The following is a 57,671-nucleotide window of genomic DNA, read 5'->3' on the forward strand; positions in this document are numbered from 1 at the left end:
GATTACAGAAAATTGTTTGTGGGGGCGTGAAGAAGTGATGGGCAATAAAATAGAACCCTCTACATTGTTATATGAGCCTTTGAAGGATGGAACGCTTGCCCTTCATACAGCGGAAGCTTTAATGCTTGTCCCAAACAATCGTTATCTCCAATTATTGCATATCGAAGAGCTGTACAATGCTATGCATACAGATTTAGATAAAAAGCACAATGGGTTAGAGCAAGAACGAAAAGCGCTCAAAAAGCACAATACACAGCTAATGGAGGAAACACAAAAATTAAAACAGCAAAACACTATCCTGCAGAAAAAAGTAACAGAATATAATTGCATGGTAGATGAGATGAAGGTGCTGCGTCAGCAAAATGCAGAGCTGCTTATTGAATTAAGCAAATATACAACTTTATCACAGGAAGCACTGACAGGTCCCTTAAAATCAATGATTCGTGATATGCGTGAGCAGGGTGTAGGCATTAAAGAAATTCATATTCGCATTAAGCGTCAAATCAATCCACATATTAGCTATAGTACAGTGCGCAAATATATTGCAGAGCTAGAATCTGAATAACGTAGGCAAGAACATTTACAGTTGCTACGCAAAGTCCTATAATGAGTCTATTCTTTAGCTAGTTTACTATTATACAAAGAGTAGGAGCGTTAATGGCAATGTCAAATGGGAAAAAGGGAGTTTTGGCAGCATTTTTAGCCTATATGATTTGGGGAGTTTTCCCGCTGTACTGGAAGCTATTAGAGCATGTGCCAAGCATGGAGATTTTATTATCTCGCGTGATTTGGTCCTTTGTTTTTACGGTGCTTGCGGTGAGCATATTTCGCATGCGTAAGGAGCTGCTGGCAGATTTAAAGTATTTATGGTCACATCAAAAGCATTTTTGGCAGCTTGCGGGTGCGTCCTTTGTTATTTCAATGAACTGGTATTTATATATTTGGGCTGTGACACATGATCATGTGATTGAAACAAGCTTAGGCTATTATATTAATCCACTGTTGTCTGTGATTTTTGGTGTTATTTTCTTTAAGGAATCGTTAAGCCATGTCCAATGGATTGCTACGGCAATAGCCTTTATTGGGGTGCTAATTTTAACGATCAATTACGGCTCTATGCCTTGGGTAGCACTATTAATTGCTGTATCGTTCGCTATTTATGGCGTGCTAAAAAAGAAAATTACGCTTGATGCGACAAGAGGCTTAGCCATTGAAACATTATTGATTTTGCCATTTGCCTTAGGTTATTATGCGTATTTATTTACAACACAGCAAGCTTCATTTTTACATATTGATGTTAAAACAGATATGTTGATGATTGTAAGTGGTATCGTTACAGCAGTTCCTTTAGTTTTATTTGCTAAAGGCGCACAAAATATTCCATTATATTTATTAGGCTTTATTCAATATATGACACCAACGATTGTATTAATTTTAGGCGTGATGCTGTACAAGGAGCCATTTAGTCAGGTAGAGCTTCTGGCTTTTAGCATTATTTGGGTAGCCTTACTACTATTCTCAGGCTCCAAAATTATAGAAACAAGAAAAGCCCATCATAAATCCGTTTCATAAAAGACTTGTAGATTTTTCTACAGGTCTTTTTTCTAAAATCTTAAAGCCCATATTGGAAGTTGAAGCAAGCTGACACCTTTACTTTCATGTCAGCATATAGTAAAATGTCAATAATTAGATAACAATGATAATTAATGAGAGGTGCTTTTTGTGAGTGCGGTAGGTTCTAACTAGGTAAAAATTGAATGAAATAGTGGCGATGACGACAGCAGGGGATATATGTTATGAACACCCCTTATTTTGTCATGGACCTATTTCAACAACCTATGTAGATACCTACAATACTTTATTAAGCGTGGCATACAGGATAGAAACTTTAATTAGCTGAAGTTTTATTTGTGATGTCAGGAAAACGCGCCTTTTAAAGATAGAGCTGTGGGGATTCCTCGCAGCTTTTTTATTTTGTTTAAACTATCATTGCTATCTATTATTGGGTAGGTATCTTCATGTATGATAAAACATTACAATGAGGAGCAAAAAGAAATGAATAATACTACACTTGAAAAATTACAATATCATGAATTAAAGGACATCGTTAAATCCTACTGTGTCAGCGGATTAGGAAAACAGCTTTTAGATAAATTAATGCCAAGCTCAAGCTTAGCAGTGGTAAAAAATCGGTTGAATGAAACAACAGAAGCTCGTGCCATATTGGATGCAGAGGGGCATGTTCCGTTTTTAGGGGTATCAAATATTGAGCATATTATGACGAAGCTTGAAAAGGGCATGATACTAGACCCAAGTGAGCTAGTTAGCATGTCAGACTTTTTACGAGGCTGCCGCAACATCAAAAAATTTATGCTGGATAAGGCATTTTTTGCGCCTGTTCTTTCCACTTACGCTCATTCTATGGCTGAATTGACAAGCGTGGAGGAGGAGATTAATTTTGCGATCAAAGCCAATCGTGTAGATTCGGCTGCTAGTCGTGAATTAAAACGTATTCGTCATCATATGGAAACGACAGAGGAAAAAATAAAAGAACGCTTAACGAAATTTTTAAATAACAGTGCCAATAAACCGTATATTCAGGAATTTTTTATTAGTCAAAAGGATGATCGCTATACGATTCCGATTAAGGCGACCTATAAAAATCATGTACAGGGAACGGTCGTTGAAATTTCCTCAAAAGGGGCAACCGTTTTTATGGAGCCAAGTGTTGTCGCTAAATTAAATGTAGAATTAGCTACCTTGAAGGCTGAGGAAGCGGTGGAGGAATATCAGATTTTAGCGACTTTATCAGGTCTTTTAATGGAGCATCTGAAAGCTATCCATATTAACATGGAGTTGATCAGTCAATACGATATGGTTTTTGCCAAAGCGAAGTTCAGTAGACAAATTGGTGGCATGGAGCCGCGTTTAAATGATTATGGCTATATCAACATAGTGAATGGCAAGCATCCATTATTACCGGGAAATGCTGTGCCCCTTCAGTTTACTATTGGTGAAAACTACCGTAGCTTAATTATTACAGGGCCGAATGCTGGTGGGAAAACGGTCGTATTAAAAACAATTGGCTTACTAGCATTAGCTACGATGTCAGGCTTTCATATCGCGGCGGATGAAGGAACGGAAATGGCTGTATTCGACCATATCTTTGTAGATATTGGCGACAATCAAAGTATAGAGAATGCACTTAGTACGTTTTCTTCTCATATGAAAAATCTTTCTGATATTATGAGAGCTGCTAATAATCATACACTCTTACTGTTTGATGAAATTGGCAGTGGAACAGAGCCGAATGAAGGGGCAGCACTGGCAATTGCGATACTAGAGGAATTTTATCAGATGGGCTGTATAACCGTTGCAACAACACATTATGGCGAAATTAAACGATTTTCAGAAATGCATCCTGATTTTATGAATGCGGCAATGCGCTTCCATGCTGAAACACTAGAGCCGTTGTATCAATTAATAATCGGCACGTCTGGAGAAAGCAATGCCCTATGGATTTCTAAAAAAATGAATGTCCGCGAAGCTGTTTTACAAAGAGCAAAGGATTATATCAATAATAAAGAATATCAGCTGACGCTCGTTCATGACAGTAAAATTCGTAAGCCTAAGGCAGAGAAACAAAGCGTGACGGTGACATATACATTTGCCAAAGGGGATCGTGTGAAATTATTGGACTATGATGATGTGGGATTGGTATATGAAGAAATGAATCCGTACAATAATGTCAGCGTATTCTATCAGGGGCAACTACTTGAGGTGAATGTGAAGCGGCTTGCCTTAGAATTACCTGCAACGGAGCTATACCCTGAAGGCTATGATCTAGAAACATTATTTATAGACTATCGAGAGCGTAAGCTTCAGCATGATATCGAACGAGGCTCGAAAAAGGCGTTACGCAAAATCCATCAACAAATAAAGAACGATCGTCAGCCGTAAAAACAAGGGATTGCACAGCCTCGTGCAATCCCTTTCCTCATTAAGTTATGGAATCAATTTGTGCCTTAATTGTTCGATAGACTTCCTCGATTTTTCGTTTATAGGGTAAATCCACTAAATCCAGTGAATCTGTATAAGCCATTTTTGCAATTTCATAGGCTGTTGTTAGCTCACCAAAATGTGCATAGCAAAGGGCTTTATAGGAAAAGCATTCATTTAAGCTTAAAATATCATAAGGATGGCTAATAAAGCTTGGTATTTTTGTATAATGTTCAAATGCGATCCTTGCTTCCTCATAACGACCGAGTAAGTATAAAGATTTTCCCTTTTCAAAATAAATATAGTTTGGATCAAGCTTGTTAAATTCCTCATGTTTGAGTTGATTAAAACGCTCTACTTCTAAAAGTGCCTGCTCATAATGATGAACATAATTATTGTAATAATGTGCGCGTATGACAAAGATTAACGCATCTACCTCATCCCGCCCAGCAAAAGCACGGTATTGATCAAGCTTCTTCAACATATACTCAGCTTGTTCAAAGTCATGGTCAATCATCGCACAATAGGCTCCAATTCGATACATATCATCGATTTGATAGAATAGCTGGTTTTTATGGGCATTGACAATTGTTTCGTTAATTAACTTTTTACCTGACTCATGCCTACCAATAGCAAGCTGTAGAGTGCTTGTATAATAGGTCATTAATAAGGCATCACGTGAATCAAGCTGATAGCCCTCCTGCTCAATGGTGTCCTTTGCCCGTAACATACAGGAAAAGGCTAATTCATATTGACGCTTTTTCGCTAAAATCGTTATCTCTAGGACAAATGTTTTGAACCAATGGCTGAGTAAATTAATTTCTTTAAAAATAGTGCGCGCCTGCAGAAGCGGGGCCTCCCACCCTGTTAATCCTGCTTCATATTGTGCCTCTGCGTATATATACAATAAGCGACCTGCCTCATAACTTAGTGGTAGCCCCTCCACAGATGGCTTAATCAAATCGACAATTTGCTGCTGATGATTGGCATCACCACGCTTTACTTCTGCAAATAAAATTTCGACCTGCTCTAAAAGCGGGCGAATAGAGGATGGGGTTACTTCCTCCAGCAATTCACTAGCTTTTACACCCAAACGTTCAGCAATATAGTCAAGGCTTTCCATGGAAGGCTTGGCCTTATCATTTTCTATTTGGCTTAGCATTCCTTTTGTTAGACGATCACCGGCAAGTGCCTCTAATGTTAATTTTTGTTCCTTCCTTAATTTGCGAATTCGTGTGCCTAAAGAGTCCACTGCCTCGCCTCCTTTTGTTTAATTATATTAAACTTTTGCTTGCGTGAAAAGGAGGAACTATGGTATATTTTGTTTAATATAATTAAACTTTTTAATTTAGTTAAAAAACGGAGGGGTTTAGATGAATGAAGCGGAAAAGTTAAAAAAGGCGACCTATCATTTATGGACGTTCACAGCGAGTAAAATGATTGCCATGTTGGGTGCAAATGTGATGGCATTCGGCTTTAGCCTATATATTTTAGCGATGACTGGGTCGGCGATGAGCTTTGCGACGAATATGATTTGTTCCGTATTACCACGCGCACTTGTGGCACCCTTAGCAGGCTATGTCGCAGATAATTTCTCAAAAAAACGCACGATATTAATAGCGCAGGCGGGCACCATTTTGACAGTAGGAGGATTATTGCTTTATACAGAAACAGTAGGAATGTCCGTTTATGCTATATACATAGCTACTGTTTTTAATACGATTTGTTCAGCCTTTTCTGGTGTCACATTTTCATCTGCTATTGCCACGCTTGTCAATCCAGAACGATTACAGCGGGCGATGTCATTTAACCAAATGTCAATGTCTGTAGCTGCAATTGGGGGACCAGTTATTGGTGGTATGATGTATGGATTTTTTAATATGGATGTATTTTTAATGGTGAATATGGTAGCCTATGCGATTGCGTTTTGTTTAGAGGCAACAATGGATTTTAACCTCTATAGTACAAGAGGGGAGGATACGAAAAAAGAGAAGATGTGGGAGGGGCTGAAAAGCGGTTTTCATTATATCAAGCAGCGTAACGTCATTAAAACCATTATGTGGGTAGCATTATGGATCAATTTATTCTTTTCTGCCATCGCTGTAGGAGGAACGTACATTATCATTGAATTGCTAAAAGTGAAATCCACACACTTTGGCTTTATTGAAGCGTCGGGTGCATTAGGTATGCTTGTGGCTTCTCTTTATTTCGCAACAAGACCCGAAGTCAAAGTACCATTACGTTTCTCCAAAATCAGCTTATTGTTATTGGCGGGAAGTGTTGGCTTAGCAGTTATTCCATTAGTCACTGATTTTTCCTATGTAGCTATTGTGATCTTTTATTTAATGATTTACTTTATTTTTGCGATTTTTGAAATGGGTATTAATATGCCAATCGGGGTGTATATGCAAAAAATCATTGTAGAAGAGTATCGTGGGCGAGTTTTTGGGCTAATGGAAACAATGGCAATGTCTATGATGCCAATTGGTATGGTTATTTATGGTATATTATATGATGCCATACCAGCGACAATTATTTTACCGATTACAAGCATAATTATCATTTCTATTTCACTTGTGATGCTACGACCAGCCATCTTAGAGGAAGCACATCCAGAATACTATGACAAAGAGGTCATAGCAGAAAGTATTCCTCATTCAACAACAGGCATGCATTGACCTTGCATGCCTGTTATCATTTATTGATCCTCAATGACAATATATGTTGCTTTGATAGGTCCATGGACGCCAACGATAAGAATCATTTCGATATCGGCTGAGTTACTAGGACCCGTAATAAAGTTAATGCATGAGGCAATTTTTTCACCCTTACGCACTTTTTCACTAATCCAGCGTGCAGCCTGTGTCATACGTGGCACAATAGTGCTTTTAGGAATTAAAATAATTGACTTTTCAGGTAAAAAGCTGACGCTTCTACCTCGCTCCTTGCTGCTAAAGAGCACTGCCGTTCCTGATTCTGCTAATGTTATTTCGCTAATGGTAATGCCGATATTGGCTTTTTCAGCTTGTCGAATATTTTCCTCAGGCTGCTGTGCATTCCATTCATAATGCTCAATATTGGCTTGTTGCCACTGTGTTGTCATTAATGCGGATAATCCATAGTCTTGGAATCGTTTATCTTGCCATGTAATAACGGATTGACCACCATAATTGTCGATAACCGCTTGTAAATCCTGTGGAAGCTTCGCTGTATTTGTTATCACAATATCTGTATGAATATTTTTACATTGTTGCACTAAAACCTCCACTAGCTCATCCTTTGTTGCATCTTTTAGCACACGATCTTGGGGCTGGTATTGCCATGTTGGGCGTGGAAGCTCTGCTTGTGGAGAGCGTCCAAGCTGCTTGGCAATATTGGCCAAAAAGGTTTCTCGATTTTGTATTGTGCCTGTCATTCTGACTTACCTCCTTTTGTACGCTGCTTTATCCAATCCCTAAAGCTATCTTTATTTGGTGCAGGGAAATCTCTAGCCTCCGTCCATGCCTTTAAAGGTCCTGGCCCCTTGGAAATCGTGTTATCTTTCGTAAAGGGGGACATAGCTGGAGAAGCCATTTTTGTTGCCATTTTATATAAAGAAGGGGAGGAAGCCCCTAAGCCAAATGCTTTCATTAATAGTTTTTCAGAAACAGGTGCTTTGCCTTCATTTTCTACAATGACTTGTCGATGTCGGTGAATAAGCTGGTGAAGCGGAATTTTCACAGGGCAAGCATCCGTACATGCACCACATAATGTAGAGGCGTATGGTAGCTCCTTAAAATCATCATAGCCGCCTAAAAGTGGGGAAAGTACAACACCTACAGGGCCAGAATAGATAGAGCCATACGTATGCCCACCAACATGACGATAGACAGGGCAAGCATTGACACAGGCAGCACAGCGAATACATTGTAAGATCGGCTGAAACTCCCCGCCTAAAATATTTGAACGCCCATTATCGACAATGACTAAATGGAATTCCTCTGGTCCGTCCGTATCTCCCTCGTCCTTTATCCCTGTTAGCGTTGTAATATAGCTCGTTAGCTTTTGCCCAACAGCACTTCTTGTTAGTAGGCTAACAAGCACCTCCATTTCTTCAAAGGTCGGGACAATTCTTTCCATCCCCATCACCGTAATTTGTGTTTTTGGCAGGGCTGTCACTAAATCGGCATTGCCTTCATTTGTCACAAGGGTAATCGAGCCGCTTTCGGCAATGGCAAAGTTACAGCCTGTAATACCAATATCTGCGGTTAAATATTCATTGCGTAATTTTTCACGTACATAAAGAGCAAGCTCCTCTGGCTTTTCACTTTGCTGATAGCCTTGCTTTTCTTTAAAAACATCCCGAATTTGCTCTTTATTTTTATGCAGGGCAGGTGCAACAATGTGTGATGGTGGCTCATGGTCTGCTACCTGCAAAATATATTCACCAAGGTCTGTTTCAATGACCTCACAGCCAAGCTCCTCCAATGCAGCATTTAAGCTAATTTCCTCTGTTACCATTGATTTTGATTTCACAATTTTAGCGGCTTCTTTCTTTTTCACAATGCCTTGAATATAGTCCGTTGCTTCCTGTGCTGTTTGTGCAAAAAATACATGTCCACCTCGCTTGGACACATTTTCACTTAATTGATATAAATAATAATCGAGATTTTCTAACACATGCTGGCGAATTTCCTCACCATGTGAGCGCCATTCCTCCCAATGTCCAAGCTCCTCTGCCTGTTGTAGGCGGCGTGTTTGAAAGCGTTCCTGAGCACTGGATACAGCACCGCGCATAAATTGATTATCTAGCTCCTTTGTTACACGCTGATTAAAGCGATCATCACTTGTTTTCATTGCCATTATCGATTTCCCCCTTTTATCGGCTATTTAAAACTTCCGCAATATGCATTACTTTAATCGGCTTTCCTTGACGTTGAATACGCCCACCAATATTTAATAAACAGCCCGCATCTGCGCCAATTAAAATATCAGCGCCCGTTTCTTCTACATTGCATACCTTTTCATCAACCATTTCTCCAGAAATATTCCCCATTTTGACCGAGAATGTACCACCAAATCCACAGCACCTCTCCTTGCCGGGCAGCTCCACATACTGTAAGCCTTTAACATGGCTTAATAGTTGAAATGGCGCTTCCTTTACACCAAGTAGGCGGGTCATATGGCAGGATGTATGATAGGTTGCTGTGCCCTCTAACTGTGCACCAACATCCGTTATCTTTAAAACATCCACAATAAACTCTGTCAATTCATAGGTTTTATCTGCTAATGCTTGTGCCTTTGACTGCCAAATAGGGTCATCCTTAAAAACCTCAGGGTACTCTTTAAACATATAGGCACAAGAGCCAGAAGGGGACACAACATACTCAGCATGCTCAAAGGCACTAATCATTTTTTTCATCGCATTTTTAGATTCCTTTACATAGCCGCTGTTATAGGCAGGCTGTCCACAGCAAATTTGATTTTCTGGAAAGTCAATCTCACAGCCAAGTCTTTCTAATACTTCAACAGTTGCTTTGCCTACCTCTCCTTGAAACATATCTACTAAACAGGTTGCAAACAGTGTTACTTTCATTTTTATCGCTCCTTTTACATAATCAACTGGTCATCTGATGACTCACGAAACAAATATATTGTTTTTATAATACTACAACTATTCAGAAGAATAAAAGAGATTCATAAAAATTTTTAAAAAGCTGCCCTGTTATCAAGGCAGCTTTGGTGATTGCATAGATTCTGTTGTTTTAAAATATTGCAGCAACACTTTCTCGACATTGCTTAAATGGGAGGTCATTGCATGCTTGGCTAGCTCCTCATTTTGCTGTTTAATGGCAAGGAAAATTTGCATATGCTCATCATACAATTTTTCACTTGTCGTTTTTTTGGAATAGAGCCAAATACGGCGCGTTTCCTTCATTGTTTCCAGCATCAGCCCTGACACTTGATCGAGAATCATTGTCAGCAGAGGGTTTTGAGAGGCAGCAGAAATCGCAGCATGAAATTGAAAGTCAACCTTTTCACCTAATTCACCATCACCTTGCACACGTTGCATTTCTTCAAGTATTTGCGCCATCTTTTGAATATCCGCGTCCGTGCGATGTATGGCTGCGCTTGCGGCTGCACCAACCTCAATAATTTTACGAACCTCCAATAGATGAGAAACATCCTGCTTATTCGTTAAAATAGCCGTAGAAAGGGGGAAATCAAGCTGGCTGGATGTGACGCTTTTAACAAATGTCCCTGAGCCTTGTTTGATTTCAATAAGTCCCATTGCTTTTAAGGCGGAGAGCGCTTCACGTACTGCGGACCTGCTCACTTGTAATTGTTCGGCTAGCTGTTCCACGGAGTCAAGTCGATCCCCAGGCTGTAATAGCCCAGCTCTAATTTTCTCGTGGAGGATTTCGGACACTTCTTCATATATTTTCTTTGGCTTTATTTTTCGTAATTCCATGGAACAACACCCCTTAGCTCTCTATGTTTACATAATGATTATATGTATTATACATGAAGAAAGGCGTATTAGGGTGCTATTGGGGATTTTGAACGTTTTATCCGTCAAATTATAGGTTCAATCCATCTATTTCAGGAGTTTATCCGTCACACTTGCCACGCTATCCGTCAAGTCAAGTATCCTATCCACCACATAGTTGTCGAATTTTGATGTTTCGAAAAATATATTGAATTTTAAGAATATAGTTAATATAATCATAGCATACGGTCATCTGATGACCTAATATCCTGCTGATTAATCGAGGGCAGGCAATATGAAAGGTTTATTGCAATAGCATTTGAACGGTGGCGCATTTCTAATAAAAGGGCGATGCTTCTACAAAATAAGGATGAAATCGACATTGCAAGAAATGTGACGAATCGCAAAGGGGTGGGCAATACTTAAATGCATTTTTGTAGGGAAGATTTTAGGAGAAATAAAATATGGGGGGATATCATGTGATTTTTACACAAGATTTTACAGCTGTTGGAGGAAGCTTGGCTTGGTCAGCAGTGGTGGCTATTGTGCCGATTCTTTATTTCTTTTGGGCGTTAGCCATTAAAAAGATGAAGGGTTACATGGCGGGGCTAACAACGCTTCTTGTATCATTAGTATTGGCGATTTTTGCCTTTAAAGTGCCTGCTGCAACAGCCGTTATGTCTGCTACACAGGGCGCAGTTTATGGACTGATTCCAATTGGATGGATTATTATCACATCTGTTTTTTTATATAATCTTACGGTAAAAACAGGGAAATTTAATATTATTCGGCACTCCGTATTATCCATTACAGAGGATCGACGTATTCAAGCATTGCTTGTGGCATTTTCATTCGGTGCATTTTTAGAGGGAGCGGCGGGCTTTGGTGCACCTGTTGCTATCTCAGCCGCGCTATTAGTGGGATTAGGCTTTAATCCACTGTATGCTGCTGGGCTTTGCCTGATTGCGAATACAGCTCCTGTGGCATTTGGAGCAATTGGTGTACCGATCACTGCGATGGAGGGGCCAACAGGTATATCTGCATTGGAAATTTCAAAAATGGTTGGACGTCAATTACCATTTTTAGCGGTGTTTATTCCATTCTTTTTAGTTTTTATTATGGTAGGGTTTAAAAAGGCCTGGGAGGTTATGCCCGCTATTTTAGTGTCAGGGATTTCCTTTGCGGTGACACAATATTTAAGCTCCAACTTCCTTGGACCTGAATTACCAGATGTATTATCGGCTTTAGTATCTTTATTTGCATTAGCAATTTTTATGAAGTTTTGGCAACCAAAAACGATTTACCGCTTTGCATCAGAGCGCGAGGCAGCGACTACAGCATTCAAAACCGAATCGTATAGCGGGGCAGCGATTGTAAAGGCTTGGTCACCATTTATTATTTTAACGCTCTTTATTTCCTTCTGGGGAATTCCAGCAATCAAAAGCGCCTTAATAGGTCATTATGAAGGTGCTAATAGTTTATTGAAAGGTGTCAATACGTTAGGACAAGCACTAACATTTATGCCAGAAGTACCTTTTTTACATAATCAAGTATTAAATGGTACAACAGGTGAGCCAATTGCAGCAGTATATAAGCTCGAATTACTAGGGGCAGCGGGTACAGCTATTTTATTAGCAGCGATCGTGACAAAATTTATGTTACAAATTTCGTGGCGCGACTGGAGCAAAACATTTGTGGAAACCGTGAATGAAATTAAATTCCCGCTGCTTACCATTTGCTGTGTTGTTGGCTATGCTTATGTGACAAATACAGCAGGTATGATGACAACACTTGCCTTAGTGCTAGCAAAAACAGGCGCACTGTTCCCATTTTTCTCGCCTGTGCTTGGATGGCTTGGGGTATTTATTACAGGCTCGGATACATCCTCCAATGTATTATTTGCCAAGCTGCAGCAGGTAACAGCAGAATCCATTGGTATGGACCCTGTGCTGGCGCTTGCCGCAAACTCATCGGGTGGGGTGACAGGGAAAATGATTTCACCACAATCGATTGCAGTAGCTGCGGCAGCCGTTGGACTTGTAGGCAGAGAATCAGAATTGCTGCGCTTTGCCGTGAAATATAGTATTTTGCTACTGCTATTTATTTGTATTTTGACATACCTACAAAGCAATGTTTTAGCTTGGATGATTCCATAAAAAGTAAGGTGAAAGGATGGAAACGGTTAACGTTCGCCATCCTTTTTATTGATGGAGTATTGACAGAAAATCTGAAGGAGCGCATAATGCAGAAAGAAAACTTGTTTGGCAGGGATTTCTTATAAATCTCATGATTTTGCCATGAAACGTTCACAGGCAGGAAGGGCGCATTTTATAGTGTTTTTTGGTACGATGGATGCAGTAACTGTAAGGAGCGATTTCAACATATGGGGTCTGATATTAATGTATTTTTAGCTTTTGGTGCAGGCTTTTTAAGCTTTATTTCACCTTGTACGCTTCCCTTGTATCCAGTATTTTTATCGTACATAACGGGAATGACATTAGATGAGCTAAAATCGGAAAAGGGTATGTTACAAAAACGTGCTATTTTCCACACACTATTCTTTTTACTAGGATTTTCAATTATTTTTATTGTAATTGGGGTGGGCGCATCTTTATTCGCCAACTTTTTCCATAATTATCAAACATTATTACGCCAGGTTGGCGCTATTTTAATTGTTGTATTTGGGTTAATGATTGTGGGACTATTACAAATTGACTTTTTAATGAAGGATCATAAAATCCAATTTAAAAATAGACCATCTGGCTATTTCGGGTCGGTATTAATTGGTATTGCTTTTGCAGCAGGGTGGACACCGTGTACAGGTCCAATTTTAATGTCGATTACAATGCTAGCTGGCACAAACCCAGGTGCAGGCTTTAGCTATATGCTTGCCTATTATTTAGGCTTTGCGATACCGTTCTTCGTGCTATCCTTCTTTATTGCACGTCTAACATGGATTCGCACACATAGCCAAAAAATTGTGAAAATCGGCGGTTATATTATGATTGCTGTAGGGATTTTATTGTTCTTTGATGGATTAACGTATATTACACGTATATTAGAGCCTATTTTCGGTGGATTTACAGGCTTTTAATTTGTTAAACTAAAGAAGGCTATACCATAATAACGTGGAGGGAGATGAACAGATGCCTACAGTTTTAGTAGTGGACGATACGTTATTTATGCGTGTTGCCATCAGTAATATGTTTACAGAATGGGGTTATGAGGTCGTTGGAAAGGCAGTGAATGGTAAAGAAGCTGTGGTAATGTATCGAGCGTTACAGCCAGATTTAGTAACGATGGATGTAACGATGCCCGTTATGAATGGTATTGCAGCAGTAAAAAAAATTATCCCTGAATTTCCAGATGCAAAAATTATTATGATTACAGCGCTTGGTCAGCAAAAGCTTATTGTAGAAGCGATTGAAAGCGGGGCAAAGGATTTTATTACAAAGCCCTTTGAGCCAGAAAGATTAAAGGCTGTGGCCGATCAATTATTGGGACAAAATTGCTAATTAGACATTAGAGGAGGACTTTTTATGTTAAGCAGCATCCCTTCTCACTATTATGTTATCGGGTCAACCATCATGGCCATTGTAATGGGAAGCTTTGTGATGGTTATACGAATGCGAGCTTCCAAAATGCCAACAAATGAGAAGAAAATTATAATTCCACCGATTGCTATGTCTTCAGGTGCGCTGATGTTTTTATTTGAGCAATTTCGAGTGCCGCCTATGCAAATTTTAGAGGCAGCCGCTGTAGGAATGGTGTTCTCGATAATTTTAATTGCGACTTCGAAATTTGAAGTAAAGGGTCGAGATATTTATTTAAAACGTTCAAAGGCATTTGCTTTTATATTAATTGGTTTGTTAATATTCCGCGTGGTGGCGAAAATAATTTTAAGTAGCTCCATCGATGTTGGGGAATTAGCAGGTATGTTCTGGATTTTAGCCTTTGCCATGTTACTACCTTGGCGAATAGCCATGCTAATCCAGTTTAAAAAAATAAAAAAAACAATCCCACAACTACACTAGTATGCATGCTAGTGTAGTTTTTTGTTGGATAGAGCGGCAAAAGTGACGATTAGAACCTGCAAATAAACGGATAGCACATGTGCTAAAGGCAAGAAAAATGCTGCACGAAATTTCGTGCAGCGATGTGATTATTCGAATAAATGCTCGTATGGAGCGATATCAATTTGCATTTCCTCTAATTTTTTGCGTAAAAATTTATGGTCACGCTTTGGGGTTGCTTGTATATAGCCTCGAATAATAAGGTCGTGATTAATAGCCTTTGCTTTTTCTTCTAAAGCAAGCTCGCCAATTTTCCCAGCGATTTTTTCCTTTGCGACCTGTCTAAAAAGCTCAGGTACAGGGCTTACAAGCTCATATAGCAGCTCCTTTTCAGCTTGTCCCCATAAGTGAATCGTTTTATCTAAATAATATTCTTGCCAATCTAAATCAGATTTGCCATCCTGCTTTGGCAATGCCTTTAAAAACTTGCGGAACATGAAAAATCCGCCAATCGCCATCAATGAAATAAGAACGACAACCCAAAATAAAATAAACCATAAAAACCAACCTTGTAACAAATCGTTCACCTCTTTGCCTTCTCTCATTCTATTATAAGAGCTTACGATAAAAAATTCATCTTTAATTGTCCCTTTTTTAGCAAGAAGTCTGTATATAGTGTGTAAGAAAGGGGGGATGTTCCATGGCAAACATTACCTTTGTTAATGCCACATTGCGCCTGAAGTATCAGATTGGCTATGATGAAAAAAACGAACCGCAATTCGCCACAAAATCGTATCGCAATCTGAACAGCACACATAGCACAGATGATTTAGTGGCAGTTGGCAATGCTATTGCTAGCTTATCAACACTGCCACTTGCCAGCATTGAAAAGCAAGAAACAACACATTTATCTTAGAGGGAGGTTATCCGATGACACAAGTATTAGAGCTACAATTTGCCGCAGCGGATGGCAAAGCGACAACATTGACGATTGATGCACCAAGACCAGCGCTTACAGCCACTGACATTCAGCAAGTGATGGCAATCATTATTGAGAAAAATGTTTTTACAGGGCAATCAGGCGCATTAACAACTATTAAAGGAGCCCGTATTGTTGATCGTCAAGTGACAGAATTTGATGTAGCAACAGCATAATGGAGCAATGGAGTCATCTGAAAAGTCATTTTAAGATGGCTCCTTTTTTACCGTCTAGGAAAGGAGGAAGCCTCATGGAACAGTGGTTCAACATGTTATCCGATATCGGTTTTCCGATTTTAGTGTCATTTTATTTATTGCACCGCGTCGAAGTAAAGCTGGATGCGATTCATGCTGCACTCGTTTCTTTAAAATAACATGAAATGAATTTCACAAAGATGTACGAAAGCTGTCACCTTGAAGTTCTTGTCAATGTTGACAACCTACGATAGGATGAGAATAGTGTAGGTTAGGGAGAGTGTTGAGATGAAGCGTAAATTAATAGGGCTAGTCCTGCTGTTAGCCTGTACCGCTATACTAGGTGCATGTGGGAACGCAAAATTTAAGGCAGATTATAGCCTGGAAATACCTGATTTTGAGCATATCAATCAGCGTGGGGAAACGGTATCTTTAGAAAGTTTAAAAGGAAAGCCGTGGATTGGGATGTATATTTTCACAAACTGTACATCTATTTGCCCGCCAATGTCATTGAATATGGCACAAGTTCAAGAAAAGCTCCAGAAAAAAGGTGTGGAGGATTATAATATTGTAGCCTTTTCAGTTGATCCAGACGTTGATAAGCCAGAGGTGTTAGCTGATTATATTGGTAAATTCAATGTACCAGATGACTCAAAATGGAACCTTCTTACAGGGTATTCACAAAAATATATCGAACAATTTGCTGTGAAAAATACAAAGATTTTAGTAAAAGACGACCCTAACAGTGATCAAGTTATCCATGGTAATCAATTTTTCTTAGTTGATAAAGATGGGCTTTTAGTAAAAATGTACAATGGCTATGCGGAAAATATTGAAGATGTGCCTATTGATACAATTGCCTCTGATATTGAAACATATATTGATGAAAACCTATAATAAATAGCAAAAGCATGTTTTGAACAACTACAGCAAAACATGCTTTTATTGATAAGATGAAGGAAGTGGTGACAATGACTTTAGCACAAACTTATCTACAGGTTATCCAAAAAAGATTTCATATAATTAAAGAGCAAGGTGATCAAACATTAGCCCAGCTAGAAGACGAACAGTTACATTGGGCATATAATGAAGAATCCAATAGTATTGCTGTTATTGTGAAGCATATGAGTGGTAATATGATTTCACGCTGGACGGATTTTTTAACGTCAGATGGAGAGAAGCCTTCGAGAAATCGAGATGATGAGTTTATTGATAGCCTCCATACAAAAGAGGCTATTATCGCAGCTTGGGAACAGGGCTGGCAAGTATTTTTAACGGCTTTATCAAATTTAACAGTAGCTGATTTAGATGGATATATTACCATTAGAGGTGAGCAACTAGCGATTATTGATGCGATTGAAAGACAAATGGCTCATTATGCACAGCATGTTGGTCAAATCATTTATATTGCAAAGCAAGTAAAGGGTGCTGAGTGGCAAACATTAAGCATACCAAAGGGGCAATCTCAAATATTTACAGAAGCAATGCGCACAAAATATCAATCGTAAACTATAAAGGTCGTAGCTGATGAGATTTAGGTCGCTACGATTTTTTCATTGTTTGTAAAATCCAGAATAATAGGAAAATGTTAAAGCTGTTTGAAATGATAAATTTTGTCCGATAAAAGGTTTGAGAAATATAGAAAAGGAGAACAGATCATCAGAGAAGTATTTTTCACATCAAGAAATAAAAGGAGAGAATTGTATGAAACAATTCATGGGAAGCTTTAAGGGCAAGCTTTATATGTTATTCGCTCTTATTCTATTAGTTCCAGTGTTATCTGTTGGGAGTCTATCTTATTTTTCAGCCAAAGATGCCATTGAAGAGGAAATTTTATATAGTGCAAATGAAAGTGTGGCAATTTTAAATAAGCTAATCGATCAAACAATTAGTGAAAAAGTACATGATATTGATATTTTTAGTAATGATCTTCATATTCTTGAGCAATCGCAGGAGGAAGTACGTGAAGGCTTACAACAATATGCAAAGCTTCATCCTGATATTTTAAGTATTTATGTAGGTGCCCATGATGGAACCTTTACACAGGAGCCACGAATAAATGATGCAGACTACAATCCTTTGGAAAGAGATTGGTTTAAAGAGGCAGCCGCTTTAAAGGGTGAAACATTAATTACAAGCCCTTATAAAGATGCAGGTACAGAAGATATGGTTGTAACAATAGCAAAGCAGCTAGCCGATCAATCAGGTGTTGTAGCTGTTGATATTAAATTAGCAGGCTTACAAGAAGTTGCAGACTCCATTCGAATTGGTCGAAATGGCTATCCATCTATTTTCGGTGAGGATAATATGGTGATTGCACATCCTACATTACCATCAGGTGAGGCTGTCAATGAAAGCTTCCTTCAGAAAATGTACGATAGTGCATCAGGTATATATGACTATACATATAATGGTGATAGCCGTATTATGTCCTTTAATACAAATGAATTAACAGGCTGGAAAATTTCAGGAACAATTTTTGCGAGTGAAATTGATGAGGCGGCTTCAACAATTTTATTCCATACAATGCTTGTGCTTGTAGCAGCCATTATTTTAAGTACCATTGTGTTTTATTTTGTGATGAGGGCTATTATTAGACCAATTAAAGCGCTAAAAGATAGCGCAATTACGATTAGCCAAGGCGACCTAACAGCAAGCGTTACCGTGACATCCACAGATGAAATTGGACAATTGGGGCAAGCCTTTAACGATATGCAGCAAAGTTTACGTACACTTATTCAAAAAATTGAGCAAAATGCAGAAGAGGTAGCATCCTCTGCTGAACAGCTTACAGCCAATGCCAATCAAACAAGCACTGCAACGGAAAAAGTAGCGATTGCCATTCAGGATGTTGCAACAAGTGCTGATTCGCAAACTGTCAATGCTAATAAAAGCGCAGAGTCGCTGCATGAGCTATCAACAGCTATTCTGCATATGGCAGAAATCTCCTCCGCTGTTACAGACCTGACACAGGATGCAACATTACAAGCAGATGAGGGCGGACAAGCCGTTCAAAATACAAAAAATCAAATGCAATCTATTCATGCATCTGTAGCCGATTCGAATGCTAAAATTCAGACATTACACGAACGTTCACAGCAAATTACAGCGATTTTAGATGTTATTACAGGCATTGCTGACCAAACAAACTTACTGGCACTAAATGCAGCAATTGAAGCGGCAAGAGCAGGCGAGCATGGTAAAGGCTTTGCTGTAGTGGCAGATGAGGTGCGTAAGCTGGCTGAGCAGTCACAGGATTCAGCAAAGCAAATTTTTGAATTGATTCAAGGGATTCAACAGGAAACAGAGCAGTCAGTGAATATTATGGCGAAGGTAACAGAGGATGTGCAGGCAGGCTTGCATATTTCGGATGAGGCGATTGCCAAATTCCAAGTGATACTGACAAGCATGAATGAAATTATGCCTCAAATGGAGGAGGCATCCTCTGCCTCTGAGCAAATGTCTGCAAGTGTACAAGAGGTAGCGGCTGTTACAGAAAATTTAGCCTTAAGTGCGAAAGGCAATGCAGCCGCTTCAGAGGATGTAGCAGCCTCAACCGAGGAGCAATTAGCATCCATGGAAGAAATTAATGCCTCTGCGCAAGCACTAGCATCTATGGCAGATGAACTAAAGCAGCTTATTAGTCAGTTTAAATATTAATAGGAGGGGCGTCTGAAAAGTCGTTTTGAAACGCCCCCTTTGCGACGAGGATAGTGACAATGGATTGTGATTACCACAGGAGCAAGCATTGTTCGCGAATATTTAATATAGAAGCTGGGGCTGTCTGAAAAGATATATACTTTTCGGACAGCCCCTTGCGTGTTTGGTGGTGGGTAGTGCGCCAAAAACTGTATTTTCATATTAGCTGTAATATTTCATAGTCAAAAGCTATCTATGGGAACAGGTGATGTATTTTAACGTATAATAGATGATAGCATCATATTAGTGGGAGGCAGCATATGCGAGGTAAAGCAAGAGAACTAGGGATAACAATTGGTACATTACCAACAGGATCAAAAAATTGTATAACAGATGTTGCAGGTGTCCAAGTAGGTCATGTGACATTAGATCAGCCATTAGCTGCTCAAGGTGCATATGCATGTACAGGTGTGACAGCGATTTTGCCACATGATGGCAATTTATTTCAGCAGAAAGTGACAGCAGCAAGCTACGTGCTCAATGGCTTTGGCAAAACAACAGGGCTTGTGCAGGTGAATGAGCTTGGAGTGCTGGAATCGCCCATCATGCTAACAAATACATTGAGTGTGCCTGCTGTTACGCAGGGCACATTGCAATATATGCTTGAAGCAAATGAGGATATCGGTCTGATAACAGGAACCATTAATATTGTTGTAGGTGAATGCAATGATAGCTATTTAAATTCAATTCGCGCATGTGCCATTACACCTGAGCATGCAATAGAAGCCATTCGTACAGCTACCGATTCTACAGCGCAAGAAGGGGCAGTTGGGGCAGGGAAAGGGATGATGTGCTTTGGCTATAAAGGAGGAATTGGTGCATCTTCACGTCTTGTGAAGGTGGAGCAAACGGATATTTGCTATACAGTAGGCTGTATGGTGCTTAGCAATTTTGGGCAAAGTGCCGATTTTTTAGCCCATCATTATCGTGCTTCTACTTCTCAACAGTCATCAACATTAGCGCCAACAGATGGCTCCATTATGATTGTGCTTGCCACAGATGCACCACTGAGTAGTCGTCAATTAACGCGTGTTATTAAGCGTTGTGGAATAGGACTAGGCAGAACAGGCAGCCATTTTTCTCATGGTAGTGGTGATATTGTTATCGGCTTTACAACAGCACATCATATTCCACACACAACAGATCAGCTTATAGTAACACGTACACAACTACGTGAGGATCATCCAGTGATGAATCAACTATTTGCAGCAGCCGCTGAGGCTACAGAGGAGGCTATTATAAATTCACTATTTCAAGCACAAACAACAGTAGGACGGGATGGACATAAGGTGGAGGCTTATATGTATGAATCATGTGAAAAGTGACAAATAAAGGAGGGGAAGGATTGCTTCGTCCAAAACCATTAAAAAAAGGGGATACAGTGGGGCTAATCAGTGTGTCAAGTGCTGTTCCACCCGAAAATGTAAAGCCTGCTATTGCCAGTGTTGAAAGGCTAGGATTCAAGGTTATTGCTGGGGAAACATGCTATGCGCAGCATGGCTATGTAGCAGGCACGGATCAGCTACGGGCAGCGGATGTACATCGTATGTTTCAAGACCCTACAATTGACGGGATTTTTTGTATACGTGGAGGCTATGGCGCGACAAAAATTTTAGCACAGCTCGATTTTGAAATGATCAAGGCGCATCCTAAAGTATTTGCGGGCTATAGTGATGTAACAGCTTTACATATTGCCTTTAATCAGCTTTGTGGCTTTATTACGTATCATACACCAATGCCATCCACGGAGTTTATCAAGCAGGAAATGGATGTGTATACATGGCAATCATTTAAGCAGCAAACGATGGCAGTGGAACATATAAATGTGGAGAATCCAGCAGCACAGCCAATGACTACGCTTGTAGGGGGCAGTGCAGCAGGTTTGCTTACAGGGGGCAATCTAACATTAGTAACCGCATCACTTGGCACACCCTATGAAATTGATACAAAGGGAAAAATTTTATTTTTAGAGGATATTGATGAGAGCCCCCAGCGCATTGATCGAATGCTTACCCAGTTAAAGCTGGCAGGAAAGCTTGATGAGGCAGCAGGAATTTTATTAGGTGCTTGGACAAATTGTGGCACACAGTCTTCGTTACAAACTATTTTCCAGGAAATATTAGTGCCGTTAAGCAAGCCTATTATTGCCAATATTGCCTGTGGGCATTGCCTACCAACGATGTCATTGCCCTTAGGCGGCATGGTTGTGATGGATGCCGATCAGCCGCAAATTCAACTAAAAAAATGAACTATTACGAAATGTACTAGTTTGAAGTTTCAAGAATCCCCTTTATATCAAGGGTTCAGAGCATGTGGGGCTAGTTGTTAGCCCCAAAATTTGCCCCACTTACTTGTAAACTTTGACTAAACAGTGCTACAGACTGTTCTTCTAAATCCTTTAACACATGACCGTATACTTTATAGATCATATCAACAGTGTTTCCTAAACGTTGAGCAATTTCTTTTACATTCTGCCCTCCGTTTAGTAAAATTGTTGCATGAGTATGTCTTAAACCATGGATAGTAAAGTTTTCCAGCTTTTTTGCTTTTTTTATTTTATTAAAATGATAAAGTACATTACTATTAGAAATTTCTTGTCCAGTGTGTTCATTGAGAAATACATATGTTGTGTTGTTGATTTTATGACCAAATTTGAATAATAATTGTCTACACCATTTTTTATAATCTTTTAGTTGATTAATAACATATTCATCAATTAAAATTGTTCTACAACTATTTTTAGTTTTAGGTGAACGAGGACCATTTTCATCTCGAGTTTGTTCAATTGTGATGGTTTTTTTTACAAAGTCAATATTTCTCCATGTTAACCCAAGTGCCTCACCTCTACGAATCCCTGTATAAGAAATTAGTAACAAATAGTTGTATATGGTTTTATTTCCATATACTTCAATATCCTTTAGAAAAGAAACTAGTTGAGTTGGTGTTAAATAATTTTCAACTAATTCTTCTGTATCATCTGAAATTGAGATTTTTGTGAATCTATTTCGCGGTAGTATTTCTTCATCAACAGCACTATTGATGGCTATTTTAAAGATATTATGCCAAATTTGTATCGTATTCGGCTTATATTTGCCGTATGCAGGTTTTAAAAGTTTTCTTTGATAAGTAGCTCGATCTAACTTTTGAAGCTTGTAATGACCTAGTGAGGGCTTTAAATGTAATCGAATAATATACTCTCTTTGGATACGTGTTGTTTTTTTCCACTTATGATTATTGGCTTCGTACCATATGTCTAACCATTGACCGACAGTTAGTTTGTCATTTTCTACATATTTTGTTTCACCACGTAGTGTTGCAGCCTTTACTTCTAACAGGGCTTTCAATGCTGCCTTTTCTGTTTTAAAGCTACTTTTTTTCTTTTCTTTTCTAATTCCAGCTGAGTTATAAAACTTGTGACGATACATCCATAATTTTTCGCCGTTTTTATTAAAATAGTAGTATATTTCAGGTTCTTTTTTTGATTTATATAACTTCATTCAATTTCAGTCCTTTCCAGCTTGGCAGCGCGTTAGTCTGAAAATAATAAATGAAGTAGTAATGTAGAATCTTATTCGATACTACATAAATTATTATAATGGGTGTTATTACAACTTTGCAAATTGAGGTTTTTGGATTTGTTTAATGCAATTAGAAACAGGTGCTTATAAAAGCACCTGTCAGACTGTAGACAAAAGCCCATCGAGAAGTTCACTCTCGATGGCTTTTGTCATTTTTCTTCCTATTTTATCTTTAATATTTGGTAATATACTACCAAATTCAAGATACTCTTCGAGTATAGTTGCTCTCTTAAGCTACTTGCCACGTCCAAGTAGCCAGTTTCTTCAAATTCATGGCAGCAAAAGTAAGCATCGCCTGCATGGACAATTTTTTAGACCTCTTAAGGTTGTCCATCGCATACCATGCTTTTCCTTTGCATCCGCAAAGACACGCTCAATCGTTTCTTTGCGCTTTGCATAAATTTGTTTGATGTCATAGGAATGGCGTAAATGTTCAGCTTCCTCCACATATGACTCCCAGATATGGCGTTGAATGAGTTTTTGATGATGCTTACTTTCTGTACATTGGGAAAGGTTTGGACACTTCGCACAAATCAAAGGATTCGATTTATATTGCCGATATCCTCCTTTCGTCGTTGTTGCATACTTCAATATCTGCCCTTGTGGGCAAAGATAACAATTATAATGCTCGTCATATATATACTCATGCTTTCGGAAGAATCCATCTTTCGTTTTAGGTCGTGTATACGGAAGAACAGGCAACATTTGATTCTCTAATAAAAAGTTCGTAATCGCTGGTGTTTTATAGGCTGCATCTGCCGCAACAGCGATTGGTTTTTGAACGTTTTGAATGACTCTTTCAACAAGTGGCTGCAATACATGGCTATCGTGCACATTTCCCGGAGTCACAATGGCACCTAAGACAAAGCCCTTTTCATCTGTCGCTGCATGAAAGGAATACGCAAACTGCTTCGTACGTTCATCCTTCACGTAATAGCCACTCTCAGGATCTGTCGTGCTTTCCTTTATTTCTTTCCATTCTTCTTTTTCAAATTTCTCCGGGGGAAAGGGCTTTTTTCCGTGTTCCTCACGATCCATATTTAACTCTAATTGAAGCTTCTCTTCATAAGCCCGTGTTTTCCGTTCTGGTCCGCCTCAATTCGATTAGAGACCACTACTTCTCCCTGAGTTGTAATAAACCCGTTAACAATAACTGTGCTCATTGCAAACTCCCTCCCTATCACAAACCTATTACCATCGCTACTTCGCTATATTCTTCAATTTGGTGAAATACGTTTGCGAGTGGGAATTAATTCCTGTAATTAACGGAACTTTCAGGAAAAATAAAGTTTGATTTTAGTAGAGATATAGAAAGTGAAAACAGTAGTATGATAGATATAGATTGTAGAAGTAAGTATGTTATATTCATAATAAATAATTTATGCAACTATAGGATTATTTTCATAAATATGTTACATTTATCGTGAATAACTTTCATTAAAATCAAAGGAGGTTTTTAACCAATGTTCTGCTCTAAATGTGGAAGTGAGTTATCTCAAGAAACTTTGTTTTGCAGTAAATGTGGAGACAATATAAATGCAGGTAAAAATACTGAAAAGGTGAGTATTTTAACAGGAGAGATTGATAGAAAAGTAAAGATAAGTGCATTTTACGCAATCTCAATTCTTATTATGGGTGGCGCTTTAATTCCGATTCTTATGTCTATTTTTTATATTCCTAAACTACATACTTCAAATGAAATTACTATGACGCTTTTGCCGGCCGTACTTTATCTATTGGGTTATGGTGTCGCCGTTTTATTATTTTCACATTTTTTTTCAACTACGATTATCTCAAAAGTTCTAGTAAAGATTGTATTCATAGTTTATCTGCTAGAGTTCGTCTTGTTTGCATTTAATATTCCATTTCTACTGTTTGCTCTAGTTTCTATTGATTTCAACATGATAAGCGACATATGGCCAGGGCAAGTTGGTGTAGGAAATTACGTTATTACAGATGGAGAGAAAAGAAAAATGGTTCTTTCTATGATAGCTATTATTGGATTAATAATGGCTAGCTATGCATTAATAAATGCCTTGTTGTTAAAAAGATGGTTCAAAAAAGAACAAGGCGTTACTCTTAAAGAAGGGCTCAGGGACTTGTTTAAGCCAAAATTTGATATAGGCAAAGTTCTTTTTCTCTTAAAACACATTAAATAGACACCGATGAAAAACAATAGCTTAAGCAATGAGGTGAAACATTCAATATGAAAATAAGAAACGTCATAATGCCTGTTGCATTTTTGTGTACGATTATCTCAGGATGTAGTCACGAACCAGAAGAAGAACCTATAAGTGAACCTATAAGTGAAGTGGAACGAGAAATTTATACACAAGAATCAGTAGACTCTATGTTTAGCGAAGATAATTTAGAAGCAGCAAGAGAACAACTAGAAGAACAAGGTGGTTCAGATTATGTAGTACCACATCAGTACACTGCAATAGGAGAAAATCAATCAGACATAAAAGAGCTTGAAGAATCGAATATTTTAGACGGAAAAGACTCTAGCTTTGAAAAGTATGACAATTTAGGCAACATACGCCTGGATACATTAGAGATAGATTCTACTTTCGAAGAGCAAGATGAGTACACAAAAATACTGCTTACAGATCTAGGAATGGGAGACAGCTATTATGCAGAGCACTATCCTTTGTTATGGACAGCTGGCACTCACGCAGGAACACCTATCGAAGAGCATGATGATGGCTCTGCATCTTTTTATTTAGAAAAGTATAGCGTACTTGTAGAATGCTACTTTAAAGGTATTGATTCTGAAGTGAAAGAAAAAATTATTAGGAATATACAACACGCACACAACAATGATATACCTATAATTGTTTATGGAAAATATGAGCAATATCTGGATGAAGAGGGTTTTCCCAGCTACCGTCTTGTCGCTCATCAAATAGGATTTAAAGAGATTGTAAATTAATAACAAACCGCAAGCAGTGGAGGCTATCAGGCTTCTACTGCTTTTTATTTTTGACTTTTTATGTATATATAAAATTTCTTCAGATTGTAAAAATCGCTATGGAGATTGAAAAATTATAAAAATTTTCTGGGAGTACCGTAAGCCCGAAATATAAAAAATAGCGCACCTTTACGGTACGCACGACGAATGGCCAACTATCCTAGATTTTTTTCGGATAGTTGGCTATTTTGCACATGTGGCTTGAATATTATCTGACCAAGGCATGTAATTATGTAAAATTTCAGGTTGTTGATGGAACGGTAAATTTGGTAACTCCGTCATCAGCTTCACCAGGTACTGATAAAAATCAATCCCGTTTGCTTTGGCCGTTTCAGCCAAACTTAAACAGATGGCATTCGCATTGGCACCTGCTTCGCTCACAGAGAAAAGCCAGTTTTTTCGGCCAATCACATTTGGGCGAATCGCATTTTCAGCGGGATTATTGTCAATTGCGATGTGGCCGTTTTCAAGAAAGACTTTTAACTCATCCGCTCGGCTCAATGTATATTCCGCTGCTTTCGCAATCGCGTTTTTACCAAAGAAAGGAGAACGGTCTATCCAATCGAAAAATTCAGCTATGATAGGCTTTGCTTCTTGTTGACGAACTCGTACACGTTCTTCCGGTGAAAGGTGTTTAATTTTACGTTCGATGTAAAATAAACGATCGCAATATTCAACGCCTATTCGTCCGTTTTTACTATCAGCTTTCAGCCAATAACGTCGTACGTGCGCCCAACAGTTCGCGAACTGAACATTAGGCAATTGACCATAAGCCGAATAGCCGTCACAAATCACAGTCCCATTGAATCCCGCAAGTAAATTTTCTAATATAGCTCGCCCTCGTGAGAGTGCGCTCTTAAATAAAACGATAATAGGACCTTCACTTTGTACACTACGACATACCCAATTATAGGCGTTCGATTGAGCCGGTTTTCCATCCGAACGTTTAAGTATCTGTGCATATGTTTCATCCACATGCAGCACAGATTTCGCCGTCAATAGTTGCTTCATCAAATCATAAAGCGGCTGAAGCCAATCTTCTGATACACGTATTACCCAATTGGATAAATTCTTATCGTTGGTATGTAGGCCATGTCTCTCCCATTCATTTACCTGACGGTAAAGTGGCAAGTACTGGATAAACTTATCGTAGATAAGCTTTGCTAAAACAGTGGGTCCAGCAATGCTTCTTTGGATAACACCTTGTGGTGCTTTACCACGTTTGATTTGTGCTTTTTGTAGGGCATCTTTTTTACACGCTTTGCACTCATAAGTATGTTCGAAATGTTGTACACGCTTCATCGTCGCTGGAATAAATTTAGCTTCTTCACGTACCATCGTTGAACTGAATTCTACCATTTCACCAAGACAACAATCACAAGCTAAGTTAGCTGGATGATGATGAATTTCTTCAACTTCAATATCCTCACGAAATGAATCATTTCGTTTTTTATTTGTCTTTTTACGAGTAACAGTATAACTAACCGTTTCCGTGCTTTTTTCTTCTGTCTGCTCAGGTTCGCTAAAAGACGGATCGTCTTCAAATAAAGAGCCTTGTCCATCGGGCGCTTGATACTTAGATTTCTCTGATTTAGAGCCATATAAAGCTTTTGTTAATTGGCGAACCTGTTCAGTTAATGCTTCAATTTGTTTGTTTAAACTTTTATTTTGTTCTTTCGTGTAGGATAGTTGTTCTTCCAATAATTGAATTACTTTTTCATTTGAAGCGTTTCCCAAATCATTCACCACGTTTCGTTCAGTATAAGTTGTGGATGATTATACCATTTTTTATACTGCGATTAAAAGATACCTTTTACAGATTTTGCAATTGCCTTTGGCTGTTGTAGGGATAATCCTTCTAATAACCAGCGAAGTTCTTGTTGCGAAAGGTTACGCACTTCATTTTCATCTTTTGGCCATTGTAATTTTCCATTATCTAATCGTTTATAAAGCATAGCGAAGCCATCTCCATCGAAATACAAACATTTATAACGGTCCTTGCTCCATCCAGAAAACAGAAAGATAGAATCACTATACGGATCCAATTCGAAAGAATCTTGAATGAGCGTTGCGAGACCGTCAATGCCTTTACGCATATCAGTCTTACCGCATATTATGTAGATGTTTTGCACGCTCGTAAAATCCTGTTTCATCAACCATTCAGCTCCTTCATAATGGTTTGGATAATGCGCTCATCTACGCCATTAAAGAGGGAAATTTCAGCCGTAGCGGTTTTAATTACACAACTTGGCTCAGTAGTGTATTGGCTAGAATGGAACGAAGAAGTTTCAACTGGAAGAGGGTCGAGTTTGACGGGAACAATGGTTAATTTGTCCGTTGGCATAGGAATGGCACCTCCTTTGAATGATACGTTTATCGTACCGGAGGTGCCAGGTCATTTATATGCGTTATTTGATTACGGGCTTACGTAGAGTATCTAAAAGAAAGGATTGAACTGATGTGAAAAAATTTAATATACTTTGTAGCATTGACGGATGGGTAACCACTAGCAATATGAATAAGATTCAAAGTATTTCTGAGCCTTTAATAATACTTAGAAATTCAGAAACCTATTTTACAGAAGAACTTCCTTGTCAACTAGATACATTTTGTGTGTCTGTAAAAGCTTCTAATTTAGATAAGGCAGAAAAAATGGTATGGGAAAAACTCATGCTTCTAAATGATGAACTCGCTAAAAATTTCCGCAAATATGGAGTATTGAAATTTAGCAGCTATGAAACTGAAGGCGGTATTCTTGATATTGCAAAAGGAACTATTGATATTGAAAAGCTATCTCTACCAGCTGTTATTGAAAAATCGAAATTGTTGCAATTCGGAGAAATGAAAAAATATAGATTAGGCTATGATTATCTTTTTTTACCAAACAATTCATTTCAGTATAAGAGTGATTTAATTGGTGGATTGGGTCTTAATATTATGTTCAAAATTTATTTTGATGGAGAAGAAATTCTTTTTGAAAATGATGAATTGACTGACCAGGAATTTATTTTTGGTTTCAATCAAGAAAATTTAATATCAAAAGAAATAAAACAAGCTTGTTATTTATCTGAACTTCTTATTTGTTCTTATGATCAGAAAGGGGGCTTGACGATTGAACCAAATTTATATTTAATAAATCTGATTAGAATACTAAACAAGGATAGGCGATTTAGTATGGTATGGGAAATTGACTCATATACAAAAGATATTGATAAAAGTATTTTAGAACCTGAATTCATTACTGAAAAGGAATTTAATGATATACTCAATAACAATAAATTATTATTCGATAATATAGATAATAAAGTAGCACAGAGTACATCTTATTTCATAGAAGAGGTTAATGTTATATAAAGTATTTTGCAATTAACACCGTAGTTCACATATGCAATATATATGGACTTTTATAGTGAAAAGATTCGCCAAAGCTAAAGCTGGCGAATCCTTTTTATTTTATGAAATGTCTAACTATTAATGTACATTCAAAGACTTCGCGCATTGTTGTACTAAGTTCCCGTATAGTTTAAGTAGATGTAAAGCTTGTTCTATATCAGTTATGTTATGCCTCCTTTTTAATTGAGTTAATACTCATGATTAATGCTGCAGGTAATTTTAAGTTAGCTTTTCAAAATTTTTTAAAACTCAATCGCTGGTACTAAGTTTGTTAATACCATCTGTTTAGTTTTAATTCTATAACTTACACGCTGCCAAGCAATTTTTAGCCCCAATTTAGCCCCAACTATGAACATTATCCTGCATTATTTTGCAATTATACACCGTAGTTCAAATATGCAATATATCATATGGAATGTTGATACTATGGGATTTCAGTGCTATCTGCTGTTGTACTTTACATAACGTTCATAGTACGAAATGTAATAGTTCAGAAGACCTTAATAATGATAAATATTTAGCTGCTGTCCTGCCTCTAAACGATCTGAACGTAGCTGATTCCATTGTTTAATTGATGTGACTTTAACATTATGAACTTCTGCAATCTGCATTAAGGAGTCACCATCAGCGACCGTAATCGTTTTCTTATCTTTAACAGGGCTATCATATTGCTGGAGGTCGTATTTGGCAATAAGGGCATTTAATTTTTCGTTGTATGATGAATCAGTGGCATAGGAGCCTGTTAGAAATTTTGTTGCCTCTGTGTAGGATGTTGTATTGCTTTTAAAGACGCCAGCATAAAAATTTTCATTCCAAGAAACCCCATTTCGCATTAGCTTTACATAATCTTGCATGGATGCCTCATAGGAAGGGTATTTCCGAAATTCAGCCATCACAGTTGAGAGCTTGCCTGAACCATCATCTTCAACGGTTTCAAGTGTGACAGAGTTGTTTTGATAGTTGCCTTTCATACCAAAAAGATTATAGTTAGGAGCGGAGCCAAGCCCACTTTGACCATGCTGACTTTCCAAAATAGCTTGGGCTATCATCACGGACGCATATAAATCATTTTTAGCACCAAGGTCCCGTGCAGTTTCAGCAATTGTGCCAATAAACTCTTCCACACTTGGACGATCATCAATCACAACAGGCTCTTCGATTTCAGGCTGATTGAATAGCTGTGTGACCATAAAAAATGAAAGACAGATCACAACAACTGTAACGATAAATCCTTTAACAAATTTAACTACATATTTCATAGCACTGCTTGATGTTGAGCGTGACAACATCTCCCTCCCTTCTATTAAAAATTTAGCTATCTCTCATTATTGCAGAGAGTGAAAGAGAAATAAAGTGAAACTACCAATCGGGTTTTTACAGGCTGTTAATACGGGATAAAGGGATGTACGATAGAATTACTCTCATTATTAATAAAACGCTATAACGATGGATTGGTTCCTTTGCTAGTGACAGAGCAGGTGTGCATATTTTGTATTGACGTGTTTCCAAATAGTTGATAGAATTTCGTATGTAAAACTTTCATAACAGAGGTTCATAGCTTATACCCTCTATAAAAAACTATGCATAGGATCATTTTTCCTCTTACATATGATATAGAAAATAGCTGAGCCTCTTTTAAAAGTTTTGTTGTACACAACTTTGAAGGAGGCTTTTTTTGATGTCTAGTCGTACAGAACAAGAAGGTTTAGGAGATTTAACATTGTTAGGCAATCAGCAGGTGAAATATCCAATGCAATATGCGCCAGAAGTGTTGGAGGCTGTGGATAGCTTACATACAGAGCGTGATTATTTTGTGAAATTTAATTGCCCAGAATTTACAAGCTTATGCCCAATTACACAGCAGCCTGATTTTGCGACAATGTATATTTCCTATATTCCAGATAAAAAATTGGTGGAAAGCAAGTCGTTGAAGCTGTACTTATTTAGCTTCCGCAATCATGGCGATTTTCATGAGGATTGTGTGAATATTATTATGAACGATTTAATTCAGCTATTAGACCCTCGCTATATCGAGGTGTGGGGCAAATTTACGCCGCGTGGAGGCATTTCAATTGACCCGTGGTGCAACTATGGTCGTCCTGGGACAAAATATGAAAAAATTGCGGACCATCGCTTAATAAATCACGATTTATATCCAGAGAAAATTGATAATCGTTAAGATAAAGAGGTTTTTAGCAACCCTCTGAAAAAAACTAAGAAAAGAGGCTTTATGATGAAAAAGGAAAAAGCCATCGTTGTATTTAGCGGCGGGCAGGATAGCACAACTTGTTTATTTTGGGCATTGCAGCAATTTGGTGAAGTGGAGGCGGTGACATTTGATTACGGACAAAAGCATCGTTTAGAAATTGACTGTGCCAAAAACATCGCACAACAGCTTGGTGTTAAGCACCATATTTTAGATATGTCATTATTAAATCAGCTTGCGGCTAGCGCATTAACACGTGAGGATATTAACATTGAGGAAGGACAAGATGGTGAGCTGCCATCAACCTTTGTACCGGGGCGCAATTTGCTATTTTTATCCTTCGCAGGTGTACTGGCAAGCCAAGTTGGAGCAAAGCATCTTGTGACGGGTGTTTGTGAAACCGATTTTAGCGGCTATCCTGATTGCCGAGATCAGTTTGTAAAAGCATTCAATGTAACGCTTAATTTAGCGATGGATGAGCCATTTGTTTTACATACGCCATTAATGTGGCTTGACAAAGCACAGGCGTGGGCATTAGCGGATGAGCTTGATGCATTCGACTTTGTGCGAGAGCAAACACTCACTTGCTATAACGGTGTTGTGGCAGATGGCTGTGGAGAATGTCCGGCATGTAAGCTGCGGCAAAACGGGCTACAAAGCTATTTAGCGACGAAAGCGGGGCAAGAAGCATGAGAATTTTTTGTTATTTAGCTTCGATTGTGATTGCTAATGTTGTGACAGCGCGTTTTGCACCGTTGGAAATGGGCATGTTTATCGTGCCGATAGGGACATTTTTTGTTGGAGCAACATTTATATTCCGTGACCTTGTACAAAATAAATATGGACGTAAAAAAACATATTTCTTTATTTTCATTGCATTATTTTTATCCGCTGCTGTATCGTTTTCCTTAGGTGATACATTGATGATTGTGGCAGCATCAGCGCTGTCGTTTATTATTTCTGAAACAGCAGATACTGAAATTTATACACGCTTGAAGCTTCCAATGGCTTGGCGTGTGCTTTACAGCGGTACTGTAGGAGGGCTGCTTGATTCAACGGTTTTCGTTATTGTTGGGCTAAGCCCACTTGGTGCGGGCTTTCTTCCGTGGGCAGCCGTACCTGCAGCAATTGTTGGACAAATCATCGTCAAAACAGCGCTGCAACTAGTTGGTGTATGGGTCATTGTCCAAGGACAGGCATTGCGTGAGAAACGACTGGCTTAAAAAGAGGATGTGTTCAGAGAGAAATTCTGACACATCCTTTTTCCTATTTAGTAAGAGCCAAGTCGGGCACAAGCATGGGTCCATAAAAAATGGTATTATGTACCTTTAAAGTGATCAACTATTGAAAGGAAGTTTGCATTGAATACAATTTTTAGCGTCACACAAAAACAATTATATGATTTTTTATTAAATGTAGCGCCTGTACGACCTGTTTTTATATGGGGAGCACCGGGTATTGGAAAATCAGCAATCGTTGAAAATTTTGCAAGTGAATTAGGCTTGCCATGTGTTTCTTTATTGGGCAGTCAGCTAGCGCCTGAGGATATTATTGGGGTTCCGCAAATTAAGGATGGCCATAGTGTTTTCTGTCCACCGAAAATGATTGCTCGAAATGAGCCTTATTGTCTTTTTTTAGATGAATTAAATGCTTGCTCACAGGAGGTACAAAAGGCATTTTATAGCTTGATTCATGAGCAAAGGATCGGTGAGTTTATTTTACCAGAGGGAACGATTGTCATTGGAGCGGGCAATCGAGCACAGGATAGTGCCATAGTCAAGCCAATGTCCTCTGCATTAATCAATCGCATGGTGCATGTGCAGCTAAGAGCCTCTCATCGAGATTGGCTAGAATGGGCTTATGCACATGAAATTCATCCATATGTGATTGAATATATTCAAATGCGTCCAGATCATTTATGGAGTGAGCCGCCAAAAACCGAGGAGCCCTTCTCCACACCACGCTCGTGGCATATGCTAAGCGATTGCCTCTATGCCTATGGGAAGAGCTTAGGAGAAACAGATATTGATATTTTAGCAAGTAGCTGTTTATCGCCACATACGGCAAGTCAGTTTAAAGCCTTTATCAAACAAATACAAAGCAAATATGATTTAGCAAAAATTATTAATGGTGAACTACGTTGGCCAGATCAGCCTGATGAAAGAGATTTATTGTATTTTATGGCACAATCCTTGCGTGCCCAGCTTATCAAGGAGCTGCCAAATGAACATACAACATTAAAGGCGAATCAACGACAGCTTGCCTTTCGTGCCAAGGATTTAATCAAGGACCTATCAGCCATTAGCTTAGAAATTGCACAAATGGTTGTAGCAGAGCAGAAGGGTGAGGCACTGCCTGCATGGTTTATGCTAGAGGTGATTAGAGATTTACCACGTTTGGTCGCTAAAAAGGATGGGTAATAGATGGCGAAAAAAAGGAAAGCTGCACAGCAGGAACATAAAAATAGTAAAAATATTGCGCTTGGACATGCCATTGTAGCTGAGCATCCACTATTTGCGGCGCTTTGTCATGCCGTTTATTTGCAATATGAAAGTATGCCGCAAAAAGATTGGGCTTACGTGACAAGCACAGGCATGATTAGTGTCAATCAGGATCAAAAAGGACAGCCAAATGAATGGGCCTATGTGATTGCCCATTGCTTATTGCATCTTGGCTTATCCCATCATCAGCCGAAAGAACAGCCTGAATTATGGAATATTGCCTGTGATTGCTATATTACAAAATTTTTAGCAGAGCTAAAATTTGGGCAAGCACCGAAGGAGATGAATGAGCCGCTTTTTGAATCCTTTAGCTCTGAGGAGAAATTATATGAAAAATTGCTGCGCGAAGGTGTACCAGAGCATTTAAAGGGCTATAGTACAATGCCAGGGCAAACAGATTTTATCACTACAGCACGAGGCAATGATTATTTTTACAGTGGTTATCGTAGTAATTATCCGATCCTATTTGCTGAGGGCTTATCAAAGGCTGTACAAAGCGCGATTCGTGTAGCAGGAGGTGTAGATAGCACACTAGCAGGCTCAATGATTATTACGCAGGCAGAGCGTGCAAGGGCTTGGTTTATGAGCTCCTATCCATTGTTTGGCGCACTAGCCGCAGATTTTACGATTATTGAAGACCCACTTATTTGTACACGAATGGATATTTCGGTTGCAGCGATTGCAGTTGATACAAAGGAAATTTACATTAATGCTTCTGTACCGATGACGGATGAGGAAATGAGGTTTCTGATCGCCCATGAATTGCTGCATGCTGGGCTTAGTCATACTACACGCAGACAAGGGCGTGATGCATATTTATGGAATGTTGCCTGTGATTATGTCATTAATGGCTGGCTTATGGATATGAAAATTGGGGAGATGCCAGCAATTGGGGGACTCTATGACCCTGCGTTAAAGGGCTTATCAGCGGAATCCATTTATGATCGAATTGTCACTGATATAAGAATGTATCGTAAGCTGCGAACGTTTCGAGGGCAGGGTACTGTGGATATAATGGAAACAAAGCCACCTGATTTCTGGGAAGGGCAAAGAGGAATGGATTTGGATGCATTTTATAGACGAGCGCTAAGTCAAGGGCTGAGCTATCATATGGCACAGGATAGGGGCTATTTGCCACAGGGGCTTGTGGAGGAAATTCGCAGTCTTGCACAGCCACCAATTGCATGGGATGTGGAATTAGCGCGCTGGTTTGATCGTATGTTTCAGCCGATTGACAAGGTGAGAACATATGCACGACCAAGCAGAAGACAAGCATCAACGCCTGATATTGCACGCCCAAGATGGATATATCAAAGCGGCGAGGCAGATGGACGTACATTTGCGGTCATTATTGATACATCAGGCTCAATGGATCGTTTACTGTTAGGCAAGGCACTTGGTACGATTGCCAGCTATAGTATAGCAAGAGATGTACCCCTTGTACGTGTTATTTTTTGTGATGCTGTTGCCTATGATGCGGGCTATATAGCGCCTGAGGAATTGCTGACAAAGGTCAAGGTAAGGGGAAGGGGCGGCACGGTATTACAGCCTGGTATCCAGCTAATTGAAGCGGCACAGGATTTCCCAAAGGACGGTCCTATTCTTATTATTACAGATGGGCAATGTGATCGCCTGACCATTAAACGGGCACATGCCTTTGTGCTACCACAAGGAGCTAAACTACCATTTGTACCAAAGGGCGAGGTCTTTAGAATGAAATAATGGCAGCGCATAGTGAGGAAGGAGCGCATCAATGATTAAATTTGACAATGTTTCTAAAAGCTATAGTCGTGATCATACGGCTGTTAAAGCATTGAATGTAGAAATTAACAAGGGCGAATTTTTTGTGATTATCGGTCCAAGCGGCTGTGGTAAAACGACTTTATTAAAGATGATTAACCGATTAATCCCTGTCACAGAGGGAACAATTTGGCTTCAGCAGCAAAAAATTAGCGATTACAATATTCATGAATTGCGCTGGCGCATTGGCTATGTTTTACAGCAAATCGCTCTTTTTCCGCATATGACGATTGCAGAAAATATTGCCATTGTGCCTGAATTAAAAAAATGGTCGAAGGCGACAATTGACAAACGGGTGGATGAATTACTCGCAATGGTTGGGCTAGAGCCAGCTAGCTACCGCCAGCGCAAGCCAAAGGAGCTTTCTGGCGGTGAGCAGCAACGGGTTGGGGTTGTTCGTGCTTTAGCGGCTGACCCTGATATTATTTTAATGGATGAGCCCTTTAGTGCATTGGACCCGATTAGCCGTACAAAGCTACAGGATGATTTGCTGGAAATGCAGCGTACCATTCAAAAAACAATTGTCTTTGTGTCCCATGATATGCAGGAGGCACTTAAATTAGGGGATCGGCTTTGTTTGATGAAGGATGGCGAAATTGTGCAAATTGGCACACCTCACGAGATTATCCAAAATCCTGCCAATGACTTTGTGCGGCAATTTATAGGAATTAAAGACGATATGGCTAATATCTTTGATATCCAAGCAGTGATGCAGCCAATCGTTAGCTCACAGCCATTAAATGCTATGGTTTTGGCGGATGCTTCATTGGCAACCATTCTTGAACAGCTTGCACAGCATGATGAGTTAGCTGTGGAAAAGGATGGGGAACGTATTGGACGTATTACACGAGCATCTATGCTGCAATATTTAGCTAAGGATTATGGAGAAAGAGGTGCTGCTGATGACTAATTTACTAGAAGTGTTTGATGAACGTAAAGGTCAGCTAATGGCAGCATTGCTTGAGCATATAGAAATTTCCTTTATCGCGCTATTTTTTGCAGTGCTAATTGCCATTCCTCTAGGCATTTATTTAACCAATAAAAGGAAGATTGCTGAAAGTATTATTGGTATTAGTGCCGTCTTGCAAACAATTCCTTCGCTTGCCTTACTTGGTCTATTGATTCCGTTATTTGGCATTGGGAAGGTGCCTGCGATTATTGCGTTAGTTGCCTATGCGCTATTGCCTATTTTACGGAATACCTATACAGGTATTCAGGAGGTAGATCCATCGTTGAAGGAAGCGGCATTGGCAATGGGGATGAATATGCCCAAGCGTTTAGTAAAGGTTGAATTGCCGCTTGCGATGCCTGTTATTATGGCAGGTATTCGAACAGCGATGGTATTAATTGTAGGGACAGCTACGTTAGCCGCATTAATTGGTGCTGGTGGCTTAGGAGATATTATTTTGCTTGGCATTGATCGCAATAATACAGCGCTTATTTTATTAGGCGCTATACCAGCAGCCATTTTAGCACTTATTTTTGATGTATTGCTAAAAAAATTAGAGGCATTATCATTTAAACAAACAGTGACCACATTAAGTCTTATTAGTGTCGTCGCTCTTGCGATGATGTTTTTCCCGCTTCTGCAAGGAAAAAATGATGAACAACAGCTTGTGATTGCGGGCAAGCTTGGCGCTGAGCCTGAAATTTTGATTAATATGTATCAATTATTGATTGAGCAAGACACAGACTTAGAGGTGCAATTAAAGCCAGGGCTTGGGAAAACATCATTTGTTTTTAATGCCTTAAAATCAGGAAGCATTGATCTTTATCCTGAGTTTACAGGAACAGCCATTGCAGAGTTTTTAAAGGAAGAAGCGGTAAATAATCAGCAAGAAGATGTTTATGAGCAGGCAAAGGAAGGAATGCTTGCGCAATTTGATATGGTGCTGCTAAGTCCCATGCGTTATAACAACACATATGCACTTGCTGTATCAAAGGAAATAGCGGAAGCTCATCAGCTCCAAACAATTTCAGATTTAAAGCCGCTCGCGCAGACGATTCGAGCAGGCTTTACACTAGAATTTAATGATCGTAAGGATGGCTATGTCGGTATGCAAAAACGCTATAATATGACGCTTGCCAATGTGACAACAATGGAGCCAAAGCTACGCTATCAAGCCATTGCAGCAGGGACTATTGATGTACTGGATGCTTATTCAACAGATAGTGAAATTCGCGAATATGGTTTACAGGTATTAGAGGACGATCAAGCATTGTTCCCGCCTTACCAGGGAGCGCCATTAATTAGAAAAGAAACATTGGCGAAATATCCTGAGATTGAAGCAGCGTTAAACAAGCTTGCCAATCAAATTACTGACGATGAAATGCGTGAAATGAACTATCAGGTGAACGTAGAAGGAAAGTCTGCAGCAGATGTAGCGAAAGCCTACTTACAAGAGAATGGATTGCTTCAATAACAGCAAATAAGATAAAAAAACGAACTATGGCGAAACATGAAAGGTGAAGTTTCGCAAAATAGTTCGTTTTTTTATTTATATCAGTAAATATTTAATGTTTATCATTAATTAATTATTGACAAGGATAAATCAAGCTGTATAATAAAAACAGGAAAAGGGATGCTGATTATGGAGCAAACAGTTTAAAGTAAGGAATTTCGATTATTGGCAAATTGCCTACAGGGTGATTGTGTTAAGCTTGAGTCACTATTTGTAAAGACGGATATTATTAAGGGCATTAGCTATCATTTTACAGGTATTAATTGGACACTATTATTATGTAGTTTGGTCATTTGGACAATTGCGCGTATTTTCCGATATGGTGCATTTTTACAGGATGAATATGATGCAACAGCTTAGGAAGTGAGAATATGGCTATAATTATTCGCTTGGATCGCATGCTAGCAGATCGAAAAATGCAGCTAAGTGAGCTAGCAGAGAAGGTTGATGTGTCAATCGTCAATCTCTCTAATTTAAAAACGGGCAAGGTAAGAGCGGTGCGTTTTTCTACATTGAATGCAATCTGTAAGGCGTTAGACTGTCAGCCGGGCGATATTTTAGAGTATGTAGAAGAAGATTAAAGACTGCCTCCTAGTCAAAGCAGCAAGAAGGAAGGACTTTTCAAAATGACAGCTTTTAGTTTTTTATTGATTGCCATTATAGCAGAGGTGTTTGCAAGCTCTATGCTCAAGCGGACGGAGGGCTTCACACGCGTTTGGCCATCCATTGGCGTTGTAGCTGGCTATGGAACGGCTTTTTATAGCCTATCGTTAGCATTAAAAACCGTTCCCCTCGGCACTGCCTATGCGATATGGGCAGGCTTAGGCACAGCATTAACAGCCGTTGTTGGTGCCGTGATTTATAAGGAATTTTTTAATCGGAAAAAGGTTATCGGTATTTTCTGCATTATTTTAGGTGTGGTGATGCTCAATCTTGCAGGGGGTCATTCGTAATATGAAGGGCTATTTATTGTTAACATTATCCATTATGAGCGAGGTCTTCGCGACAACAATGCTGAAGCTTTCGGATGGCTTTACAGTGCCTGCCCCTTCAGTAGCGGTGGCAATTGGCTATGGGATTTCATTTTATAGTTTATCGCTATGCTTGAAAACCTTGCCATTAAGCTTAGCCTATGCTATTTGGTCAGGCGTGGGCACGGCGCTTACGGTTATTGTTGGTATGGTTATTTGGCACGATATTTTTAACCTTTACTCTGCGCTTGGGATCACGCTCATTATTGGCGGCGTTATTTTATTAAATCAAGGGGATAGAAACAGTAAAGTGACGGATAGATTACAAGAATAGACGGATAGAATCACAAAAGCCTCTCGCCTTATTTGGTGGAGGCTTTTTATGATTCAAGTCGCCATATTTTTTCTTGCTACATATGATAACGAGAGGGCTATTTCTATGGAGGCATTAAGGAAGGGGGCTTGAAGGTTGAAGCGGCAACATTTTTTATGTGAAGCATTACATGATTTGCAAACATTGCAGGAGATGATGAAGAGCTTTCATTCGAAACATTTTGGTCAGCTACTTGTAAACATTGTAGGGAGCGATACGATTCCATTTTTTTTAATTACGCATAGTGGCGCACATTTACGGTTAATGGATACAGCGAAGCAGTTTGAAACGGAGTTTTTTCGTATTGAGGCGGTTGATCGGGAGCGCTGTCGTGGCATCGTATCGCTCCTAAGGGCTTTTGATTATGAGGGGAAAGATACCAATCATATTGGAGATGTGATTAGGCTAGAAAAAACGACTACGGAGAAAGCTATTGAGCTAAGTGGTATTTCTGCAATTCAGCTTCTAAAGCCAGATATGTTAAAAGGGAAATTTATTATTGAGCCTAAATGGTAGTGTGAGATGACAATGAAAGGAAGTTTAGTAATGACGATTATTGGTATGCTACATCACCGACTTGACCCAACAACGGTTCTTAAGTCTTATGCCTATGCAGCGGTTGCGAAGGCGGAGGGGGCGCAGTTTTTTTACTTTACGCCTAAAAGTGTGGATTTTGCCAAACGCTCCATTCAGGCAAAGGTTTATGAAAATGGACAATGGCAGGAAAAAACAATGCCCTTTCCAGATGTAATTTATAATGCGGGCAGTCCTGAAAAATTATCGGTATCGCAAGCGATTATTGATCGTTTAAAAGAGGAGATTCCTTTTACAACACATTCGATAGGGAATAAATGGAATGTAATGAAGCGCTTAAAGGAAGCACAGGAGTTTGAGCAATATTTAATTCCATCTGAAATCGTGAAAAATGTAGAATTATTCCATAAGTTTATTCAGTACTATAAAAAAGTTGTGTTTAAGCCGATTGATGGACGAAAGGGGAAGGGCATTTATTTTATTACAAAGGTTGGCAAAATACATTATGAGGTAAGGAAGGATCAGACAACTAACTACTATTCACAGCAGCAGCTAGATGCACTGCTAAATGAGCAGCTTGCCACAGGAACATTTATTATGCAGCCTTATATTCAATCGGTTACAAAGTCAGGGCAAGTGTATGATTTCCGTTTGCACGTCCAAAAAAATGGAGAAGGGAAATGGGTCATAACAACTGTCTATCCACGTATTGCTCCAGCAGGCTCGATTATACCGAATATTAACAATGGTGGCTATACGAATTATTTAGACCCTTTTTTAGAGCAGGAATTTCAGGAGGAGGCTTACAATATTCGCCGCATGCTAGAGCATTTCTCCCTGGCACTAGCCCATCATCTTGATGAAATTCAAATGGTGAAATTTGGCGAGGTCATTGATGAAATTGGAATTGATGTTGGCTTAGATCAGCACCAAAAAATTTGGATGTATGAGGTCAATTGGCGTCCGGGCTGTCCTCCTGCCTTTTACTTAGAATTAGATGTGGTGATCAACTCCATTCGCTATGCTATGTATCTTGCCAATCATCAAAAGCAATTAAAGCAAGAGATCGTCCAACAAAAAAGTAAGCATCTTGCAACGAAAAAAAGCTTGCCAATTATTGCGATTACAGGCAGTGCTGGTAAAACAACGACAAAGGCATTTGTTGGCTCAATTTTATCGAAAAAGTGGAATATTTTTGAATCGAAGGATTATTGGAATACAACAGAGCATACGAAAAAGCATGCAGAGGAAATTAACGATACACATCAGGCTGTTGTATTAGAGTATGGTATGGCTTATCCGGGCATTATTACAAATCATTGTAGCATTATCCAGCCGAATATTAGTATTGTTACCAATATTGGCTTAGCGCATGTTGGGAACTTTGATGGTGATGTAAAAGGCGTAGCCAAAGCAAAATCGGAGTTAATTCACGGCATGGATCAGCAAGGCGTATTAATTATTAATAAGGATGACGATAATTCTAAGTTTTTGGAAATCGAGCAGTTTCAGGGGAAAATCCTAACGGTAGGGCTTCAACATGATGCGGATTACCGTGCATATGATTTGCGCTATAAGGAAATGGGCATGTCCTTTAAAATGCAGCTACAGGGGCAGGAAATTGAGCTATATATCCCGATTTTAGGGCAGCATCATGTTTATAATGCATTAAATGCAGTGGCAGTAGCAGATTACTTAGGATTTAGTCCATTGGATATTCAGGCAGGGCTGAACTTTAAAAAGCCGCCACGACGTTTAACGCTTTATCATTGTCGTGATGGGATTACATTAATTGATGATACAGTGCATTCTCATCCACAGGGCGTACGTGCTGCCATTGATGTGCTAACAAATATTGCAAAGCAGCGCAAAGTCGCCATTATTGGGCAAATGCGTGAGCTTGGTATTTTAAGAGAGGAGGAGTATCGCAAGGTTGGGGAGTATGCTTATGAGGCTGGTATTGACGAATTAATTACCTATGGATTCCGCACAGATGAAATTAGTAATGCCGCGATTGCGAAAGGGATGGACCCATCGAAGGTACATCATTTTATCAATAAAGATCAATTACATGCACTGCTAGAGCAGCTTGTACAGCCTAATGATACGATTCTTGTAAAAGGCGCTAGTAAAACAAATATGTTTGAAACCGTGAAGTTTTTAGATCAAACATTTAAAGAATAATTAAAAAAGCCCGAGTAACTGTCCACTGGCAAGCGGCAATTATTCGGGAAATTTTTTTCATACGCGTAAAATAAATTTAATTTCCTTGGCAGCATTGATTGCATTACTGCGAGCCTCGCTTAAGGTTGCTCCTTCTGCAATGACATAGGCATAGCGATGACCCATTGATAAAGGGGGGGTGAGCATTGTGCCTTTTTTCGGCTTCACATAAACCTCCACCACACCCGTTGCTCTTGTCGCTCGTGCTTTGCCAATCACCTTTTCTAAAATGCCCTTATTTTCCACAATCATATATTTGGTGTAGACAAATTTTTGATGTCTTGGCTGAATATTAGGCTGTTCACCAAGCAATAGCTTGAGTGTTTCCTCCACTAAACTAAATCCGAGTGCCGCATGTAACATATTATTCATCGCACCACCAGAAATACGTGGATTAATCTCGATGAGCTTCCAGCCATGTGCTGTAAAGCGCAGCTCTAAATGGAGCGCACCGTTTTCAATATTAAACGCTTTAACAATGGAGTGCAGCACTTCCTCAATGCCTGCTTGAATAGCTGGCGGTGCTTTAACCAGCACGCCATAGCCTGTAATAATAAAGCGTTTACCCTGTGTAATTTCCTGCTCAATAATGCCGATAATATGTGCCTGTCGCTGAAAGACAAGAGCCTCTACTAAATATTGTGGACCGTCTAAATATTCCTCCATCATAATGTTTTCCTTAGGGTTTTTGGCGCGCAATGTTTGGAGGTGCTGCTGAAGCTGCTCAAGATTATGTGCGAGTAAGACATCTTTTGAGCCTGTTGATTTTGGTGATTTCACGATTAATGGGAATGTTAAGTTTGCTGCAAGGGGATCATTCGGCTTGAGCAATGAGAACTTCGGTGAATATGGCTGATCCTTTAATAAATTTCTTGTTTGTTCCTTATCCTCCATTATTTCAATGGCAGAGGAGGATATATAGTTATGACAAAACTCATCACAGAGCATTGCAGCAATATGCACAAATGGATCAACAAAGCTCACAATATTTTTAATCTGCAATCCGCTTTTCCCTAGTCTATCAATTTCCTCTTTCATTTTTTCGATATTGAAAGTATCAATGAGTATCATTTTATGAATATCAGGATAGGCTCGGCGCTGCTGGAGCTGCTTTTCGTTGTTGGTAAACAGTACGGTGAAGTAGCCTAGCTTTTCGGCTGCTTTTGTTGCTTCGCGACTTGACCCAGATTTGTTTGTACCGATAAAGATAATGGCTTTCAGGTATATCACTCCTTCTATTGGTACTTAGATACTTAATCACCTTTATATATATGCAACCATCTAGATTTCTTCTAGTTATGTATCTTGTCTTCATCCAAGCAACTTTCAAAAGGTTACATATACTAGAAGAGAAAGGAGGGAGAAAAGATATGAAGCCTCTTTCGGTGAAAAAATTAGCAATGATTACGACAGGCAATCTTGTGCAAGGGGCGGAGGAAGTTCTAATTCAGCATGGTGCTTATCGGCTAAAGCAAGTGAAAAAGCCTAATACAGCCCTCTTTACAAGTAAACGTATTGTTAACTGGAAAAGTCTTGAGCCACTTTCTCCTCTAATACTAGTGACCGATAGAGCTTATCGCCCACAGGAAATGCCTAAGCATGTGATTTTTATACAGGTAACAGATGCAGAAGCAGCGTATTGGCAGTTTGTGCATTTTTATCGCAATCAGTTTCATATTCCCGTTGTTGCGATTACAGGTACATCAGGTAAAACAACAACAAAAGAGATGATTAAACATATTCTTGCTGCTGATCGACAAGTAACAGCAACAACATTAAGCAGTAATTCTAGAACGGCATCGTTACAATATTTACTTGGGATTGATGATGATACGGAAGCGGCTGTTTTTGAAACGGCTGTTGGTTCACCAGGGGATGTGACAAATGCGGGAAAGTATTTTAAGCCAACAATTGGTATTATTACAAATATTGGCGCACATCATTTAAACTATTGTAAAACGCTGGAGGGCTATATTCAGGCGAAGGCAGAAATGCTTGATATTATTCATCCAACAGGCACGTTAATTATCAATGCAGAAGACTTGAATACGAAGAAAATTGAGTTGGCTAAATTTCGAGGGCGTGTGCTAAAGGTAGGAAAGCATGAGTCCTGTGATTTTCGAGCAAGTCATATTCATTACGATCAAAAGGGCATGAAATTTATATTGCAGCATGGCAAAAATAGCTATGACGTTGTTGTGCCGGGATTTGGTGAGCATCAAGTATACAATGCCCTTGCAGCAATTGCGGCAGTGTATGAAATGGGTGTATCCATTCCGATGGCAGCTAAGCAGCTTCAATCATTTCGTCAATTGAAAAAACAGCTACAGCTTTTTGAGGGCATTCATCATTCCATGCTATTGGATGATACATGGAGCATTACAACAACGTCCTTAGAGGCAGCCTTACATGTATTAAATGCACTAGGGAATGGCAAGAAAAAGATAGCAATTATTGGAACGATTACCGATTTAGGCTCGTGGGGCTATATTATTCACGAACAAGCGGGGGAATGTATTCAACGCATTGGCGTGGATGTGCTGATTACCATTGGGGAGCACGCCAGAATTATGGCTGACCATGCCGTAAAATTAGGGTTTAATGCACCTGTCTATACATTTAAAAATAGCACATTGGTCTACCCATTATTACAGAAAATTGTAGATGCCAATACGATTATTTTAGTAAAGGGTGATATGTATAGTCAGCAGGTTTCTAAATTAGCAACTGAGCTTAGATTAAAACCTACACCGCCTGTAGAATAGCGGTCTTAATTGATAAAGAGAGGAGGCGTCGTACACTTGCAATCCATTAGTGTGCAAAAGCTGAAGAACATACTACAGGGAAAGCTTATCCATGGCTCAGAGCAATGGTCTGTACAACACGCTATCTACTATAATCGTCATGAATTAACACAAAGTCATACGCTGATGTTTGTTAGTCGCAACGATCATATCAACTGGCAAGAAGTCGATCGCAAAGGTCCATCCCTCATCATATCCGATAAACCGTCCACGGATTTAAAAAATGCACTAGCCAATACAACAGTCTTACAGGTCAAAAGTGTGGCACAGGCGTATTGGACATTTATCGAATATTATCGAGGTCTTTTCCAAATTCCTGTTGCCGCATTAACAGGAACCTGTGGTAAAACAACGACAAAGGAGATGCTGAAGCATATTGTTAGCAAGCATTGGCATGTGCAAGCATCCGTTAGCAGTAAAAATGAGCCAAGGCAATCATTACCTTACTTAACAGGCATTGAGCAGCAAACACAAGCAGCTATCTTTGAGCTGGGGCTAGGCAATACAGGCAATATTAAGCATCAATGTATGATCTATCAGCCAACGATTGGCATTATTACAAATATCGGCGTGCATCATTTAGATGGCTGTTTAAATCTTGAAGGCTATATTAAGGCAAAGGCAGAAATTGTAGAAGGCATTCAAGAGGGTGGGACATTAATTATTAATGCAGATGATGCCAATATTAAAAAAATTTCGCTGCAAAAATTTAAGGGCAAGATTATTCGCTTTGGCTTACAGGACACAGCAGATTACAAAGCTTCCAATATACAATTTGCCAATACGGGCATGAAGTTTGTCTTAGAGGTAGCTGCAACAAAATACAATGTATTTGTGCCTGGCTATGGCGAGCATCAAGTTTATAATGCTTTAGCCGCAATTGCTGCTTGTCATGAGATGGGGCTGACAATTCGTCAGGCAATTGCAGGGCTACGGTCATTTAAACCAATGGCAAGGCATTTAGAGCTCACATCAGGGATTGGTAATAGTACAATTGTTGATGATACATGGACAAATAACCCAACATCCGTAGAAGCAGCCTTAAAGGTATTAGATACAATCGGAAAAGATAAAAAAGTTATTTTAATTTTAGGTGATATTAAGCGTTTAGGGCATTTTGAAGAGCATTATCATCGTGAAATTGGCTCCATGGTTGCTGAGCGCAAGGTTGATACATTAATTACCATTGGCAAAAGGGCACAGGCGATTGCCGACCAAGCACAAAAGGATGGCACAAGCGCAGAAGTCTATACATTCCATGAAGTAGCAGGTGTATTAGAGCTATTGCAGCCAAAGCTTGATGCCAATACAATTGTGTTAATTAAAGGGCCCATGTCAAGCAGGTCTATGATTGAATTTGCCCATCAGCTTAAAAATTTACCTTAATGAAAAAGAAGCATTCCTCCATATTGGGGAAAGCTTCTTTTTACATTATTTGATAACACGTCGAGCCGTTACATAGTTTTTTTGCGCCCAAGTGGAAGTAAGATTTTGCTTTACAATATTATTTGTGGTCATACTAATATATTGGTTATTGCCAAGATAGATACCTGTTTGTGTGATGTTTTGTCTGCCATTATCCGTAGAGAAGAACAGCAAATCGCCCTTTTGCAGCTGTGACTTTTGTACATGTGTACCTGCTAAAGCCTGTTTGCTTGCTAATTTTTCCTTTAGATTAATGCCGTGTTTTTGAAAGACATAATACGTAAAGCCTGCACTTGTAAAGGTTAATGTTTGCTCATTATACGTATAACCAAATTTTGCTTTATTCGTTAAATTTGTAGCTGTTGCAATAATTTGATTGGCTGAGGGGCTTATGCTCACAGTAGGTGCTGAGCCGCCTTCAGAGAAAACCCGCTTAGCCGTGATATAGTGCTCCGTATAATAATCAACAAGCAATACTCTTGTCATAACACCATCTGAGTTAGGGATGATAACACGGTGATCACCCGCATAAATCCCTACAAGAGTAGGTGTTTTCGAGCCCTTGGCACTATTGAAGAAGACTAGGTCACCTTTTTTTAAATTACCGCGCGCCACTGTTGATCCTTGCTGCATTAAATCCTTTAAGGTAGTAGCGCCAAGTGTAATGCCGCTTTTACGATAAATAAAGTCCACAAAGGCTGGCGCTGTAAAACGAAGGCTTGATTCATTTGTTGTGGCACCGATAGTTACTTTATTTTTATAAGTAAGCGTATTTTCTACAATTTTATCGCCCTTTGTGGCAGGGTTAGCTGAGAGTAGTGTTGGTAATACACGGCGGGCAGCTACATAATTTTCAGTATAGTATGGCTTACTATTTAAGTCAGAAATTATAATGTTTTGCTTAGGGTCTGCCATATGAATCATTTTATTATCCCCAATATACATCCCTACATGGTCGGGATCAGTTCCTGTTTTTTTGCTTTTAAAGAACAGTAAATCGCCTTTTTGCAATTGGTTTCGTGCCACAGGTGTTCCTTGCTGTAGCATATAGTTTTCATTATATGTGCCAAGGTCTACACCATTTTTCTCGAAGATATACATTAAGAAAGAAGCACAAGAAAATTTATAGGGATAGGTAGGCTTGTATTCTGCATCGCTATATGTTGCTTTGCCCATTAAACCTTTGGCAGTCTGAATAAGTTGGTCTGCTTTGGCAGCAACCGCCTGTCCATTATTTTGTGCATTCGTTGTCGCTGCTTCTACTTGAATTGGCTGCACCGCTGCTTGCATTAGACTCAAAGAGCTGAAGCCAATCGTTAGCGCAAGTGTTGTTGATAAAAATCGTTTATTCATGTTGTTGATAACCTCCTGAATTGCTGTACCATGGCAATAATCGTAGCATGAAAAAGTAGGGCTTCTGAGAGGTAAATGTTGCCAAGGAGTGAGTGCGATAGGCTTCAGCACTTGCTAGTAAAGGCTTCACCGTAGGAATTTACAGTTTTATTACAAATGTTTCAGTAGGTTGTCATATAGTACAGGGAGAGTGGCGGATAGAATCTCGAAATAGACGGATAGCGCAGCGAAAGTGACGGATAGAACACAAAAAAATAGACGGATAGACAAATATTGAAGTAGCTATTTTGCTTGTAATAAATAGCTAAATTTCATTCATATTTCACTTTTACCCTATATAATTAGTAGGCGATTGGTGAATAGATGGGAGAGGAACGATGAAGAATTTGCTTTACACAAGGTTTTGGCGTCTGCATTTTTTTGCGGCACTTTTTATTACACCGCTATTGTTATCATTAACATTAAGTGGAATTGGCTATTTATTTTACACAGATGTTGAAAATCAGCTATATGATGATTATTTTTTTGGGCAAAGTAAGGGCGAAGAGGCTTTAACGATTGATGAGGCAGTGGAAAAGGCTGAAGCGGCGTTTGCTGGCTATTCTACACGTAAAGTGATTATGCTGGAGGAGCCCTATAATACGCGTTTAACATTATCAAATGGACACGATGAGAAATATGTGTTTTTAGATGACCATAATCAACGGGTTGGTAGTCAGGATGCAAATTATACATTTTCAAATATTATGCGTAATATCCATAGCTCCTTATTTATTGGTGGGACGTTTGTTAATTATTTAGTGGAGCTAGCGGCTTGTTGGACGATTTTCTTGCTCTTATCAGGACTTTATATGACATTTAAGGGGAATCACTTAAAAAAGCACAAAGCCGAGAATAAAAGACAAAAAAATAAACGATTGCACGCCTTAGTTGGCACAATTATTACGATTCCAATGGTTATTTTTATTTTTACAGGACTTTTATGGTCTGCTTTGTTAGGCTCTATATTGTCAAATATTGCTTCCGATAGCTATCCAGCCTTACAGCAACAGCCACCGACCTCAGAGATAGCTGAAATTCCATGGGCAACACGACAGTTAGATGCACCTGCTTCTGATGGGGATGCACATGCGCTTCATCATGGCGGTGGGGCAACACGTTATACAAATCCAAATCAAATTACGATTGCTCAGCTTGAACAGGAAATACAAGCCCAGCATATTGAGAAGCCATATACAATTCTTTATCCAGCAAATGAAGAGGGCGTATTTACAGTGGCAAAGGCAAGTAACTCTGGTGTCACGGGTCTTGATGTGAAGCCTTCCGAGGAAGCAACGATGTATTTTGATCAATATAGTGGGAATTTGATTGATCAGGTGAACTATGAGGATTATGGCTTGCTAGCGAAGGTCTTTACATGGGGCATTCCTTTACATGAAGGACATTTATTTGGCTGGCCTAATAAATTATTAAACTTAGTAGTTTGCTTAGCCTTTTTAGCCGTTATTATGTGGGGCATTCGCACATGGATTTTACGAAAGAAAAAAGGTGAGCTATCTGCACCACCACAAATTTCTGCTAAAATATCACGATCTTTTAGTGTTTTCTTACTATTTTTAGGTGTGATAATGCCGTTATTTGGCATTTCATTAATCGTTGTTGTCTTGATTGAATGTGTGCTAATATGGCAGCGGAAACGTCGTGCTTTAGGAAGTTGAGAAAAGCAAATGTAATGCAATACAAATAGACAAAGTCGACATCATCGGCTTTGTCTATTTTTTATTATAGCCAGCCTTTTTCACTGGCGATTTGAGCGGCTTGCTGTCGTGATTCCACTTGAAGCTTTTGAATGGAGGTTGATAAATAATTGCGGATAGTGCCCTTTGTTAAAAATAATTGCTTGCTTATTTCATTTGTGGTTAAGCCCTCTTTAACAAGCTTTAGCACGGCGATTTCTCGTTCATTTAGAGGGTTTTGCTCCTTTATAAACAAGGTTGCGGCTAAATCCTTGCTTACAACTTTCTCCCCTTGCATAATTTTTCGAATCGTAGCAATTAAATAATCAATAGGCTCATCTTTTAATAAATAGCCATGTACCCCACAATCCATAGCTTTTTGTAAATAGCCAGGACGTGCAAAGGTTGTCACAATCATTACTTTACAGGGAAGGCCTGCTTGCTTTATTTTTTCAGCAAGCTCTAATCCTGATAAATTAGGCATTTCAATATCAACAAGGCAAATATCTGGTAGCTCCTGCTGGATAGAGTCCCAAGCCTGTTGCCCATCCGCAACCTCAGCGATTACATCAATGTCGGGCTCAAATGCTAGCAATGATGTTAAGGCTCCACGTAACATTTGCTGGTCCTCTGCTAATAATACACGTATCATATTGGCGACTCCTTTCCACCTTGAATAGGGATGCTACATAAAACGGTTGTACCAGTGGGCACACTACCTTCAATCAAGGCATAGCCTTGAAGGAGATGCATTCTTTCTTTTATTGAGCTAATGCCGTTGCCGAGCCCCTGCTGCTGTAAGCCAATGCCATCATCTTTTATCACAAGCCTATACTGTCCATTTTGACATTGTATCGTTATAGAGCAATGTTTTGCTTGGCTATGCTTCAGTATATTTGTCGTAGCCTCCCGCATACATAAAGCAAGCATTGTTTCCTCCACGCTTGAAAGAACGATTTGAGGACATTGTTTGGGGAGTGTTACGGTGATATTAGCGCTTTGCAGTAGTTGCTGACAGTGTAGCAGCTCTGTTTGTAAGGACACGAAATTCATATCAGATACTAGCTCACGTACTTGCTTTAAGGCTGTTCGTGTTGTCGCTAATATATCATTTAGTTCTTGCTTAACGCTTGTAGGGTCATGGTCAATCAGCTTTGTTGTGAGCTCTGTTTTAATTTTAATCATTGTTAAGGTATGACCGATTGTATCATGAAGGTCCCTAGCAATTCGCTGTCGTTCCTCTTGCTGCACAAGCTGCGTATTGACATCGGCTAATTCAGATTGCAGATTTTGCGACTTTTCTACAAAATAAATAAGGATAGGGAACAGCAATTGAATAATCATCATAGGGATTAAAAATTGTAACTCAATAGACACAAGAGAGTCTGTTGTCAATTGCATAACGGTCCAAAACATAATAGCAATGGCGAACATACCACATGCAATATGCCATTTTGAGCGCGCTCGTCCAAGTAAATCTGCAAAGGTAAAGCCAAATAGAAGCATTAAAGCATCCTCATAAATGCCTAATATGGTGATTAACAGAAAGGCTACTAATGATGCTAGCAGCAGCCTCCAATCCTGATACCATAAAGCAATATAGAAAGCGACTAAATATAACAGTAGCAGCATGATTTTAGCACTGAGAGGAATTGCTGAATTTGATCCTAGCACAACGGTTATCAGCAAAATTAACGATACTACGTCAATAATTAAATAATGTTTTGCTTGCTCTCTTGGATAAATTTTTATAGCTTACACCATCCTTTATTGCTGGGTTATGGCTTGTGTCATTTTTTTACGAATCCATTCCATGGGACCGATCTGAAAGTGCCGTAACCAAAGTGATGCGACAACAAGCTGTAGAAGTGTCAGGGCAAGCCAAATACTAATAATAAGAACGCTATTTAATTGCCCGCCTAAACCAAGTCCCCAGCCGTAAAAAATAATAGATGCTACTATATTTTGTAGCACATAGCAGCTTAAAGACATTTTACCGACATTTGCAAAGTATTGCCAAAGCCAATCTAGTTGCTTATACTCTACCAGTTTACCAAAAAGACCAATATAACCAATTGATAAAATTGGTGCACATAAATAGCGCACAGGCAAATCAAACAGCCCACCGGGTATAAAAATTAACAGATTAAGAGGAACACCAATAAATACACCTATTAGCAATAGCTTGTGGCGAGCTTGACGTCCTTTAGCTGTTTGGGCAAATATATCATTGCGCATAAATTTGACACCAAGTAAAAATAAAAAGATATTCATTGGAATAATAAAAATAGCTTCTGTTCGATAAAATAAAAAGTTGGTTAGACGATGCTGTACTTGTGCAAGCCATGTTCCATCTTCATATAATACTGCAATGCTTTCCATGCCACTTAGGGAGATAGGAGCGCCCTGTAATGAAATGGTGAAAACAAGCAATATTAGGAGAATATGGAAGCTGCCAAAAAGATAGTAAGCCACTGTAATCGCTTTGTCGCCCCAGCGCATAATAAAGGCAACAATGAAGGCGGTGACAGCATAGCTCATTAAAATATCATATTCCATCACAAGTGTGTAATGAAGTAGCCCTTCCAGCCCTAAAAAGGCGATTGTCCAAAGATAGACACCAGGCCAAGCATTGCCTTTTCTTAATGCCTGCTGATATTTTAACTGTAAGCCTACACCAAACATAATTGTTAAAAGCCCAAGCAGCTTACCATTCACCAAAAATAAGACGACCATGCGCAAAAAATCGTTGAAGGACCACCAACCAGCATAGGTAGCCGTTGTAATATACGATAAATTCCCTAGATAGGCAAAAATCCAAATATTTGTGCCAAGTGTTCCTAAAACAGCGAGCCCTCTTACGATATCAATAAAGGGTAGTCTTTGCTGTGTTTGCATCCTATAATCCCTCTTTCTTTGTCTTCTTACATATATGATAAGAAAACAGAAAAAGAAAACCTATTCACACCAGTCAAAGAATTGTGATGACAGGTGTCATTTTGTGCAGGAATAAATGCGGTAGTCCAAACTATTCGCATATTTTTCATTCATCATCATATGCTGCTCCATTACTTGATAAAGTGCAGGTTCAATATCTTTGGAGAGCTGAAATTCAGTGGGAGATGAGAGCGTTTTATTTTTTTGGATACGAATTGCTTGAAAGCCTGCCTGTTGCAATAGATCAACCCATTCCTTTTTTGTCAGAAGCGCCTCAAATCCATAAAATTGCTGAATTGTCTTTGCTAGCGGAGAGGGCAGCGATGTCGGAATGGTGCATTCAATGGCAATAAAGCGACCACCATGCTTTAATAAACGATGCATTTCTTGTAAAGCACGTTGCTGAGGAACAAATGCCAGCACAGATTCGGCAATAATTAAATCAAATGATTCATTTGGTAATGGTAGCTGCTCCATCGAACCGTGTATAACTTGAACAGGTAATTGAGCCTTGTGCATTCTTTGCTTCGCTTTAGCTACCATAATGGGATGGCTATCAATTGCTGTTATATTGGCTTGATAATGAGCAGCCAAATAGGCAGCCGTTTGCCCTGTACCACATCCAATATCTAAAATATCGGAGGTTTGCTGAATGTTTTCTGCCTTCAATAGCTCCTTTGAAAGCTGAATGCCACCGGGATGTGCGCCACCAATGCCAAATTTAGCTAAAAAATCGAGATAATATGAATCTTGAATGAGTATCACCTTCTTTTTCTTATCATATGTAAAGAAAGCGAGCTACCCACTGCGAATCACTAGAGAGTGATATCTCCTTCTACATATACTAGTAAAAAATGTAGATAGGGGGTGAATGGATGCCATTTTTTCAGCCACAACCTAGAAGAAGACCCTATCCGCCAAGGTATCGTCAAAACTTTGGCCCTCCTTATCGAGCTAGACAGATGCAGCCCTATGCTTCTCCCAATCAGCCAGCACAAAATAGACTACCAGACCATGTCAACACCATTATGGGGCATGTTGGAACAATTACAAACGGTGTCAATATGCTAAGACAAATGGGCTCATTGCTGAGTTTATTTAGGTAGAGAGAGGCGGATAGATTGTACGGAGTGACGGATAGAATATCGAAGCAGATAAATAATACGTAGCACTCGTTTCAGCTTGAATACTCAAGCTTTTTATCTAGCAAAACTTTATGAAAAATTTATTTTGCATAAGATGGATGACAAGTTTTTAGGAACCTCCTTTGTTGGGGTTCTTTTTTATATAATGCTAGTAGGAGGTGAATAGATGATTGCACTTGCACGACAGCCATCAGATGGACAAAAAATAGTAGAGGCAATCATTCGAAGATTGCCTAGCACGCATCCTGAATACCCATATTATTATGAGCATTTACAGCGCATACTGGCAGGCTTTGCGGGTGAACAGCGCATGGATGCCGAATGGCTGGAAATCGAGTTACCTTACCCATATTATTTTCTTCATGGTCTTCAAATGATAAACCGCTCCGGCTCCACACATCAAATAGATACCATTTTTCTATATGCTCACTTTGTCCTTATTTTAGAGATTAAAAATATAACAGGCATTCTCTCCTATCATGCACCCTTTTCACAGTTTACACGCACAACGGCAGAAGGTGTATTGGAAAGCATGGCCGATCCATTTCAGCAGGTAGCACGACATGTAGCATGGATAAAATCATTACTACAGCAAGAGCGCCTTGACCTGCCTGTTTTGTCTGCTGTTGTTATAGCAACGAAAAACGGAATTTTAACAGAAGGCTTTAGAGAGCAGCCTGTTTTTCATGTAACAGGCTTACGTACACATCTGCAAAAATGGCTGCAACAATATCCGCAATCGGAGAAGGATACAAAGATGCTTTTTCGCTTTGCTATGCTACTGTTGTCGATGCATCAAAAAATAACAAAAGAACTGAAAGTGCCGCTTCAAGATATTATAAAGGGTGTGCTCTGTAGCCGATGTGCCAATGGGCAACGTTTGCGTTATCACTATAAAAAATGGCTTTGCCCGCGCTGTGGAGTAGAAGAACACAATGCATTGCACCGAGCATTAGAGGATTATCGCTTATTAGTTGGAACAATGCTAACCAATAAAAGCTTTTACGAGTTTTTTGCTATTGATTCTCCAAATATAGCCTATAAATTATTACAGCAGCTTCCTTTAAAAGCAGAGGGCACTAAAAGACATCGAAAATATTGGATTACACATTAAAGGAGAGGCTACCAATTCAAGTGGTCTGAATGGTAGCTTATGCTATTACAGACGGATAGAACACAAAAAATGACGGATAGGCATGAATAATAGGATATGTCATACATATTTGCTCATATCTTACTAGACAAATGTGAATTCAAGGTATATAGTTAGTTAAGCTAACTAATTTATAAGGAAGTGAGATTGTGACGATTGAGCAGGATTTTTTTAATCAGTACCGTTTGATGTACAGACCTTTTATTAAACAGCTGAATGTTCAGCTTGAACCATACCAGCTATATAGCTCGCAATGGGCGGTGCTGCGCTTCTTAAGAGATAATGGGCCGCATTCTTTTGTGGAAATTGCTAATTTTATGGCGATTGAGAAGCCGAGTGTGACAAAGCTTGTTCATAAATTGATCGAGCTAGGCTATGTGGAAACAGCGACAGGCAAGGATAAGCGTGAAAAGCTTGTGCGTTTATCGCCATATGGGGAGGAGCTTGTGCAGAAAATTCAACTACAGCTACAACCATTTTTTGAGCAGGCATTAGCAGGAGTGGCAAAGCAGGATATTGACATTGCCACACAAGTTTTAGCGAAAATTTGTATGAATATCAATCAATAGGGGCGAGTAATGTGGAAGCAACACAACAGAAATTATGGACAAAGGATTTTTTAATTGTTTCATTAATTAATTTTACGATTACATTAATTTTTTACTTATTAATGGTGACGATTGCTGCTTATGCGGTGGAGCATTTTCATGCCTCTACAAGTACAGCAGGGCTTGTATCAAGTATTTTTATTATTGGGACGCTTTTTGGACGTCTTGGGACAGGACGGATTATTGGCGATTGGGGCAGTAAAAAGACATTATTTATTGGCTTACTATTATTTATGCTGTCAACGATGTCTTATTTTATAGCAGGCAATTTGCCACTGTTGATGTTAAATCGCTTAGTACAAGGGATTGCGCTTGGAGTGGCAAGTACAGCAACAGGGACAATTATTGCGCAAATTTTACCACCTGAACGCCGTGGGGAGGGCATTGGCTATTATAGCTTAAGCGCGATTTTAGCGACAGCGATTGGTCCATTTATTGGCATTTTATTAACCCAGCTATTTGAGGATTATCGGATGATTTTTGCAGTGGATTCAGTATTAGCAATTATTTGCTTTTTTATGTACTTTGTTGTGACAGTTCCAGATGCACCGAAAAATGTGAAGCATACGGCTGTGAAGGCTGGCTTTAAAGTAACGAGCTTTATTGAAATGCGCGCTGTACCAATTGCTTTTGTAGCGCTGGTAATTGGCTTTGCTTATTCTGGTGTTATGTCGTATATGACGTTTTACGCAAAAGAGCTGCATCTTGTAACAGCAGGTAGTTATTTCTTTATTATTTATGCCATTGTGATTTTAGCGACACGTCCCTTTACAGGAAAATTACTAGATACTAAAGGTGGTAATATTGTTATTTATCCGTGCTTGGTGATTTTTGCCATCGGTATGTATGCCTTTAGTTCAGCGACAACAACGATTGCCTTTTTCATTGCTGCTGCTTGTATTGGGATAGGCTATGGTAATTTTAACTCCGCTGCGCAGGCAATTGCAATTAAGGTGACGCCACATGAGCGATTAGGACTTGCAACATCCACTTATTTTATCTTTTTTGATTTAGGTTTAGGTGTTGGGCCTTATGTATTAGGCTTATTCGTACCAATAATCGGCTACAGTGCCATTTTCTTTGCAATGGTTTTTGTTATTGTACTGTCCATTGTGCTTTATTATTTCTTGTACGGAAAGCATGAAAATTTGAAACAAGCGGAAATTTCGTAGATGAGAATCGGTATACTATGTAGGCTTACTGGCAACAGCCATGATGATTGGTCAGGCTATGTTGCTTGTGCTAGTAGCAGCAACCATTTTCTATAAGAGGCGACAAGCACGATAGATGGCGTTTATGGCCATCTATCTTTTTTCACTGCCAGTGTGCAGGGCGCTTTATATAAGAAGGTAATTTCGTAGCATGATCCCCTTGTGCAGCATTGATTTGCATTTGTGTTAAAAACATACTAGTGGATAAATCAGCCCCACACAAATTAGCATCTCGTAAGTCAGCCCCAATAAAATCTACCTCACGTAAATCAGCATTTTGTAGATTTGCAGCAATTAAATAGCTACCTCTTAGGTCAGTAGCACGTAAATCCTTGCCCTTTAAATTTTTCCCCATCCAATCGGCTCCGCGCTGATTCAACTTTTTAGAGGGCTTTTTCTGTAAACGAATATATTCGCTTGTTTGCAGCAGCAGTGCGTTCACTGGCATACGGATAGTGACAATATCGAGTGCTAGGAGGGCATCTGCATCGCATGCTATTAGTTGCTGGAGCTGTTCCAATTGGGCTAAAAGCTGCTTATAAAGCGACTTGTCCACCTTATAGGATAATGCCTCAGCTACATAGGCAATCATTTCATAAAGCTGCTCCATAATCGGGAAAACCTGAAACATCTTCTCAGCATGTTTGCGCGACTGTCGCCAATCCTGCCCTTGAAATGTCATTTGTGAAACATGCTGCCCTGCTCCTAAGCAGTCAAAAACTGTACAGCCCTTAAAGCCTGTATCTCTTAGCTCATGATGAATACGACAGCGATAGTCCTCCTGCAAATTTGGACATGGCTTGCCCGCTGGTTTATGTATTGCAAAGTCACTGGAAGCGACAATATTTAAAGCTGTACAGCATAAGCCAAAACAATTTTGGCAATCTGCCTGTAAGCTTTTTCGGGTAGTTATACCGATGGATGCATCGTTAGA

Annotated in this window: 57 protein-coding genes, 1 pseudogene and 1 riboswitch (1 of these 59 only partly in view); of the genes and pseudogenes, 39 read left to right on the forward strand and 19 right to left on the reverse strand. The window is 39.3% G+C overall.

Going from position 1 to position 57,671, the window contains the following annotated elements:
* Positions 1-37: 37 nt before the first annotated feature.
* The 3 genes from MHB42_RS07820 to MHB42_RS07830 all read left to right on the forward strand — a co-directional run bounded on the left by MHB42_RS07820 (position 38) and on the right by MHB42_RS07830 (position 3,960).
* Positions 38-565 (forward strand): hypothetical protein, encoded by a 528-nt coding sequence (locus MHB42_RS07820; RefSeq protein WP_340808558.1) that lies wholly within the window; start codon positions 38-40, stop codon positions 563-565.
* A gap of 98 nt (positions 566-663) precedes the next feature.
* Positions 664-1,572 carry an EamA family transporter RarD gene (gene rarD, locus MHB42_RS07825; protein WP_340805377.1) on the forward strand — a complete coding sequence of 303 codons (909 nt, stop codon included), beginning with the start codon at positions 664-666 and terminating at the stop codon, positions 1,570-1,572.
* Between the two features lie 483 nt (positions 1,573-2,055).
* Complete coding sequence (locus MHB42_RS07830; protein ID WP_340805378.1) at positions 2,056-3,960, forward strand: endonuclease MutS2; 1,905 nt, start codon at positions 2,056-2,058, stop codon at positions 3,958-3,960.
* A gap of 40 nt (positions 3,961-4,000) precedes the next feature.
* On the opposite strand, the gene MHB42_RS07835 is transcribed toward MHB42_RS07830, so the two are convergent.
* Positions 4,001-5,251, reverse strand: coding sequence for a helix-turn-helix domain-containing protein (locus MHB42_RS07835; RefSeq protein WP_340805379.1), 1,251 nt, complete (start codon positions 5,249-5,251; stop codon positions 4,001-4,003).
* Positions 5,252-5,372: 121 nt separating this feature from the next.
* Here MHB42_RS07835 and MHB42_RS07840 point away from each other — a divergent pair, with 121 nt between their 5' ends.
* Complete coding sequence (locus MHB42_RS07840; RefSeq protein ID WP_340805380.1) at positions 5,373-6,677, forward strand: MFS transporter; 1,305 nt, start codon at positions 5,373-5,375, stop codon at positions 6,675-6,677.
* 20 nt (positions 6,678-6,697) lie between these two features.
* Here the strand turns inward: MHB42_RS07840 and MHB42_RS07845 are convergent, their stop codons facing one another.
* The 4 genes from MHB42_RS07845 to MHB42_RS07860 form a co-directional block, all read right to left on the reverse strand.
* Positions 6,698-7,414 (reverse strand): LutC/YkgG family protein, encoded by a 717-nt coding sequence (locus MHB42_RS07845; protein WP_340805381.1) that lies wholly within the window; start codon positions 7,412-7,414, stop codon positions 6,698-6,700.
* Positions 7,411-8,841, reverse strand: a complete 1,431-nt coding sequence (locus tag MHB42_RS07850; protein ID WP_340805382.1) for a LutB/LldF family L-lactate oxidation iron-sulfur protein — start codon at positions 8,839-8,841, stop codon at positions 7,411-7,413. The genes MHB42_RS07845 and MHB42_RS07850 overlap by 4 nt, the downstream gene beginning before the upstream one ends.
* Before the next feature lie 16 nt (positions 8,842-8,857).
* Positions 8,858-9,574, reverse strand: a complete 717-nt coding sequence (locus MHB42_RS07855; protein WP_340805383.1) for a (Fe-S)-binding protein — start codon at positions 9,572-9,574, stop codon at positions 8,858-8,860.
* Positions 9,575-9,706: 132 nt separating this feature from the next.
* Complete coding sequence (locus MHB42_RS07860) at positions 9,707-10,450, reverse strand: FadR/GntR family transcriptional regulator (protein WP_340805384.1); 744 nt, start codon at positions 10,448-10,450, stop codon at positions 9,707-9,709.
* A 482-nt stretch (positions 10,451-10,932) separates the two neighbouring features.
* Here MHB42_RS07860 and MHB42_RS07865 point away from each other — a divergent pair, with 482 nt between their 5' ends.
* The 4 genes from MHB42_RS07865 (at position 10,933) to MHB42_RS07880 (ending at position 14,502) form a co-directional block, all read left to right on the forward strand.
* On the forward strand, positions 10,933-12,624 hold the full coding sequence (locus MHB42_RS07865) for an L-lactate permease (protein WP_340805385.1): 1,692 nt from the start codon (positions 10,933-10,935) through the stop codon (positions 12,622-12,624).
* Positions 12,625-12,851: 227 nt separating this feature from the next.
* Positions 12,852-13,562, forward strand: a complete 711-nt coding sequence (locus tag MHB42_RS07870; RefSeq protein WP_340805386.1) for a cytochrome c biogenesis CcdA family protein — start codon at positions 12,852-12,854, stop codon at positions 13,560-13,562.
* Positions 13,563-13,614: 52 nt separating this feature from the next.
* On the forward strand, positions 13,615-13,983 hold the full coding sequence (locus MHB42_RS07875; protein ID WP_340805387.1) for a response regulator: 369 nt from the start codon (positions 13,615-13,617) through the stop codon (positions 13,981-13,983).
* Between the two features lie 24 nt (positions 13,984-14,007).
* Positions 14,008-14,502 carry a CcdC family protein gene (locus tag MHB42_RS07880; protein WP_340805388.1) on the forward strand — a complete coding sequence of 165 codons (495 nt, stop codon included), beginning with the start codon at positions 14,008-14,010 and terminating at the stop codon, positions 14,500-14,502.
* 128 nt (positions 14,503-14,630) lie between these two features.
* On the opposite strand, the gene MHB42_RS07885 is transcribed toward MHB42_RS07880, so the two are convergent.
* Positions 14,631-15,059 (reverse strand): DUF2621 domain-containing protein, encoded by a 429-nt coding sequence (locus tag MHB42_RS07885; RefSeq protein ID WP_340808559.1) that lies wholly within the window; start codon positions 15,057-15,059, stop codon positions 14,631-14,633.
* Positions 15,060-15,181: 122 nt separating this feature from the next.
* On the opposite strand from MHB42_RS07885, the gene MHB42_RS07890 reads away from it, so the two are divergent.
* From MHB42_RS07890 to MHB42_RS07925, 8 genes are all read left to right on the forward strand, one after another.
* Entirely contained in the window at positions 15,182-15,397 is a 216-nt protein-coding gene (locus MHB42_RS07890) for a DUF1659 domain-containing protein (protein ID WP_340805389.1), read from the forward strand.
* A 14-nt stretch (positions 15,398-15,411) separates the two neighbouring features.
* On the forward strand, positions 15,412-15,636 hold the full coding sequence (locus tag MHB42_RS07895; protein ID WP_340805390.1) for a DUF2922 domain-containing protein: 225 nt from the start codon (positions 15,412-15,414) through the stop codon (positions 15,634-15,636).
* 74 nt (positions 15,637-15,710) lie between these two features.
* Positions 15,711-15,833, forward strand: coding sequence for a YvrJ family protein (locus MHB42_RS07900; protein WP_340805391.1), 123 nt, complete (start codon positions 15,711-15,713; stop codon positions 15,831-15,833).
* A gap of 109 nt (positions 15,834-15,942) precedes the next feature.
* Positions 15,943-16,551 carry an SCO family protein gene (locus MHB42_RS07905; RefSeq protein WP_340805392.1) on the forward strand — a complete coding sequence of 203 codons (609 nt, stop codon included), beginning with the start codon at positions 15,943-15,945 and terminating at the stop codon, positions 16,549-16,551.
* Between the two features lie 74 nt (positions 16,552-16,625).
* Positions 16,626-17,162, forward strand: a complete 537-nt coding sequence (locus MHB42_RS07910; RefSeq protein ID WP_340805393.1) for a DUF1572 family protein — start codon at positions 16,626-16,628, stop codon at positions 17,160-17,162.
* A 196-nt stretch (positions 17,163-17,358) separates the two neighbouring features.
* Entirely contained in the window at positions 17,359-19,314 is a 1,956-nt protein-coding gene (locus tag MHB42_RS07915; protein WP_340805394.1) for a methyl-accepting chemotaxis protein, read from the forward strand.
* A gap of 299 nt (positions 19,315-19,613) precedes the next feature.
* On the forward strand, positions 19,614-20,678 hold the full coding sequence (locus MHB42_RS07920; RefSeq protein ID WP_340805395.1) for a DmpA family aminopeptidase: 1,065 nt from the start codon (positions 19,614-19,616) through the stop codon (positions 20,676-20,678).
* A 20-nt stretch (positions 20,679-20,698) separates the two neighbouring features.
* Positions 20,699-21,601 carry a S66 peptidase family protein gene (locus MHB42_RS07925; RefSeq protein WP_340805396.1) on the forward strand — a complete coding sequence of 301 codons (903 nt, stop codon included), beginning with the start codon at positions 20,699-20,701 and terminating at the stop codon, positions 21,599-21,601.
* A 70-nt stretch (positions 21,602-21,671) separates the two neighbouring features.
* Here the strand turns inward: MHB42_RS07925 and MHB42_RS07930 are convergent, their stop codons facing one another.
* Positions 21,672-22,850, reverse strand: a complete 1,179-nt coding sequence (locus MHB42_RS07930) for a tyrosine-type recombinase/integrase (protein WP_340805397.1) — start codon at positions 22,848-22,850, stop codon at positions 21,672-21,674.
* Between the two features lie 310 nt (positions 22,851-23,160).
* Positions 23,161-24,014 (reverse strand): annotated as a pseudogene (locus MHB42_RS07935) (IS1182 family transposase); the annotation flags it as partial.
* A 380-nt stretch (positions 24,015-24,394) separates the two neighbouring features.
* Here MHB42_RS07935 and MHB42_RS07940 point away from each other — a divergent pair.
* Positions 24,395-25,090, forward strand: coding sequence for a zinc-ribbon domain-containing protein (locus MHB42_RS07940; RefSeq protein ID WP_340805398.1), 696 nt, complete (start codon positions 24,395-24,397; stop codon positions 25,088-25,090).
* A gap of 68 nt (positions 25,091-25,158) precedes the next feature.
* Positions 25,159-25,863: a hypothetical protein gene (locus tag MHB42_RS07945; protein ID WP_340805399.1), complete on the forward strand. Its 705-nt coding sequence runs from the start codon at positions 25,159-25,161 to the stop codon at positions 25,861-25,863.
* Between the two features lie 222 nt (positions 25,864-26,085).
* Here MHB42_RS07945 and tnpC read toward each other — a convergent pair whose 3' ends face one another.
* From tnpC to MHB42_RS07960, 3 genes are read right to left on the reverse strand one after another with little or no spacing between them, the layout of a single operon-like run.
* The gene (gene tnpC / locus MHB42_RS07950) at positions 26,086-27,648 is read right to left on the reverse strand and encodes an IS66 family transposase (RefSeq protein WP_340805400.1); all 1,563 of its coding nucleotides are present in this window, start codon (positions 27,646-27,648) and stop codon (positions 26,086-26,088) included.
* A 53-nt stretch (positions 27,649-27,701) separates the two neighbouring features.
* On the reverse strand, positions 27,702-28,055 hold the full coding sequence (gene tnpB / locus MHB42_RS07955) for an IS66 family insertion sequence element accessory protein TnpB (RefSeq protein WP_340808560.1): 354 nt from the start codon (positions 28,053-28,055) through the stop codon (positions 27,702-27,704).
* Positions 28,055-28,246, reverse strand: a complete 192-nt coding sequence (locus MHB42_RS07960) for a hypothetical protein (RefSeq protein WP_340805401.1) — start codon at positions 28,244-28,246, stop codon at positions 28,055-28,057. Before MHB42_RS07960 ends, tnpB begins: the two co-directional genes overlap by 1 nt.
* A gap of 116 nt (positions 28,247-28,362) precedes the next feature.
* On the opposite strand from MHB42_RS07960, the gene MHB42_RS07965 reads away from it, so the two are divergent.
* A complete protein-coding gene (locus tag MHB42_RS07965) occupies positions 28,363-29,256 on the forward strand; it encodes a hypothetical protein (protein ID WP_340805402.1) in 894 nt (297 codons plus the stop codon).
* Positions 29,257-29,795: 539 nt separating this feature from the next.
* On the opposite strand, the gene MHB42_RS07970 is transcribed toward MHB42_RS07965, so the two are convergent.
* Positions 29,796-30,554, reverse strand: coding sequence for a glucosaminidase domain-containing protein (locus MHB42_RS07970; protein ID WP_340805403.1), 759 nt, complete (start codon positions 30,552-30,554; stop codon positions 29,796-29,798).
* 282 nt (positions 30,555-30,836) lie between these two features.
* A riboswitch (PreQ1 riboswitch) is annotated at positions 30,837-30,883 on the forward strand.
* A gap of 90 nt (positions 30,884-30,973) precedes the next feature.
* On the opposite strand from MHB42_RS07970, the gene queF reads away from it, so the two are divergent.
* From queF to MHB42_RS08035, 13 genes are all read left to right on the forward strand, one after another.
* On the forward strand, positions 30,974-31,474 hold the full coding sequence (gene queF, locus MHB42_RS07975; RefSeq protein WP_340805404.1) for a preQ(1) synthase: 501 nt from the start codon (positions 30,974-30,976) through the stop codon (positions 31,472-31,474).
* Positions 31,475-31,528: 54 nt separating this feature from the next.
* Positions 31,529-32,194 (forward strand): 7-cyano-7-deazaguanine synthase QueC, encoded by a 666-nt coding sequence (queC, locus tag MHB42_RS07980; protein WP_340808561.1) that lies wholly within the window; start codon positions 31,529-31,531, stop codon positions 32,192-32,194.
* Entirely contained in the window at positions 32,191-32,724 is a 534-nt protein-coding gene (locus MHB42_RS07985) for a VUT family protein (protein WP_340805405.1), read from the forward strand. The genes queC and MHB42_RS07985 overlap by 4 nt, the downstream gene beginning before the upstream one ends.
* Positions 32,725-32,862: 138 nt before the next feature.
* Positions 32,863-33,921, forward strand: coding sequence for a MoxR family ATPase (locus MHB42_RS07990; RefSeq protein ID WP_340805406.1), 1,059 nt, complete (start codon positions 32,863-32,865; stop codon positions 33,919-33,921).
* Between the two features lie 3 nt (positions 33,922-33,924).
* The gene (locus MHB42_RS07995; protein ID WP_340805407.1) at positions 33,925-35,724 is read left to right on the forward strand and encodes a DUF2201 family putative metallopeptidase; all 1,800 of its coding nucleotides are present in this window, start codon (positions 33,925-33,927) and stop codon (positions 35,722-35,724) included.
* 31 nt (positions 35,725-35,755) lie between these two features.
* Positions 35,756-36,712, forward strand: a complete 957-nt coding sequence (locus tag MHB42_RS08000; protein ID WP_340805408.1) for an ABC transporter ATP-binding protein — start codon at positions 35,756-35,758, stop codon at positions 36,710-36,712.
* Positions 36,705-38,225 carry an ABC transporter permease/substrate-binding protein gene (locus MHB42_RS08005; RefSeq protein ID WP_340805409.1) on the forward strand — a complete coding sequence of 507 codons (1,521 nt, stop codon included), beginning with the start codon at positions 36,705-36,707 and terminating at the stop codon, positions 38,223-38,225. Before MHB42_RS08000 ends, MHB42_RS08005 begins: the two co-directional genes overlap by 8 nt.
* A 204-nt stretch (positions 38,226-38,429) precedes the next feature.
* On the forward strand, positions 38,430-38,624 hold the full coding sequence (locus tag MHB42_RS08010) for a hypothetical protein (protein WP_340805410.1): 195 nt from the start codon (positions 38,430-38,432) through the stop codon (positions 38,622-38,624).
* 11 nt (positions 38,625-38,635) lie between these two features.
* Complete coding sequence (locus MHB42_RS08015; protein ID WP_340805411.1) at positions 38,636-38,845, forward strand: helix-turn-helix domain-containing protein; 210 nt, start codon at positions 38,636-38,638, stop codon at positions 38,843-38,845.
* A 45-nt stretch (positions 38,846-38,890) separates the two neighbouring features.
* Positions 38,891-39,217, forward strand: coding sequence for a DMT family transporter (locus MHB42_RS08020; protein WP_445299975.1), 327 nt, complete (start codon positions 38,891-38,893; stop codon positions 39,215-39,217).
* A 1-nt stretch (position 39,218) separates the two neighbouring features.
* A complete protein-coding gene (locus MHB42_RS08025; protein ID WP_340805412.1) occupies positions 39,219-39,569 on the forward strand; it encodes a DMT family transporter in 351 nt (116 codons plus the stop codon).
* Positions 39,570-39,704: 135 nt separating this feature from the next.
* Positions 39,705-40,124 carry a hypothetical protein gene (locus MHB42_RS08030; protein ID WP_340805413.1) on the forward strand — a complete coding sequence of 140 codons (420 nt, stop codon included), beginning with the start codon at positions 39,705-39,707 and terminating at the stop codon, positions 40,122-40,124.
* 6 nt (positions 40,125-40,130) lie between these two features.
* Entirely contained in the window at positions 40,131-42,326 is a 2,196-nt protein-coding gene (locus tag MHB42_RS08035) for a YheC/YheD family protein (protein WP_340805414.1), read from the forward strand.
* A gap of 57 nt (positions 42,327-42,383) precedes the next feature.
* Here the strand turns inward: MHB42_RS08035 and MHB42_RS08040 are convergent, their stop codons facing one another.
* Positions 42,384-43,586: an ATP-grasp domain-containing protein gene (locus tag MHB42_RS08040; RefSeq protein ID WP_340808563.1), complete on the reverse strand. Its 1,203-nt coding sequence runs from the start codon at positions 43,584-43,586 to the stop codon at positions 42,384-42,386.
* 149 nt (positions 43,587-43,735) lie between these two features.
* Here MHB42_RS08040 and MHB42_RS08045 point away from each other — a divergent pair, with 149 nt between their 5' ends.
* Together MHB42_RS08045 and MHB42_RS08050 are read left to right on the forward strand one after the other, a co-directional pair.
* Positions 43,736-45,130: a UDP-N-acetylmuramoyl-tripeptide--D-alanyl-D-alanine ligase gene (locus tag MHB42_RS08045; protein ID WP_340805415.1), complete on the forward strand. Its 1,395-nt coding sequence runs from the start codon at positions 43,736-43,738 to the stop codon at positions 45,128-45,130.
* Between the two features lie 36 nt (positions 45,131-45,166).
* Positions 45,167-46,555 (forward strand): UDP-N-acetylmuramoyl-tripeptide--D-alanyl-D-alanine ligase, encoded by a 1,389-nt coding sequence (locus MHB42_RS08050; RefSeq protein ID WP_340805416.1) that lies wholly within the window; start codon positions 45,167-45,169, stop codon positions 46,553-46,555.
* Between the two features lie 45 nt (positions 46,556-46,600).
* Here MHB42_RS08050 and MHB42_RS08055 read toward each other — a convergent pair whose 3' ends face one another.
* Positions 46,601-47,947, reverse strand: a complete 1,347-nt coding sequence (locus tag MHB42_RS08055) for a C40 family peptidase (RefSeq protein ID WP_340805417.1) — start codon at positions 47,945-47,947, stop codon at positions 46,601-46,603.
* Between the two features lie 377 nt (positions 47,948-48,324).
* Here MHB42_RS08055 and MHB42_RS08060 point away from each other — a divergent pair, with 377 nt between their 5' ends.
* Positions 48,325-49,665: a PepSY-associated TM helix domain-containing protein gene (locus tag MHB42_RS08060; RefSeq protein ID WP_340805418.1), complete on the forward strand. Its 1,341-nt coding sequence runs from the start codon at positions 48,325-48,327 to the stop codon at positions 49,663-49,665.
* Between the two features lie 64 nt (positions 49,666-49,729).
* Here MHB42_RS08060 and MHB42_RS08065 read toward each other — a convergent pair whose 3' ends face one another.
* From MHB42_RS08065 to MHB42_RS08080, 4 genes are all read right to left on the reverse strand, one after another.
* The gene (locus MHB42_RS08065; protein ID WP_340805419.1) at positions 49,730-50,335 is read right to left on the reverse strand and encodes a response regulator transcription factor; all 606 of its coding nucleotides are present in this window, start codon (positions 50,333-50,335) and stop codon (positions 49,730-49,732) included.
* Positions 50,332-51,315 carry a sensor histidine kinase gene (locus MHB42_RS08070; protein ID WP_340805420.1) on the reverse strand — a complete coding sequence of 328 codons (984 nt, stop codon included), beginning with the start codon at positions 51,313-51,315 and terminating at the stop codon, positions 50,332-50,334. The genes MHB42_RS08065 and MHB42_RS08070 overlap by 4 nt, the downstream gene beginning before the upstream one ends.
* A gap of 135 nt (positions 51,316-51,450) precedes the next feature.
* On the reverse strand, positions 51,451-52,581 hold the full coding sequence (locus MHB42_RS08075) for a DUF418 domain-containing protein (protein ID WP_340805421.1): 1,131 nt from the start codon (positions 52,579-52,581) through the stop codon (positions 51,451-51,453).
* A gap of 96 nt (positions 52,582-52,677) precedes the next feature.
* Positions 52,678-53,385 (reverse strand): class I SAM-dependent methyltransferase, encoded by a 708-nt coding sequence (locus MHB42_RS08080; protein ID WP_340805422.1) that lies wholly within the window; start codon positions 53,383-53,385, stop codon positions 52,678-52,680.
* A gap of 110 nt (positions 53,386-53,495) precedes the next feature.
* Between MHB42_RS08080 and MHB42_RS08085 the strand changes: the two genes are divergently transcribed.
* The 4 genes from MHB42_RS08085 (at position 53,496) to MHB42_RS08100 (ending at position 56,698) form a co-directional block, all read left to right on the forward strand.
* Positions 53,496-53,726, forward strand: a complete 231-nt coding sequence (locus tag MHB42_RS08085) for a hypothetical protein (RefSeq protein WP_340805423.1) — start codon at positions 53,496-53,498, stop codon at positions 53,724-53,726.
* A 205-nt stretch (positions 53,727-53,931) separates the two neighbouring features.
* A complete protein-coding gene (locus MHB42_RS08090) occupies positions 53,932-54,879 on the forward strand; it encodes a nuclease-related domain-containing protein (protein WP_340805424.1) in 948 nt (315 codons plus the stop codon).
* A 188-nt stretch (positions 54,880-55,067) separates the two neighbouring features.
* A complete protein-coding gene (locus MHB42_RS08095; protein ID WP_340805425.1) occupies positions 55,068-55,487 on the forward strand; it encodes a MarR family winged helix-turn-helix transcriptional regulator in 420 nt (139 codons plus the stop codon).
* An 11-nt stretch (positions 55,488-55,498) separates the two neighbouring features.
* Positions 55,499-56,698, forward strand: a complete 1,200-nt coding sequence (locus tag MHB42_RS08100) for an MFS transporter (protein ID WP_340805426.1) — start codon at positions 55,499-55,501, stop codon at positions 56,696-56,698.
* Positions 56,699-56,840: 142 nt separating this feature from the next.
* Here MHB42_RS08100 and MHB42_RS08105 read toward each other — a convergent pair whose 3' ends face one another.
* Positions 56,841-57,671 carry the 3' portion of a pentapeptide repeat-containing protein gene (locus MHB42_RS08105; RefSeq protein WP_340805427.1) on the reverse strand. 3 nt of this gene lie beyond the right edge of the window, so the window shows 831 of its 834 coding nt (coding positions 4-834); its start codon lies off the right edge, out of view; its stop codon occupies positions 56,841-56,843.

Origin of the sequence: Lysinibacillus sp. FSL K6-0232 (assembly GCF_038008325.1) — a bacterium.
Taxonomy (GTDB): Bacteria; Bacillota; Bacilli; order Bacillales_A; family Planococcaceae; genus Lysinibacillus.

What these genes read in the sequence shown, in the direction of transcription:
- MHB42_RS07870 (WP_340805386.1), top strand. Translation starts at nt 12,852, where the DNA reads ATGGGGTCTGATATTAATGTATTTTTAGCTTTTGGTGCAGGCTTTTTA.
- MHB42_RS08025 (WP_340805412.1), top strand. Translation starts at nt 39,219, where the DNA reads ATGAAGGGCTATTTATTGTTAACATTATCCATTATGAGCGAGGTCTTC.
- MHB42_RS07905 (WP_340805392.1), top strand. Translation starts at nt 15,943, where the DNA reads ATGAAGCGTAAATTAATAGGGCTAGTCCTGCTGTTAGCCTGTACCGCT.
- MHB42_RS08060 (WP_340805418.1), top strand. Translation starts at nt 48,325, where the DNA reads ATGAAGAATTTGCTTTACACAAGGTTTTGGCGTCTGCATTTTTTTGCG.
- MHB42_RS08005 (WP_340805409.1), top strand. Translation starts at nt 36,705, where the DNA reads ATGACTAATTTACTAGAAGTGTTTGATGAACGTAAAGGTCAGCTAATG.
- queC (WP_340808561.1), top strand. Translation starts at nt 31,529, where the DNA reads ATGAAAAAGGAAAAAGCCATCGTTGTATTTAGCGGCGGGCAGGATAGC.
- MHB42_RS07860 (WP_340805384.1), bottom strand. Translation starts at nt 10,450, where the DNA reads ATGGAATTACGAAAAATAAAGCCAAAGAAAATATATGAAGAAGTGTCC.
- MHB42_RS07820 (WP_340808558.1), top strand. Translation starts at nt 38, where the DNA reads ATGGGCAATAAAATAGAACCCTCTACATTGTTATATGAGCCTTTGAAG.
- MHB42_RS07890 (WP_340805389.1), top strand. Translation starts at nt 15,182, where the DNA reads ATGGCAAACATTACCTTTGTTAATGCCACATTGCGCCTGAAGTATCAG.
- MHB42_RS08000 (WP_340805408.1), top strand. Translation starts at nt 35,756, where the DNA reads ATGATTAAATTTGACAATGTTTCTAAAAGCTATAGTCGTGATCATACG.
- MHB42_RS07960 (WP_340805401.1), bottom strand. Translation starts at nt 28,246, where the DNA reads ATGCCAACGGACAAATTAACCATTGTTCCCGTCAAACTCGACCCTCTT.
- rarD (WP_340805377.1), top strand. Translation starts at nt 664, where the DNA reads ATGTCAAATGGGAAAAAGGGAGTTTTGGCAGCATTTTTAGCCTATATG.
- MHB42_RS08075 (WP_340805421.1), bottom strand. Translation starts at nt 52,581, where the DNA reads ATGCAAACACAGCAAAGACTACCCTTTATTGATATCGTAAGAGGGCTC.
- MHB42_RS07995 (WP_340805407.1), top strand. Translation starts at nt 33,925, where the DNA reads ATGGCGAAAAAAAGGAAAGCTGCACAGCAGGAACATAAAAATAGTAAA.
- MHB42_RS07845 (WP_340805381.1), bottom strand. Translation starts at nt 7,414, where the DNA reads ATGACAGGCACAATACAAAATCGAGAAACCTTTTTGGCCAATATTGCC.
- MHB42_RS07930 (WP_340805397.1), bottom strand. Translation starts at nt 22,850, where the DNA reads ATGAAGTTATATAAATCAAAAAAAGAACCTGAAATATACTACTATTTT.
- MHB42_RS08020 (WP_445299975.1), top strand. Translation starts at nt 38,891, where the DNA reads ATGACAGCTTTTAGTTTTTTATTGATTGCCATTATAGCAGAGGTGTTT.
- MHB42_RS07865 (WP_340805385.1), top strand. Translation starts at nt 10,933, where the DNA reads ATGGGGGGATATCATGTGATTTTTACACAAGATTTTACAGCTGTTGGA.
- MHB42_RS07875 (WP_340805387.1), top strand. Translation starts at nt 13,615, where the DNA reads ATGCCTACAGTTTTAGTAGTGGACGATACGTTATTTATGCGTGTTGCC.
- MHB42_RS08055 (WP_340805417.1), bottom strand. Translation starts at nt 47,947, where the DNA reads ATGAATAAACGATTTTTATCAACAACACTTGCGCTAACGATTGGCTTC.
- MHB42_RS07915 (WP_340805394.1), top strand. Translation starts at nt 17,359, where the DNA reads ATGAAACAATTCATGGGAAGCTTTAAGGGCAAGCTTTATATGTTATTC.
- MHB42_RS07850 (WP_340805382.1), bottom strand. Translation starts at nt 8,841, where the DNA reads ATGGCAATGAAAACAAGTGATGATCGCTTTAATCAGCGTGTAACAAAG.
- MHB42_RS07880 (WP_340805388.1), top strand. Translation starts at nt 14,008, where the DNA reads ATGTTAAGCAGCATCCCTTCTCACTATTATGTTATCGGGTCAACCATC.
- tnpB (WP_340808560.1), bottom strand. Translation starts at nt 28,055, where the DNA reads ATGAAACAGGATTTTACGAGCGTGCAAAACATCTACATAATATGCGGT.
- MHB42_RS08015 (WP_340805411.1), top strand. Translation starts at nt 38,636, where the DNA reads ATGGCTATAATTATTCGCTTGGATCGCATGCTAGCAGATCGAAAAATG.
- MHB42_RS07985 (WP_340805405.1), top strand. Translation starts at nt 32,191, where the DNA reads ATGAGAATTTTTTGTTATTTAGCTTCGATTGTGATTGCTAATGTTGTG.
- MHB42_RS08090 (WP_340805424.1), top strand. Translation starts at nt 53,932, where the DNA reads ATGATTGCACTTGCACGACAGCCATCAGATGGACAAAAAATAGTAGAG.
- MHB42_RS07945 (WP_340805399.1), top strand. Translation starts at nt 25,159, where the DNA reads ATGCCTGTTGCATTTTTGTGTACGATTATCTCAGGATGTAGTCACGAA.
- MHB42_RS07895 (WP_340805390.1), top strand. Translation starts at nt 15,412, where the DNA reads ATGACACAAGTATTAGAGCTACAATTTGCCGCAGCGGATGGCAAAGCG.
- MHB42_RS07830 (WP_340805378.1), top strand. Translation starts at nt 2,056, where the DNA reads ATGAATAATACTACACTTGAAAAATTACAATATCATGAATTAAAGGAC.
- MHB42_RS07970 (WP_340805403.1), bottom strand. Translation starts at nt 30,554, where the DNA reads ATGAAATATGTAGTTAAATTTGTTAAAGGATTTATCGTTACAGTTGTT.
- MHB42_RS07840 (WP_340805380.1), top strand. Translation starts at nt 5,373, where the DNA reads ATGAATGAAGCGGAAAAGTTAAAAAAGGCGACCTATCATTTATGGACG.
- MHB42_RS07920 (WP_340805395.1), top strand. Translation starts at nt 19,614, where the DNA reads ATGCGAGGTAAAGCAAGAGAACTAGGGATAACAATTGGTACATTACCA.
- MHB42_RS08085 (WP_340805423.1), top strand. Translation starts at nt 53,496, where the DNA reads ATGCCATTTTTTCAGCCACAACCTAGAAGAAGACCCTATCCGCCAAGG.
- MHB42_RS08045 (WP_340805415.1), top strand. Translation starts at nt 43,736, where the DNA reads ATGAAGCCTCTTTCGGTGAAAAAATTAGCAATGATTACGACAGGCAAT.
- MHB42_RS08070 (WP_340805420.1), bottom strand. Translation starts at nt 51,315, where the DNA reads ATGCTGCTACTGTTATATTTAGTCGCTTTCTATATTGCTTTATGGTAT.
- MHB42_RS08035 (WP_340805414.1), top strand. Translation starts at nt 40,131, where the DNA reads ATGACAATGAAAGGAAGTTTAGTAATGACGATTATTGGTATGCTACAT.
- MHB42_RS07910 (WP_340805393.1), top strand. Translation starts at nt 16,626, where the DNA reads ATGACTTTAGCACAAACTTATCTACAGGTTATCCAAAAAAGATTTCAT.
- MHB42_RS07900 (WP_340805391.1), top strand. Translation starts at nt 15,711, where the DNA reads ATGGAACAGTGGTTCAACATGTTATCCGATATCGGTTTTCCGATTTTA.
- MHB42_RS07940 (WP_340805398.1), top strand. Translation starts at nt 24,395, where the DNA reads ATGTTCTGCTCTAAATGTGGAAGTGAGTTATCTCAAGAAACTTTGTTT.
- queF (WP_340805404.1), top strand. Translation starts at nt 30,974, where the DNA reads ATGTCTAGTCGTACAGAACAAGAAGGTTTAGGAGATTTAACATTGTTA.
- MHB42_RS07855 (WP_340805383.1), bottom strand. Translation starts at nt 9,574, where the DNA reads ATGAAAGTAACACTGTTTGCAACCTGTTTAGTAGATATGTTTCAAGGA.
- MHB42_RS08065 (WP_340805419.1), bottom strand. Translation starts at nt 50,335, where the DNA reads ATGATACGTGTATTATTAGCAGAGGACCAGCAAATGTTACGTGGAGCC.